The following is a 56,203-nucleotide window of genomic DNA, read 5'->3' on the forward strand; positions in this document are numbered from 1 at the left end:
GACAAGAGGAAAAACCATGGACGCCATACCGGCCGTGCAGCCCGCTGCCCGCTCACACAAGAAACCGAACCTGCTCCGGGTCGCCGTTGCGACCGTCATCGGCACCGCCGTGGAAGCCTTCGACTTCCTCGCCTACGGCACCGCCGCGGCGCTGGTTTTCAACAAGATCTTCTTTCCGCAGTTCGATCCGGTGACCGGCACGCTGGCGGCCTTTGGCGCATTCGCCAGCGGCATGCTGGCGCGGCCCATCGGCGGCATCCTGTTCGGCCACTTCGGCGACCGCGTCGGCCGCAAATCCATGTTGACGTTGAGCCTGTTGCTGATGGGCCTGTGCACCGTGCTCATCGGGCTGCTGCCCACGTATGAACAGATCGGCATCTCGGCCGCGGTGCTGCTGGTCGTGCTGCGCATCGGCCAGGGCCTGTCGTTCGGCGGCGAGATGGGTGGCGCCATGCTGATGGCCGTCGAACACGCGCCGCCGAAGTGGAAGGCGTTCTTCGGCAGCCTGCCGCTGGTGGGTGCGCCCCTGGGCATCCTGCTGTCGGTGGGCTCCTTCGCGCTGGTGACGCGGCTGCCGGAAGCAGACTTCCTGTCCTGGGGCTGGCGCCTGCCGTTCCTCGCCAGCGCCGTGCTCATCGTCGTGGGCCTGTTCATCCGCCACGGCATCGATGAATCACCCGAGTTCGAGCAGGTCAAGCGCGAGCGCGCGCAGGCCAGGCAACCGCTCGCCAACAAGGTGCCGCTGCGCGAACTGCTGCGCGCGCACGGCAAATCGCTCTTGCTGTGCATCGGCTGCAAGATCGCCGAGGTCACCTTGATCTATACCTTCCTGGTGTTCTCGGTATCCTACGCCGTGTCCAAGCTGGGTTTCAGCCGCGCCGACGCGCTGCACGCCTTGCTCTACGGCGCCGGCGTGCTGATGTTCACCATCCCGCTGTTCGGCGTCCTGGCCGACCGCATCGGCGCGCGCCGCGTCTGCGGCTGGGGCGGCATGTTGCTGGGGCTCATGGCCATTCCGATCTTCATGGCGGTGGGCAGCGGTTCGCTCATGGCATACAGCCTTGCCGTGTTCGTCGCCATGGCGTTGAACTACGCGATCATGATCGCGCCCCAGTCCAGCCTCTACAGCGCCCAGTTCCCCCCGGAGCTGCGCTATTCCGGGCTGTCCATCGGGGTCCAGTTCTCGGCGGCCATCGGCGGGGGCCTGGCACCGCTGATCTCGGCCACGCTCGTCCAGAAGTTCGACAGCATCCTTCCCGTCGGCGTCTATCTGGCCTTCCTGGGCATCGTCGCCGGCACCTCGGCGTTCCTCATGAAACCCACGGCCCAGGACTTGCGCCGCGGCTGACGCGCCCCAGCCGTCCCGCAGCGGCGGCGCGACCTACGCGCCGCCGCTGCCGCTTCTGGCCGTCTTCCGATACAAGGCGGGAGACATGCCGAAGCGCTCGTGGAAGCGCCGGATGAAATGGCTGGCGTGCTGGAAACCGCAAGAGACGGCGATCTCCTTGACCTCGACGTGCGAGCGCCGCGGGTCCTCCAGCGCCTCCCTGGCCAGTTGCAGGCGGCGCTCGCGCACATAACTCGTGTATTGCAGCGAACGCATCTTGAACAGCCGGTGCACCCAGCGTGTGGTCACGCGCAGCACATCCGCCACCGCCTGCACCGACAGGTCCGGATCGGTGATGTGGGCATCGATGTAGCTCGCCAGCACCTGCCAGTTGTCCGCCGGCGCCCGCGCGTCACCCGGTATCTTCTCCAACGCCTGGCTGGTGTAGATCGAGGCCAGCAGCGCCAGCAGGGCCTGCTCGGCAAAGAGCGACGAGGTGGGATTGGATTCCGCCTTGTCGAAAAATACGTGATGCAGGCAGCGATGGGCGGTCTGCACCATCGGTAAGCCGGCCACGCCGCGCTGCGCGGTGAACTGCGACATCGCCAGGCTGTGCGCGCCCAGCAGGCGCGAAAGCGGCCCCTTCACCACCACGATGCGCGAATCGGTGTACATCCGGATCTCGGAGGGCAGTGCGGTCGTGCGAAAGATGATGTCCCCCGGCTCCAGCGGCAGGGTCGCTTCGTTCTGAACGATGACGCCATGCCCCGCGATCACGAAACTTGCCAGGAACTCCGCGTGGTCCAGGTCGGCCGCGTGCTCCGCGCGATGGTGCACGCTGATCGGCGTGGATTCCAGGCTGACCACCAATCCGCCCGCACGCAGTCGACAGGCCTGCAACTGCAGCCTGGGCTGCTCCGTCAACGCCCGGAACTCGCCCGGCAGGACGAGCTTGTCCAGCTCGCGCTCATAGCCGGCGATCTCTTGCGCGTAAAAGGGGCGGAACTGGGGTGCAAAGTTGAGATCCGCCTCGGAACAGGCGGGCCGGGCGGGAGCGTTCACGGTCTGGCTGGCGCTGGGCATGCTCGGAATTCTCCGTCGGGCCGGCCGACAACGGCCGAAAAACGCCTGCCGTCCTGTCGCATTGAGTCAACCCGCGTTCGTGATCGGTCAATTGCAGGCCGCGCTGGCGGGCGTGTAATTGAGCCATTATCCCCAAGGAGACCCCATGCTGGAAAAACAAGCTCATGCCGACGCCTTCTTTGCGCGCTCCGCGAACAAGCTCGACTTCGGAAACTGGGGCGAGAAGGAAAAGGTGGCGCTGAGCTGCCGCATTCTCGCCAGCGAAGGCCATTCGGAAACCCTGGCAGGCCAGATCACCGTGCGCAAGGAAGACGGCACGTTCCTGACCACGCCCTTGGCCCAGGCGTTCGACGAAATCGATCCGGCTTCGGTCATCCGCATCAACGAGGACATGGAAGTGCTTGAGGGCCCGGGCACGCCCAACCCCGCCGTGCGCTTCCATTTCTGGGTCTATCGCCAGCGCCCCGACGTGCAATGCATCATCCACACGCACCCGCCGCATGTGTCGACCTTGTCGATGACGGGCCAGCCGCTGGTCGTCGCGCACATGGACGCGACTCCGTTTCACAACGACTGCGCGCACCTGAAGGAATGGCCGGGCCTGCCCATCGCCGACCAGGAAGGCGAGATCATTTCAGCGGCGCTGGGCGACAAGCGCTGCATCCTGCTGGCCAACCATGGATTTCTGGCCGCGGGATCCTGCGTGGAAGAGGCGCTGTACCTGTCGGTGCTGATCGAACGCGCGGCCCGCAATCAGTTGCAGGCAGCCGCCGCCTACGGCGAAGTAAAACCGGTGAATGATGCACTGGCCGCCGAATCGCATGACTTCCTGCTCAAGCCCAGCATCGTGCGGGCGAGCTTCGCCATGTTCGCGCGCCGCGTCGAACGGCAAATGGCCGCGCGATAGCGCACGCGGGCAACAAACCGCAGCCGGGATCCGCGCGTGGGCGGGTCCCGGGCCTGCGGCAAAGACAGATCAGGGCTTTTTGAGCAGGTCGCGGATTTCGCGCAGCAGCGCCACGTCTTCCGGCGTTGCGGCCGGTGCGGCCGGCGCTTCCTCGGCCTTGGTGCGGGCCTTGTAGATGGCCTTGACCATCCAGAAGATCACGAACGCCAGCAACACGAAGTTGATGATGATGGTGACGAAATTACCCCACGCGAACACGTTTGCGCCCGCTTTGGTGAGGTCGGCATACGTCATCGGGCCGTTGTAGCCGGCCGGCATGGACAGCACCAGGAACTTGTTCGAAAAATCGACCGAGCCGCCAAGGATGAAGTTGACCAAAGGCATGACGATGTCTTTGACGAGCGAATCGACGATCCTGCCGAACGCTGCACCGATAATGACACCTACCGCCAAGTCGACCGCATTGCCTTTTACGGCGAAATCTCGGAATTCTTTGACGAAACCAGTTGCTTTGCTCATAAAAGCACTCCCTTCGTGATACGCCCGTCAGTGGGCTGGCGCTATAATACGCGGTTGCTATGTTGTTACATATTCCCGCGAACCCGATGCCGCAGAAATGATGCTACTCGTAGAGCGGGCGCATCAACAAGGATAGGAAGATGAGTCAGGATACGCTGGTGCACGATGATGACGGTGCGGTTGATCCCAACCTGCCACCTGATCCTTCGCGACGTTTCTGGGTTACCACCGCCTGTGCTGTGGGTGGCGTAGCAGGTGTCGCAACGGCTTTGCCGCTTGTGAGCACATTTTCTCCCTCTGAAAAGGCCCGTGCGGCCGGGGCCCCTGTAGAAGTGGATATCGGCGATATACCCGTCGGCACCATGAAGACAGTGGAATGGCGTGGGAAGCCGGTGTGGATCATTCACCGTTCTCCCGAACAGCTCGCCGCCCTGAAAGCGCTGGACCCTCTACTGGCCGATCCCGATTCCAAGCGGCCTGGCTTCACTCCCAAATACGCCGAAAACGAAGCTCGCTCGCGCAAGCCCGAGATCTTCGTCTGTGTCGGCATCTGTACCCATCTGGGCTGCTCGCCCACCTCGCACTTCGAAACAGGCGGCGGTGGCGGCATGGGCGCCAATTGGCAAGGCGGATTCCTCTGTCCGTGCCACGGCTCCACGTTCGACCTGGCTGGCCGGGTCTACAAGAACAAGCCTGCTCCCGATAATCTCGAAGTACCGCCTTACCAATATCTCAGCGACACCCGCATCATTGTGGGCGTTGATGAAGACAACAAGGCCTGACGCTCGCGTCGCGCTTTTTTCCCGAATTACGTAAGTAAAACAAATACGCCACGTATTAGAGAAGGAGCCGTTACATGGCTGGCGAGAAAACCGTCGAGACGACAGGCCTGTTGGGCTGGCTGGACCGGCGCTTTCCGGTGACCTCCACCTGGAAAGCCCATCTGTCCGAGTACTACGCACCGAAGAATTTCAACTTCTGGTATTTCTTTGGCTCTCTGGCCTTATTGGTCCTGGTGCTGCAGATCGTGACCGGCATTTTCCTGGTCATGCATTACAAGCCGGACGCCGAACGCGCGTTCCAGTCCGTCGAATACATCATGCGCGAGGTCCCTTGGGGCTGGCTGGTGCGCTATATGCACTCCACCGGCGCGTCGATGTTCTTCGTCGTCGTGTACCTGCACATGCTGCGCGGGCTGCTTTACGGTTCCTACCGCAAGCCGCGCGAACTCGTGTGGATCTTCGGCGTGGCGATTTTCCTCTGTCTGATGGCCGAAGCTTTCTTCGGCTACCTGCTTCCCTGGGGCCAGATGTCGTATTGGGGCGCCCAGGTGATCGTGAACCTGTTCGCGGCCATTCCGTTCATCGGCCCTGAACTGTCGATCTGGATCCGCGGCGACTACGTCGTGTCGGACGCCACGTTGAACCGCTTCTTCGCCTTCCACGTCATCGCGATTCCGCTGGTGCTGGTCGGCCTGGTGGCAGCTCACCTGGTGGCGCTGCACGAAGTCGGCTCGAACAACCCGGACGGCATCGAGATCAAGCAGGGCCCGAAAGACAAGTACGGCCGGCCCAAGGATGGCATCCCGTTCCACCCGTTCTATTCCGTGCATGACCTGATGGGCGTGGCGGGCTTCCTGCTCGTGTTCGCGTTCATCGTGTTCTTCGCGCCGGAAATGGGCGGGTACTTCCTCGAGTTCAACAACTTCATCCCTGCTGACTCGCTGAAGACGCCTCCGCACATCGCTCCGGTCTGGTACTTCACGCCGTTCTACTCGATGCTGCGCGCCACCACCGACGAATTCACGTGGGTGCTGGCAGGCGCATCGGTGCTGGGCGCCATCGCGTTGCTCGTCAAGAGCAACCTGAAGGGCATCCTGCGCGTGGCCATCCCCGGCATCCTGATCGTCGTGGCCGTGCTGCTGCGCGTGATCGACGCCAAGTTCTGGGGCGTGGTCGCCATGGGCGGCACGGTCGTCATCCTGTTCTTCCTGCCGTGGCTGGACCATTCCCCGGTCAAGTCGATCCGCTACCGCCCCACGTGGCACAAGTGGATCTACGGCATCTTCATGGTCAACTTCCTGGTGCTCGGCTACATCGGTACGCAGCCGCCCAGTCCGCCGTTGAACATCACGTCGCAAATCGGCACGCTGCTGTACCTGGCATTCTTCTTCCTGATGCCGGTCTGGAGCCGCCTTGGCACCTTCAAGCAAGTGCCTGAGCGCGTTACGTTCCACGCCCACTGAGCCCCACCAGATAACGGATTAACCATGATCAAGAAGCTGATTGGTGCCGTGGCCTTGATGCTCACGTGTACCGCCGCATTCGCCGCCGAAGGCGGGTTCCCGCTGGACAAGGCGCCGTACCGCGTCAACGACATGGCGTCGCTGCAAAACGGCGCCAAGCTGTTCGTCAACTACTGCCTGAACTGTCATAGCGCATCGTCGATGCGCTACAACAAGTTGAAGGACATCGGGCTGACCGACCAGCAAATCAAGGAAAGCCTGCTGTTCACCGGCGAAAAGGTGGGCGACATGATGACTGTCGCCATGACGCCCAAGGACGCCAAGAAGTGGTTTGGCACGACGCCCCCGGACTTGTCCGTGATCGCCCGCGCCAAATCGGTCAACGCCGGCCCGTCCGGCGCGGACTACATCTATACCTACCTGCGCACCTTCTACCGCGATTCGTCGCGCGCCACCGGCTGGAACAACCTGGTTTTCCCGGCCGTGGGCATGCCCCACGCGCTCTGGGAACTCCAGGGTCCGCGCGAGCTGACGACCGTGGCCATGCATGAAGTGGAAGTCAAGGATGCCAAGGAAGGCGCACCCAAAACCTGGGAACGCGTCACGACGGTGTACGATGCTCAAGGTTTTTCCACGGTCAAGGCCGAACCGGTAGCTGATTACCGCGGCCATGCCACCTTTGATGCCAAATTTAAGGCCGCCAACCCGGCCCAAGTCGCAACATACGACAACGACGTCGCAGACCTGACCGCGTTCATGTCCTGGATGGCCGAGCCCGTCCAGACGTTACGCGTCCGTATCGGCGTCGGTGTCATGTTGTTCCTGCTGTTGTTCTTCCTGGTTACGTGGCGCTTGAACGCTTCGTACTGGAAGCACGTGCGCTAACCGCAACGCCCCGCCAGGCATACAACCGTCCCCGTTTAAAAACAGGGACGGTATTGGCGGATAGGGCTGTACGCCTATCCCGCCTGGCAATCGGGGCCAGCGCCTGCTAGATTTAGGCGCTGGCCTTTCGTTTTTCATAAAGGACTTTCACCATGATGGTGCTCTATTCCGGAACCACGTGTCCGTTTTCGCAACGCTGCCGCTTCGTGTTGTTCGAAAAGGGTATGGATTTCGAGATCCGCGACATCGACCTGTACAACAAGCCCGAAGACATCTCGGTGATGAACCCGTACGGTCAAGTGCCCATTCTGGTCGAGCGCGACCTGGTCCTGTACGAGTCGAACATCATCAACGAGTACATCGACGAGCGCTTCCCGCACCCGCAGCTCATGCCCGCTGATCCGGTCATGCGCGCCCGCACCCGCCTGTTCCTCTACAACTTCGAGAAGGAACTGTTCGTTCACGTCTCGACGCTGGAAGACCGCAGCGCCAAGCCGGACGAGAAGAAACTGGCCCATGCCCGCCAGAACATCCGCGACCGCCTGGCCCAGCTGGCCCCCATGCTGCTGAAGAACAAGTACATGCTGGGCGAAGAGTTCTCCATGCTGGACGTGGCCGTGGCTCCGCTGTTGTGGCGCCTGGACCACTACGGCATCGAACTGCCCAAGAACGCGGCTCCGCTGCAAAAGTACGCCGAACGCATCTTCTCGCGTCCGGCCTACATCGAAGCGCTGACGCCTTCGGAAAAAGTGATGCGTCGTTAAGGCTGTTGTGTGATGGGTGAAACTTCGACCAAACCGTATCTGATCCGCGCACTGCACGAATGGTGCACTGACAACGGCTACACGCCGTACATCACCGTGCAGGTCGACGAGCACACCATGGTGCCCGTCGCGCATGTACGTGACGGTCAGATCACACTGAACGTGGGCACGCTAGCCACCAACCGTCTGGTGCTGGGCAATGAATTCATCGAATTCCAGGCCCGCTTCAGCGGCGTGACCGAAAACGTCTACGTTCCCGTCGGCGCCGTCAGCGCCATCTACGCGCGCGAAACCGGCGCCGGCATGGGCTTCGAAGTGCAGCCCTACGAACCGCCGGCAGCCGGTGCACAAGGCGTGGCGGATACCGCCGCGCCCGAAAGCACCGATGCCGAGGCCACGCCGGGCGACGACGGCGGTGATGACGACGAACCCAAGCGTCCGCGCCTGACTATCGTCAAATAGCCGCCGCGATGCGGGGACGGCGCGCCTGGCGCAATGTCCCTGCAAGCCAGACTGATTCCCGCGCTCCGTGCCAGGCAGGATGCCCATCCTGCTCGCGCGGGGCGTTTTGCTGCGCGGCGTTTACGCACGTCGCCCCAGCACGGCGGCGCTGAACCGCCGCCATGCGGAAGGCTGTATTCCGGCACGCGTCGGCCCGCACACGGCGGCAGCGTTTTTTCATTACAATGCAGTCCCTGCGCGTGCCCTGGCACGCCAAGCCGGTGTAGCTCAGTTGGTAGAGCAGCTCACTTGTAATGAGAAGGTCGAGGGTTCGATTCCTTTCACCGGCACCAATGAGATCAACGATCTAGGCCGTTTCCTTCGGGGGCGGCCTTTTTCGTTTGCGTAGTTCTGGTGTAATCGTGCTGGCAAAGCGTCCTTCAAGCTTGACCATTGCCGCCTGGATGTGATCTCCATCCTGGTGGGCATAGCGGGCCACCATGGCGAGGGTCTTATGCCCGCTCACACGCTGCACCGTCGGCAGAGCCACGCCGGCCTGTACCAAGTGCGACACGGCGGTATGCCGGAGCGTATGCCGAACCACCTGCGCCGAGTTCAGGCCAGCCCGCGCCACCGCAACACGGAAGGGGGCTTCTCGATGGCCACCGTGTGGCCTGATTTGGAGCGCCTGGACGCCGGGGAGAGCCACGGGGTATCCGCTGGTACCGACTCCCGGAGATAAACGTCCAGGAAAGCCGCTAGCGCCGCCGTGATCGGTTGCTCACGTGCGCCGGCCTTCGCCTTCGGCAGGTAGATCATGCGGCGCCCCAATTGGATATCTTCCTTGCGGATGCTCAACACCTCGCGCTTGCGCATAGACGTGCTCACCGCGATCAGCACGAAGGGGTAACCTTCCCCTCCCCGGCCGGACTCTCCCCTAATTTCTCGCATCTCCAATTCGAAAGACGACCATGGGACACTAAGCACTTCGGAGGCATCGCACTCCCAAGGAACCCCATGGACACCTTTCTTACTGAGGAAGAGCTACAGCGCCTGACCGGATACAAGCTAGCAGCGCACCAGCGCCGATGGCTGGAGGAAAGGCATTGGAAGCACGCGCAAGACCGCCTCGGCCGTCCTATCGTCGCTAGGGCGTACTGTCTGCAACAGCTCGGTATCAAAGAAGATCAGAAAAGCCGAGGCACAAAGCCCAAGTGGTCTGTGCTGTTTCCGGATGAGCAAGGGAAGCTATGAGCGCCTGGACCGAACTGTGCCGAGTTCAGGTAGATTCAGCTTCGGCTCATTCCTGAGGCGCATTTTCGGCTCTGGGCGAGGCTCCTGATGGGGAATACCCAGACTAGCCCTGAACACCAGCAGCGTCCCATCAGGTCGAATCTGGAAGCGGATGCCCAAGGCCTTCAGTACTTTGGCCTGAGCTTGGCGACGCTTCCTGCGCGTGACCTGCTCGATTTCGTCGTCTGTGAGTGTGAGGCTCAAGATCAATTCCTTCAAGCGTCCGGTTGACGATCCCGGATCTGCTCGAGCGTCTTAAGTATGCTTGCTTGCCACTCTCCTTGATGTGCACTCGCTTGGGCTAACTCATCGCTAGTAGAAACTTTGACTGACAGCGGCCGTCGACCGGCTATCAAGTCTGGCAAGACGGACTGAATTTCTTGGCGCTTTTGTTCCATCGCCTCGTGCGCGTTGGGCAAATAAAGCCCCTTCCTGATCTGCACCTTTGTAAATCGGTATCCGACGCGCTGCGCAATAGCGAACAAGAGGTCAGAAAATAGATCCTCTCGTTTTATTGCGAGGGCGCCTACTTGATCTTCGGCGACCTTGTTGTAATCAATACTCAAGTGATCCAAATAGGCGCGCCATGCCTCAATGACCGCTTCATCGCGCCTATTGCGCTTCCCGTCGCCTCTGCCATAGAACACGAGGTCGATCATGTTCAGGGCGGCGACATGCTCTTCAGACAGACGTGAACCACGCGTAGCCATGAGAGCCTTGAAGACGGCCTCGCGTTGAGATTGCCCTGCTTGGATACGTTCGACCATCTTTTGCGCTTGAACGGCTAGGATGGGGCCAAGCACCGTAGCTCCAACCATTACCCAATCCGACGTTTCCATTGCCATTTTCGACCCCTGCCTTGTGGTTTGAGGATCATATCCGCAGCCCGTCAAATAGTCCGGGTTTACCAATTAGAAGCATGAGGTAGCCATGGCGACGCCATCAGTTACGAGCCTTATGAGGGCCAAGGAGGCCGCCGAGATGCTGGGCGTGTCCCTGCGGACCGTCTACGAACTGGCCGCGCCTAGCGGGCCTATACCATGCTACCGAATCGGCCGCACGCTAAGCTTCGCCCGGGTCGATCTAGAGGCCTACCTGCAAAGCTGCAGGCATGAACCGGTACCGGAGCCAGCCTTCAAGTCAGGCCGACCCTATCAATAGTTGAAGCCTTCTGATCCGCTGGGGGAGAGTGATCTTGTGAAGCTATTTAAAAGCCACGGCATCACGCCAAAGATGAAGCCGTAGGCTGTGCAATTCCTGTGTAATTCGGCGTGCAAAACCCGCGATAGATTGGCAAAAACTAGAGCAACCAACAGAACCCGGCCAGCCCGCCACGCCGCGTCATTGCTAGGTTTGGAGCAATTTAAGCATCTTCGATAAAAGGTGCGTAGCGTTCTTGTAATGAGAAGGTCGAGGGTTCGATTCCTTTCACCGGCACCAAACGCATCCAACAAAAAGCCCAACCTTCCGGTTGGGCTTTTTGCTTTTCGACAGCCGTGTGCGGCCCGTGACTTCAGCCCAGCGGGGGCAGCATGTTGAACAAGAGGACCATGATCAAGCCCACGACCGACACGATCGATTGCACCACCGAGATCGTCTTGGTGGCTTCGCCCATCGTCATGCCGAAGGATTCCTTCACCATCCAGAAACCGGCGTGGTTGGCATAGTTGAAGAACAGCGAACCGCAACCGATCGACAGCGCCAGCAAGGGCAGGTTCAACGAGGGGTCGGCGCCGGCCAGCGGCGCCAGCAGGCCCGCGGCGCCCACGATGCCGACCGTGGCCGAACCCGTGGACACCGACAGCAGCATGGCGATCAGCCAGCCCAGGATCAGGGGCGGGAAGGCGAACTGGTGCGTCAGGTGCACGATGGCGTCGCCGACCTTGGCGCTGGTCAGCACCTGCTGGAAGGCGCCGCCGCCGGCGATGATCAGCATGATGCCGGCGATGGGCTTCAAGCTCTGGCCGAGCGCCTCGCGCAGCTTTTCCGCGTCGCCGCGACGCATGAACACCAGGGTGACGGCGGCAAACAGCACGCCCAACAGCATGGCGACGACCGGGTTACCCAGGAAGGCGGCCACGTGCAGCCCGCTTGAACCCTTGGGCAGCAGCATCTCGGCCACGGCGTGCACCAGCATCAGCAGCGCCGGCAGCAAGGCCGCAAGGATGCCCAGGCCCACGCTGGGCGCGCCGTTGCCGGCGGCCGCTTCGCGGGTGGCGGTGAACTGGTCCAGCAGCGCCTCGTCCGGACGGGTCGTCATGCGCGGGGCGATGAACGCGCCATACAGCGGACCGCCGAAGATCATGGCTGGCAGCGCGGCGATGAAACCGTAGATCATGGTCGGACCGACCGTGGTCTTCAAGGTGGCGATCGCCGTCAATGGGCCCGGGTGCGGGGGCACCATGCCGTGCATGGCCGCCAGGGCGGAAATCACCGGCACGCCGACATACACATACGCCGACCCCTTGAAACGCTGCTGGCCCTCCAGCTTGCGCGCCACGCTGAAGATCAGCGGCAGCATCACCACCAGGCCGACCTCAAAGAACATGGGGATGCCGATGACGAACGCCACCAGCGTCATGGCCCAGGGGATCATCCGGGGCGAGGTGTGACGCAGGATGGCGTTGGCCAGGCGCTCGGTGGTGCCGGAGTCGGCCAGGATCTTGCCCAGCATGGCACCCAGCGCGATCACCACGCCGACCGCGCCCAGGGTCTTGCCCGCGCCGTCGGTCAGGTTCTTGACGATGGCCACCGGCTCCATGCCCGTGGCGAAGCCGACGCCAATGGAAACGATCAGGAGCGCCAGCAGCGGATGCATGCGGATGCGCGAAACAATCAGTGCGACCAGCACCAAAACGCTCACCAGGGCGGTGAGCAGCAATTGAATGTCGAACGAAGACATGTGTGAACCCAGAAAAAACGAGAGAGGTCGCGAACCTTCTGGGTGCCATCATAAGGGATCGGCTTTACGCCCGCCGGTCACAGGGCGGCGGGCGGGCGGCGACGCGTCAGGGCGCCCCGCGCAGCCTATCCCCCAAGCGCTCAGTCGGGCTTGATCCCTGCGGCCTTGATGATCGCCGCGTTGCGCTCCAGTTCCGTCTCGACCTTGCGGCGGAACGCGACCGGATCCTGATAAGTCGCGTCAAAGCCCAGCTCCTGCAGTTTGGCCCGGGTGTCCGGCTCCGCCATCACCGCTTCGATTTCCTTGGACATGCGGGCGACGATGGGCGCAGGCGTGCCTTTGGGCATGACAACGCCGAACCAGGTTTCGAAGTCGTAGCCGGCCACGCCGCCTTCGGCAACGGTGGGCACCTCGGGCACCAGGGAAGAGCGCGCGCGGCCCGTCAACGCCACGGCGCGCACCTTGCCCGCCTTGATCTGGGGCAGGCCCGCCACCAGGGTGTCGATCGACAGCGGGATCTGGTTGCCGATCAGGTCCGTCATGGCCGGTGCGCTGCCGCGGTAGGGCACGTGCAGCAGCTTGGCCCCCGTGCGCTGGGCCAGCGACTCGCCCGCCATGTGCGGCGTGGAGCCGTTGCCGAACGAACCGAAGCTGAGCGCCTGCGCGGCCGACTTGCTGGTGATGTCCGCCACCGTGCCGATGCCGGTCTGCGGATTCGTCAGGATCACGAACGGCGTGCTGCCGGCGACGGCGACGTATTCGTAGCTCTTGATCGGGTCGTAGTTCAGGTTCGGATACAGCAGCGGGTTCGACGTGAACGTCGGCGCGCCGGTGATCATGAAGGTATAGCCATCGGGCGCAGCGCGGGCGACGGCGGCAGCGCCGATGCCGGTGTTGGCGCCAGGCTTGTTTTCAATCACGACGGTCTGGCCCAGGCGCGCGCCCAGCTTCACGGCGAAGAGGCGGCCGATGACATCGGTGGATCCGCCCGGCGGGAACGGCACCACCATGGTGATCGGCTTGTCGGGATAGGACTGTGCCGAGGCCATCAGCGGCGTTGCGGCCAGGACGCACAGCGCGAGGGCGCGGGCGACGGTTTGGTTCATTGGTTTCCCCTTGTGTTGTTGGTGTGGTGATCAGTGCGGCAACACGGGCGCCTGGCGCCAGTACTGCGTAGCCTGTTCGAACGCGTGCGCCAGCTGCAGCAGCGCGTGTTCCTGGCGATAGCGCCCGACGATCTGGATGCCCACGGGCAAGCCCGCGTCGGTGAAGCCGCAGGGCACCGAGATCGCCGGATGGCCGGTCAACGACAGGTAGTAGCCCGACCGCATCCAGTCGATGTAGTTGTGCATCGGCGTGTCTTCGATGCGGCTCACGGTTTCCTGCTCGACCGGGAACGGCAGCACCTGGCTGACCGGCCCGATCAGGAATTCATGGGTCTGCATGAAGGCCTGCATGCGCGCGAACAGGGCAGCGCGGTCGCGCTCGGCCTGGAGGACGGCAGACGGCGGCTGTTGCAGGCCCAGTTCGACGTTCCAGATGACCGTGTCTTTCAGCAGATGCCTGTGGTCGCGCAGCACCGCTTCGTAGCCCACCGCGAAGGCCTGGCCGCGCAGGGCCTGGAACGAGGCGTCTGCGCCAGTGAAGTCCGGGCAGGCGGGTTCCACCACCGCGCCAAGGTCCGCGAAGACAGGCAGCTGGCGTTCCAGCGCCTGCAGCACCGCGCGTTCGACGGGCAGGCCGCCCCAGGTCGGCGCATAGGCGATGCGCACGCCATTGAAATCACGCACCAGGCTGTCGAGAAAGCGAGCCGGGTCCTGTTCGATGGCCAGCGGGTCGCGCGGGTCTGCGCCGGCGGTCGCGGCCAGCAACAACGCCACGTCGGCGACCGTGCGCGCCATCGGGCCCGCCACCGTCAACGCGTTGAAAGGATTGGCCGTCGGCCATTGCGGGACCCGACCGGGCGACGGCCGCAGGCCCACCACGTTGCAGAACGAGGCCGGATTGCGTAGTGACCCGCCCATGTCGGTGCCGTCTGCCAACGGCGCCATGCGCGCGGCCAGCGCGGCGGCGGCGCCCCCGCTGCTGCCGCCCGCGGTCAGGCGCAGGTCGTAGGGATTGCGGGTGGCGCCGAATACCGGATTGAACGTCTGCGAGCCAGCACCGAACTCGGGCAGATTGGTCTTGCCCAAGGTAATCGCCCCCGCCGCGCGCTCGCGGCTGACGATCAGGCTGTCGCGCTCGGGCACGAAGTCGCGGTACAGCGGCGAACCGTAAGTCGTGCGCAGGCCGGCCGTCAGGAACGAATCCTTGTGCACGATGGGCAGCCCATGCAGCATGCCCAGCGGGTGGCCGGCCGCCTGGCGTTCATCGGCCTGGGCGGCGCGCGCCAGCGCGCCTTCGGCATCCACGGTCACCACCGCATTCACTTGGGCATTGCAGGCGTCGATGCGCGCCAGGTGCGCGGCCGTCACGTCACGGGCGCTGAGATGGCCGGCGGCGATCTCGGCGCGCAGTGCCACGGCGGTCATGTCGCATAAAGAGGAAGTCTGTGTCATTGCAGCTTAGGTTTATTGCTATGCGATACAAAGTATTGAATAATCAACTTTATAGTGGGTATTCCGCCCCCGGACAATTCGGGGAAACTAGCGCTGCCCCGCTTTCACTGCCCTCCTTTTCGCTGCCTCCGCTCCCTTTCGCCGCCCGTCCCGGACCCGCCATGACGACACGCCCGCCCTCTGTTGCCGATACCGCCGCCGTGGACAGCGACGACCCCTTGTTTGTCGCATCGCTGGAAAAGGGCATGCGGGTGCTGGACGCGTTCCGCGACGCCTCAGACTCGCTGGGCCTGACCGATATCGCCTCAATCACGGGCTTGGGAAAAAGCGCTGCGCAGCGCTTCATCCACACCTGGGAGCGCATGGGCTACCTGATCAAGGATCCGGCCTCGCGCCGTTACCGGCTGGGGCCCCGCGTCGTGGAACTGGGCTACTTCTTCCTGCGCAGCGACCGGCTGGTGTCCATGGCTGCGCCGCATCTGGTGGCGCTGCGCGACCGCTGCGGCCTGGCCGTGCACATGAGCGTGCTGGCCGGCACCGACATGATCTATCTGCTGCGCCTGCCCAGCCGGCAATTGACCCTGGCCGAAATGCTGCCGGGCCGCCGCATGCCCGCCTGGTGCAACAGCGGCGGGCGCATGCTGCTGACCCCGCAAGACGATGACGCCATCCGGCAGGCGCTGCTGCGGGCGCCGCCACGCGCTTTCACGCCGCGCACGGTCGTGGACCCGGACGCCTTGCTGGCGTTGATCCGCCAGGCCCGCGAAGACGGCTATGCACTGACTGAAGACCAGGTGCTGCAAAACCAGGTGGGCGCGGCGGTGCTGGTGCGCGACGCGCGAGACGTGCCGCTGGCCGCGATCAGCGTGAGAGCGCCGCGCCACGACTATCCCACCGACCGCTTGCTGAGCGATATCGTGCCGCAGCTGTTCCGCACGGCGCAGGCAATCCAGGACGCCTGATTCAAATTTTTCGGGCCGTTTTGCATTCTTTCGATTTTTTGTGCATAATTCGGCCCCTCTACCTGTTCCCCGATAGCTCAGTCGGTAGAGCGACGGACTGTTAATCCGCAGGTCGCTGGTTCGAGCCCAGCTCGGGGAGCCAAGAATTCAGCCGCGCAATCTTCATCCGCACGGCTCGCAAAACAAGCAGTACCCGCAGTACCCTTAAAAAAAGCCCGCAACCTGTTTGCGGGCTTTTTGCATTGCCGTCCACAACGCGTAGGATGACGCGCATCCCGCCCTGATGCTTTCCGCCTCTTGCCCATGCGTTCCACGCGATCCCTGCCTGCCCTGGTTTCTTTGCGCGCCTTCGAAGCGGCGGCGCGACGCCTGAGCTTTTCGCTGGCCGCCCAAGAGCTCTTCGTCACGCAAAGCGCGATCAGCCACCACATCCAGCGCCTGGAAAGCGAGCTGGGCGTAGCGCTGTTCGAGCGGCGCACGCGCGCGGTGGCGCTCACGCCTGCCGGCCAGGCCTACTACGAACACGTGCACGCCGCCTTTGAATTGCTGCGCCAGGGCACGGACGCCATCCGCGCGCCGACGGCCGCGCGCGCCACGCTCAAGGTCGGATTGCTGGCGTCGTTCGCCACGCGCTGGCTGGCCCCGCGCCTGCCGGCGTTCGCCGCTGCGCATCCGGACATCGACCTGCAACTACAGCCGGACATTGGCCTGGCCGATGTGGCGGGCGGCGAAGTGGACGTGGCGATCCGCTACGGCCGCGGCGGTTGGCCCGGCGTGGCCTCGCGGCTGCTGATGGGCGAACGGCTGTCGGTCGTATGCGCGCCCAGCCTGATCGTCGGCCGCAAGCGCCCGCGCACGCCGGACGATCTGCTGGGCCACCCGTTGCTTGCCTCGCATGCCAAGCAGCCCTTTGAATGGGACGCGTGGGCGCGGCAGTTCGGCATGGACCTGGGCCGCGCTCAGACCGTGCGCCTGCACGACTACAACATCGTCGTCGAAGCCGCGCTGGCCGGCCAAGGCCTGGCCATGGGCCGGCATCGGCTGATCGCCCCGCACCTGGCCAGCGGCGCGCTGGTCGAGGCGCTGCCGGAGACGGTGCTGGAGGATCCGCGCATCGGCTGGTGGTTCGTCGCCCCCCGTGGCGCCCTGACGCCCCCGGCAAAGGCCCTGCATGACTGGCTGGTCCAGGCCGCACAGGCGGCGGTGGACACGTATTAGTTCTACTCATGCGTAAAAGGCAAGAATTGATTGGTCACGCGCAGCAGTGGCCGATAGCATCGAAGCTCGCGCTTTTTCGCTAACCCCTTTTGCAGGTGAATCGACATGACCCGCACCATCTCCGGCCGCGTGGCCGAACTGGGCTACACCCTGGAAGCCGCCGCCGCGCCCGCCGCCAACTACGTGCCGTTCGTCCTGGAGGGCAACCTGCTCACCATCTCGGGCCAGATCTCGCGCCAGGGCGGCAAGCCGCGCTACTTGGGCCAGCTGGGCAACCAGATCTCGGACGCCGACGGCGTCGAAGCCGCAAAGCTGTCGGGCCTGAGCATCCTGTCGCAAATCGCCGCCGCGACGGGCGACCGCCTGGACCGCGTGGCGCGCGTCGTGCGCCTGGGCGTCTTCGTGGCCAGCACGCCTGACTTCAACCGCCAGAGCGCCATCGCCAACGGCGCGTCCGACCTGATGGTGGACGTGTTCGGGGACGCCGGCCGCCATGCGCGCAGCGCCGTCGGCGTGGCGTCCCTGCCCCAGGGCGTCGCCGTGGAAATCGAAGCCGTCATCGCCTTGACTCCCGCCTGATCGCCCGCCGCCATGCCAGCCCCTCTGACCCCTGACGCCATCGACGCGTTGCGCGCCTGCACGCCGGGCGCGCAAACCAGCATCCATTTCAATCACGCCGGCTCGTCGTTGCCGTCTGCCGGCACGCTGGAGGCGATCTACGCGCATCTGCAGCGCGAAGCGGCGCAGGGTCCGATGGAGGCCGGCGTGGCCTCGCGCGCACTGACCGAAAGCGCCCGCACGCTGGCGGCCCGGCTGCTCAATGCGCAGCCGGACGAGATCGCGCTGACCACCGGCAATTCCCCGGGCTGGGGCGCGGCCTTCGCCGCAATGGCGCCGTGGCGTCCCGGCGACCGCATCCTGGTCGGTCGTCACGAATGGGGCGGCAACCTGGCGGCGATGCGGCTACGGGCAGAACGCGCTGGCGCCGTCCTGGAAACCATCCCCTCGGATGACAGCGGCTGCGTGGACCCGGAGGCGCTCGCCGCCATGCTGGACGAACGCGTGCGCCTGATTGCGTTGACCTGGCTGCCCGCCAACGGCGGACTGATCAATCCGGCGGCCGCCATCGGCCGCGTGGCGCGCCAGCACGGCATTCCGTATTTCGTGGACGGCGCGCAATCGGTGGGCCAGTTGCCCATCGACGTGGCGGAGATCGGCTGCGACGTGCTGAGCGGCGCCGGCCGCAAGGCCTTGCGCGGCCCCCGCGGCACCGGCCTGTTGTACGTGCGGCGCGATTTCCTCGACCAGCTCACGCCTGCGTTCGTCGATACCCATTCGGCCCCGCTGGGCGCGGACGGCCAGCCGCAATTGCGCGCCGATGCCGCCCGCCTGGAATCCGCCGAAAACTCGCTGGCGTTGCGCTGCGGCCTGGCCCACGCCTTGCAGGAAGCGCTGGACATCGGATTGGAGACCATCCGCGCCACCATCGATGCCAAAGCTCAATCGCTCAGAACGGAGATCGCGGCCATCCCGGGCATCACCGTTCTGGATCAGGGCCGGAAGCTGTCCGGCCTGGTGTCCTTCAACCTGGCCGGCCAGGAAGCGGCGGCCGTGCAGCGCGCCCTGGCGGCGCAGGGCATCACCATCGGCAGCAACGGCGTGCCCTACACGCCGCTGGACATGCAGGCGCGCGGCCTGACGCAGATTGCGCGCGCCTCGGTCAGCTATCTGACGAGCGATACCGAGGTCGCCCGCTTGCTGGATGGGCTGCGGCAACTGGCGCGCTAGCCCGGCCATTGCCGCCTCAGGCCGCCGCGCGGCGCATGAAGGGCGACCACTTCGTGAAGACGAGCAGGTTGCCGACCATCACCAGCGCCAGGCCGGCAAAGGCCGACGGCGTCCATTGATAGCCCTCGGCCACGGTCGACACGGTAAGCGCGACGACGGGGAACAGCACCGTGCAATACGCGGCGCGGGCCGGCCCCATGCGACCCACCAAAGTCAGGTAAGCGGTAAAGCCGATCACCGATCCGGGAATCGCCAGATAGAGCAGGGCGCCCACATACGCCGGCGACGAATCGAACTGGAACGGCAGGCCCGCCACCAGGCAGCCCGCCAACAGGATCGACGCGCCGTAGACCATGCTGAAAGCATTGCCCGTCAGCGGCCGGATGCCGGCGCGCTGCTGCAACGACGACAGCATGTTGCCGGTGGAAAAGCAGAACGTGCCCAGCAGCGCGAAGCCCAGGCCCAGCAACGTTTCGTGGCTGGCCTCCTGGCTGGCCAACTCGGGCCAGAACAACAGCACCAGGCCTGAAAAGCCGAACACGCCGGCTAGCATCACACGCGGCGCGATGCGGGTGCCGAACCACAGCCGGGCGTTCAGCGCGTTCCACAGCGTCGCGGCGGAAAACACCACCGATACCAGTCCGCTGGGGATCCACTGCGTGGCGGTGTAGAAGCACAGGAAATTCAGGCAGAACAGGCAAAGTCCCTGGCCCACGCAGAGCCAATGGCCGCGCCGGTCCAGCTTCTGCAGTTTGCGGGTCAGCAACAGGGCGGCGAACAGCACCAGGCCCGCCAGCGCGAAGCGGTAGAAGATGGAAACGGGAATGGCCACCACGCCCAGTTGCAGCTTGATGGCGATCCAGGTGGTGCCCCAGATGACGACGGTCAGGAAATACAGGAAGAAATTCACGATGCGATGGGCAGAAAATAGGGGACACGAAGCGGGCGAACCAGAGCACAAGCCGCCTTGCCGCGAGTGTGCGCCGCCCGGCCGGCCCCGGATTGCCGGTTCTTGCGGTTTTTGCACGGTCGCGCGCGCGGCGCGCGCGAGATCGCAGTAGCATTTCAGTCCTATGGGCACCACCGCCTCGGCCCCGGCCGATTTCTCCGTCTTTCGCACCTTGTCGCGCTCCACCGCCACGCTGGAACGCGCCTCTGCGCTGGGCGAAGGCATGGCCATTTCGCAATGGGGCCGCAGCGCCAACGAAACACTGGGCTACGACACCCCGGGTCACCACACGCTGTCGCTGTACCTGCATGGCGGCGACAAGTCGTTCCGGGTCGGCCACGACACCCTGCACGGCGGCGCCGGCAAATTCTGCGTGTTGCCCGCCGAACACTATTCGCGCTGGTGCATGAACGACACCGTGCATTTCCTGCACCTGTACATCGCCCCCGAACGGCTGGCGCGCGAAGCCGTCATGCGGCTGGACTGCGAACCCCGCACCCTGGAACTGCGCGACCGCACCTACATCCAGGACGATTCGCTGATCGATGTGTGCCGGCAATTGCTGGGCACAGACTGGTCACAGCCGGCGGACCGGCTGGCGGCCAGCAGCGCAGCGGAAACCGTGCTGCACCACCTGCTGAACCAGGGCGTGGCTCGCAAGTCCGCCCCGCCTGCCCGGGGCGGCCTGGCGCCCGCCGTGCGCCGGCGCGTCATGGATTACGTGGACGCACATCTGCACGAAGCCCTGACGCTGGACCAGCTGGCGGGCGTCGCCGCGCTGTCGACCTACCACTTCGCTCGCATGTTCCACACCTCGTTCGGCGAACCGCCGCATGCGTGGGTGCGAGGACGGCGCCTGGCGCACGCCCGCAGCCTGCTGGCCACCGGCAAGGGCGACCTGGCCGGCATCGCGCAGGCCAGCGGCTTCGGCAACGCCAGCCACCTGTCGCGGGTGTTTCGCGACGCCATCGGCGTCACGCCCGGCCAGTACCGCAGCGCGCGCCGCCAGCACTGAAGGCGGCCGCCGTCCGGCCCCGTTTCCCGACCCACGCGGTCTACAATGGCCCATCGCCCTTAGCGGCCTGACACCGCGGTCCCACCGCGCTTGCCCACGACGCGATGCCGTCCACGACCTCTCGCGATTCCGATCTCATGGCCGGCCCCGCCGCCCCGCGCCCGCTGCGCGCGCATTGGCTGGCCGAACTCATCCGCCTGCGCGAAACCCATTGGGGCCCGCTGGACGACGCCGACGCCGTGCGGCGCGTGCGGCAGCTGGACACCGATCTGCCCTCGCGCATCCTGGCCCGCGCCGACCTGTTGGCGCAACGTGAAAACCTGACCCCGCTGGTCGATGCCTGGCGCCGCAGCGCGCGCGGCATCCTGGCCGTACTGTTCGTGCTGGCCCTGATATCGGGCATCGGCGTTGCGCTGGGCGCGCTGGGCGACGGATCGCGGCCGGTCAACGTGCTGTGGGCGCTGGGCGCCTTGCTCGGCCTGCACGCGCTGACCTTCCTGCTGTGGCTGGCCAGCTTCCTCGTCAGGGCGTCGGCCATGACCGGACTGGGCCGCCTCTGGCTCTGGGCCACCCGCAAGCTGGCGCGCGGACCCGACGGCGCCCTGGTGCCGCAGGCCTTCCTGAACCTGCTGGCGCGCGCAGGCGCGTTGCGCTGGCTCTTCGGCGCCATCAGCCACCTGCTGTGGCTGGCCGCCTTGTGCGCCGCGCTGGCGGCCTTGCTGGCGGTGCTGTCCACCGCCAGCTACCGCTTCATCTGGGCCACCACCTTGCTGGCCCCCGACACCTTCGTGGGGCTGACGCAGGCCATCGGCTGGCTGCCCGCGCACCTGGGTTTCCCGATGCCGGACGCCGCAGTCATCCGCGCCAGCGACGGCGCGCAGACCCTGACCGCCGACGCGCAGGTGCAGTGGTCGCTGTGGCTGATCGGGGTGCTGGTGGTCTACGGCATCCTGCCGCGCCTGCTGGCGGGCGCGCTGTGCGTGGCCGCCACGCTGCGCGCGCTGCGCCGGGTACGCATCGACCCCATGCTGGCCGGTTTTTCACCGCTGCGCGACCGCCTGGAACCGCCGGCGCAATCCCTCGGCATCGACCGCCCCGTGGACCCGCTGCACGAACCCCGCGTCCGCGCGCCGTCGCTGGCCGGGTTGGGCGGGCAAGCTGTGCTGCTGGGCCTGGAGCTGCCCGCCGACCTGCCCTGGCCGCCCGCGGACGTGCCCACGGGCATCCAGATGGCCGGCAACCTGGACACGCGGGAAGAACGCAACCGCGTGCTGGACGCGCTTGCGCAGGCCGCGGCCTCGCGCCTGCTGATCGCCTGCGACGCCCGCCAGACGCCCGACCGCGGCACCCTGTCCCTGATCGCCGAACTGTCCGCCCACGCGCAGGCTACCGGCGTGTGGCTCATCACGGGGCCCGAGGATGAGTCGGGCGCCGGCACGCGCGCCGCGCTGTGGCGCGAACGGCTGCTGGCCCTGGGCCTGCCTGCCGACGCCATCCTGCAAACCCCTACGGCCCCGCTGACGTGGCTGGAGTCCGGCCATGGCTGACGACGTCATCAAGATCGCGGTGGTGGGCCACACCAACACCGGCAAGACCTCGCTCTTGCGCACCCTCACGCGCGACACCGCGTTCGGCGAGGTGGCCGACAGCCCCGGCACCACACGCCACGTCGAAGGCGCGCGGCTGCGCCTGGAAGGCCGTGCCGTGCTCGAATGGTTCGACACGCCCGGGATGGAAGACAGCATCGCCCTGCTGGAATACCTGGAGCGGCTGGATGGCCCCGAAGAACGGCTGGACGGCCCGGCGCGCATCCGCCGCTTCCTCGACACGCCCGAAGCGCACGGCCGCTATGAACAAGAGGCCCGCGTCCTGACCAAGATGCTGGACTGCGACGCCGCACTCTACGTGATTGACGCGCGCGATCCTGTGCTGGGCAAGCACCGCGACGAACTCTCCATCCTGGCCGCCTGCGGCCGGCCCTTGCTGCCCGTGCTGAACTTCGTGAACGCGCCCGCCCACCGTGCCGACGAATGGCGCGGCGCGATGGCGCGGCTGGGCCTGCATGCGGTGGTGGAATTCGACACGGTCGCGCCGCCGCTCGATGGCGAACAGCAGCTGTACGCCAAACTGGGCGTGCTGCTTGACCGGCACGCCGGCGCGTTAGCGCGGCTGTCCGACAGCCTGTCCGCGCAACGCCGCGAACGCCACGCCGCCGCCTACGAACTGTTGGCCGACCTGCTGGTCGACGTGGCGGCGCTGCACGTGTCCAGCGCCAGCGACGAGGCCGCGCTGGCCACCGCATCGAACCAGTTGCGCGATCAGGTCCGGCAACGCGAACAGACCTGCGTGAACGCCTTGCTGGCGCTCTATAACTTCCGTCCGTCTGATTTTTCGGATGATGCGCTGCCGCTGCAAGGCGAACGCTGGGGCATGGACCTGTTTCATCCGCAGGCGCTCAAAGACATGGGCGTGCAGGTCGGCATGGGTGCGGCCGCCGGCGCAATGGCAGGCGCGGCGGTGGACCTCTTCAGCGCAGGCCTGAGCCTGGGCACCGGCATGCTGATCGGCGCGGCCGCCGGCGGCCTGTGGCAGGGGGTGGAGAAACTCGGCAAGCGCGTGGCGGGCAAACTGCGCGGCTGGCGCGAGATCAGCGTGGACGATGCCGTGCTGCGCCTCCTGGCGCTGCGCCAGCGGCAATTGATCGACGCGCTGGAACGCCGCGGCCATGCCGCGCGCGAGCCATTGAAACTAGCCCTTCCGGATGATGCCGCCTGGCAGAAGGGGCCCTTGCCCGACGGCCTGAAAGAAGCGCGCAGCCGCCCGGAATGGTCGGCGCTGGGCAAGCATTACGAAGACAGCGACCGCAGGAAGCGCATCGTCCACGAGTTGGCGAAAAACCTTGCCGCCACGCCTCGTCCGGACGCCTGATCACCGCGCCGTTCCCGGCGTGGAACGCACCATTCAAGGCCGACGGCAAGCGCGGACTAACCCCAATCCAAACCGATTGACGCTTAAACGAATCGATCTATAAGATTCGTTCTGCATCGGCGCGGTCCGTCCCCGCCATGACAATCACAAGGGGTTGGGTCTATCGTGAAGTCGAAGTCCTCGGCAGTGATTCCCGGCATCGCCCTCCACGGCCCGTGCGCAGTTCGCGCCGCGCGCCTTCCGACCCCACGCCGTCTTTCGTCGTAAGCAGCAACGCCATGCCCCGGATCCCGATGGGGCCGGGGCCCTGTCACTTCTGTCGCGCGATCCGCGCACCACACGGAGCATGAGGGCTATGCGTACTTTTCCCCACCTGAAGCAGGCTGCGCTGGCGGCGGCCGTTGCGGCATCGCTGGCATTCAGCGCCGGCGCGGCCGCCAAGACGTTCCACTGGTCCTATCAAGGCGACGCCACGTCGATGGACCCGATGGCCTTGAACGAAACCTTCACGCTCGGTTTCCAGGGCAATATCTACGAGACGCTGGCGGGTTACGACGGCAACCTGAAACTGACCCCCTTGCTGGCCGAAAGCTGGGAAAACCCCGAGCCGACCAAATGGGTGTTCAAGCTGCGCAAAGGCGTGAAGTTCCACGACGGTTCGCCCTTCACGGCGGACGACGTGATCTTCTCGTGGAAGCGCAGCCTGACGCCGGGCTCCGACATGAAGGGCTACGGCGCCAAGGCCTCCGACATCAAGAAGGTGGACGACTACACGATCGAAGTCACCACCCCCACGCCCAACCCCATCCTGCCGCGCGAATGGGTGTTCCTGTACATCATGAGCAAGACGTGGTCCGAGAAGAACAAGACCACCGAAGCCACCAACGTCAAGGGTGACAACCAGGGCAACTACGCCAACCTGAACGCCAACGGCACCGGCCCCTTCATGCTGGTCTCGCGCCAGCCTGACGTAAAGACCGTGCTCAAGCGCTATGGCGACTATTGGAACAAGGACATCAAGACCAACGTCGACGAAGTCATCTTCCAGCCGATCACGCAGGAAGCCACGCGCGTGGCCGCGCTGATCTCCGGCGAAATGGACCTGGTGCAACCCGTGCCCGTACAGGACTGGAAGCGCCTGGAAGACGCCAAGGGCGTCAAGCCGCTGACGGCGCCCGAAGCGCGCGCCATCTTCATCGGCATGGACCAGGACCGCGACGAACTGCTGTTCTCGGATGTGAAGGGCAAGAACCCCTTCAAGGACGCCAAGGTGCGTGAAGCCGTGGTGCTGGCGGTTGACACCAAGGCCATCAACGAGAAGATCATGCGCGGCGCAGCCAAGCCGCTGGGCTCGCTGGTGGCTACCGCCATCAACGGCTACGCCGACTCCTACGGTGCGCCCTACAAGCCTGATCCCGAACGCGCCAAGAAGCTGCTGGCCGAAGCGGGCTACCCCAAGGGCTTCACGGTGACGATGGACTGCCCGAACGACCGCTACGTCAATGACGAAAAGGTCTGCCAGGCGGTGGCCGGCATGCTGGCGCGCGTCGGCATCAAGATCAACCTGCTGGCGCAGACCAAGTCCAAGTACTTCGGCAAGATCCTGCTGCAGGCGGGCAACCAGACCAGCATGTACATGCTGGGATGGACGCCCAGCTCCACCGACGCGCACAACGCGCTGCTGAACCTGGCAGCCTGCCGCGACGCGAAGACGGCGGCCGGCCAGTTCAACCTGGGCGGCTACTGCAACAAGAAGGTGGACGACCTGACCAACAAGATCGGCGTCGAAACCGATCAGACCAAGCGCAACGCCATGATCAAGGAAGCGTTCGAGATCGTGCGCAGCGACTTCGGTTACCTGCCGCTGCACCAGCAACCGATGTCTTGGGGCGTGAAGGACAACATCAAGGTCATCCAGCGCGCCGATGACGTGCTCGACCTGCGCGACGTGGTGTTGCCGTAACCGCCTGCCGCAATCCCTGCGTTGATTTCCTGACGATGTGAGCCTCGGACGGCGTGAGCCGTCCGGGCGCGCCCGGCCCAGCCCCGCTTCCCGCTTTCAACGGAAACGCGGCCCGGCGTTATCTGCAAACGAGGGCATCCGATAATGCTTTCCTTTATTGCGCAACGGCTTATCCAGTCGGTGCTGGTGATGTTGACGGTGGCGCTGATCGCGTTCTCCATGTTCCGCTATGTGGGCGACCCGATCGCCAGCATGGTCGGCCAGGACACCACGCCTGAACAACGCGCGCAGCTGCGTGTCGAGCTCGGCCTGGACGATCCCTTCGTGGTGCAGTTCGCCCGCTTCGTCGGTAATGCGGTGCAAGGCGATTTCGGTATCTCGTACCGCCAGCGCCGGCCCGTCAGCGAACTGCTTGAAGAACGCATGCCCGCCACGCTGGAACTGTCTTTTGTGTCCGCCGTCATGGCATTGGCGCTGGGCATTCCGATGGGCATCTACACCGCGCTCAAGCGGCACGGCGTGCTGTCCAAGGCCTTCATGGCGATCTCGCTGGCCGGCATCTCGCTGCCGACATTCCTGATCGGCATCCTGCTCATCCTGGTCTTCGGCGTGCAGCTGCGATGGCTGCCCAGCTTCGGACGCGGCGACGTCGTCAGCCTGGGGTGGTGGACCACCGGCTTTCTGACCAAGTCGGGCTGGCTCGCGCTGATCATGCCGGCCATCACGCTGGCGCTGTTCCAGATGACGCTGATCATGCGCCTGGTGCGCGCCGAGATGCTGGAGGTGCTGCGCGCCGACTTCATCAAGTTCGCGCGCGCCCGCGGCCTGCCGGAACGGCTGATCAATTTCCGCCACGCCTTGAAGAACACGATGGTGCCCGTCATCACCATCACCGGCCTGCAGCTGGGGTCCATCATCGCGTTCGCCATCATCACGGAAACGGTGTTCCAGTGGCCCGGCATGGGGCTTTTGTTCATCCAGGCCATCAGCATGGTGGACATCCCCGTGATGGCCGCCTACCTGGTGCTGATCGCGTTCATGTTCGTCGTCATCAATCTGGTGGTCGACCTGCTGTACTTCGCCGTGGACCCGCGTCTGCGCGTGCAGAGCAAATGAAAAATAGCCCCCACGCCGCGCCTTCGGCTTGCTGCCCCCCAGGGGGGCGTTTTTTACCTTGGGACGGCCCAGCGGTAAAAAAGGAAATCACATGATTGCTCGCATCGCTCCCCTTTTTGCCCGCGCCGCCGACAGCGACCTGTGGCACAGCTTCAAGCGTTCGCCTGGCGCCATCATTGCCGCCGCCGTGACGCTGGCCATCCTGCTGGGCGCGCTGTTCGCGCCAATCATCGCGCCGCACAACCCTTTCGACCTGGCGTCGCTCAGCATCATGGACGCCAACACGCCGCCGGCCTGGGAAGAGGGCGGCAGCCCCGACTTCCTGTTGGGCACCGACGACCAGGGCCGCGACATCCTGTCGGCCGTGCTGTATGGCTCCCGCGTATCGCTGCTGGTGGGGTTTGCCTCGGTGCTGTTCTCGATGGTGCTGGGCGTGACGCTCGGCCTCATCAGCGGCTACGCCGGCGGCCGCATCGACAGCTTCATCATGCGCATCGCCGACGTCCAGCTGTCGTTTCCCGCCATCCTCGTCGCCCTGCTGATCGACGGCGTGGCGCGCGGCATCCTGCCACGCGACATGCATGACCAGCTGGCGCTGTACGTGCTGATCTTCGCCATCGGCATTTCAGGCTGGGTGCAGTACGCGCGCACCGTGCGCGGCTCCACGCTCGTCGAACGCAACAAGGAATACGTGCAAGCCGCGCGCCTCATCGGCATCGGCCCCATCACCATCCTGCGCCGCCACATCCTGCCCAACGTCATGGGCCCGGTGCTGGTCATCGCCACCATCCACCTGGCGATCGCGATCATCACCGAGGCCACGCTGTCGTTCCTGGGCGTCGGCGTGCCGGTCACGTCGCCGTCGCTGGGCACGCTGATCCGCATCGGCAACAGCTACTTGTTCTCGGGCATGTGGTGGATATCGATCTTCCCCGGCATCGCGCTGGTGGCGCTGGTGCTATCGGTCAACCTGCTGGGCGACTGGCTGCGCGACGCGCTTAACCCCAAGCTGCGCTGAGGACGTCATGGCCCTGTTGAACATCGAAGACATCCGCATCGAATTCCCCAGCCGCCGCGGCACGCTGGTGGCGGTGGACGGCGTATCGCTGTCCCTGGAAAAAGGCGAGATCCTGGGCGTGGTCGGCGAATCCGGCGCAGGCAAATCCACCATCGGCAACGCGGTGATCGGCTTGCTGGAAGCACCCGGACGACTGGCCGGCGGCTCGGTGCTGCTGAACGGCGAACGCATCGACACGCTGACGCCGGCACAGAAGCGCAAAGTGCGCGGGCGCCGCATCGGCATGATCTTCCAGGATCCGCTGACCTCGCTGGACCCCTTGCAGACGGTGGAAAGCCAGTTGGTCGAGACCATGCAGGTGCACCTGAACCTGTCGCACGCCGAAGCCAAGAAGCGCGCCGTGCAGCTGCTGGTGCAGGTCGGCATCGACCAGCCCGAGCTGCGCGTGCAGCAGTACCCGCACCAGTTCTCGGGCGGCATGCGGCAACGCGTGGTGATCGCGCTGGCGCTGTGCTGCGAACCCGAGGTGATCATCGCCGACGAGCCCACCACCGCGCTGGACGTCTCCATCCAGGCGCAGATCCTCGAACTCTTGAAAAAGCTGTGCCGTGAAGAGCAGGTCGGCATGATCATCATCACGCACGACATGGGCGTGATCGCGGACGTGACCGACCGCGTGGCGGTGCTGTATCACGGCAAGCTCGTGGAACAAGGCCCCACCGCCAAGATCCTGGGCGATCCCGACCACCCCTACACCCGCAGCCTGATCTCGGCCGTGCCGCGCCCGGACATCAAGCTCAAGCGCTTTCCGCTGGTCACCTACATCGAAGACGTGAAGACGCCGTCGCAGCCCCTGGATCTTGCCACGCACTGGCTGGGCCAACGGCGCGACTTCGGCGCGCATACCGACGGTCCGCTGGTGCAGGTGCGCGACCTATCCATGCGCTTCGTGTTGAAGAGCGCGCTGTTCAAACGCAACCAGCGCACGCTGGACGCAGTCAAGCGCGTGAACTTCTCGATCGGCGAAGGCGAGGTCTTCGGACTGGTGGGCGAATCGGGTTCCGGCAAATCCACCGTGGCGCGGCTGATCTCGGGGCTGTACACGCCCTCGGAAGGTTCCGTCACGTTCGGCGGCACGGACCTGACCGCGCTCAAGGGCGAAAAGCACCTCAACCCGTTCCGGCGCCAGATCCAGATGATCTTCCAGGATCCGTTCTCGTCGCTGAACCCCCGCATGCGCGTGCTGGACATCGTGGCCGAGCCCATCCGCTTTCACAAGTTGGCGGCAAGCGAAGCCGAGGCCCGCCGCATCGTGGCCGACCTGCTGGACGTGGTGGGCCTGGGCGACCGCGCGGCCGAGCGCTTCCCGCACGAGTTCTCGGGCGGCCAGCGCCAGCGCATCTGCATCGCCCGCGCGCTGGCCACGCGCCCGCGCTTCCTGATCTGCGACGAGCCCACCTCCGCATTGGACGTATCCATCCAGGCGCAGATCCTGAACCTGCTGAAAGACCTGCAGGAAGAGTTGGGCCTGACCATGCTGTTCATCAGCCATGACCTGCCGGTGATCCGCCAGATGTGCGACCGCGTCGGCGTGATGCGTTACGGCGAATTGCTGGAAGTGGCCGAAACGGAAAGCCTGTTCGACCATCCGCAACACCCTTATAGCCAACACCTGCTTGGATTGATGCCCCGCCTGCAATCCATGTCCCGCGAGGGGCTGGACGTGGTGGAAGGCTGACGCCTGAGCGCAACCGGAGCGAGACATGACGGCGACACGACAGACCCTCTTCATCGGCGGACAGGTATTCGATGGCGAGGGCAAGATGCTGCAGGGCCACGGCGTGCTGGTCGACGGCCAGCGGGTGGCGCGCGTGGCGCCGGCGGCCGAATTCGAAGGCTACGCCGGCATGCAGGTCAACACCACCGGCATGACGCTGATGCCCAGCCTGGCGGACTGCCATGTCCACCTGGTCTATACCGGCGGCGCCGATCCCAATGCGCAGTTAAGCAAGCAAGGCCCGGCCCAGATCACGCTGACCGCGCTGGAGAATGCGCAGGCCAGCCTGCGCGGCGGCGTCACGGCGCTGCGCGACTGCGGTGGCAAGGACTATCTGGAATTCGGCGTGCGCGACGCCATCGCGCGCGGCGTGTTCCCCGGCCCCACCATCAAGGCATCCGGTCGCATCATCTGCATGACGGGCGGCCACGGCAACCGCATCGGCCGCATCGCCGACGGCTGTGAAGACGTGATCAAGGCGGTGCGCGAACAGGTGCACGCCGGCTGCGACCTGGTGAAGATCATGGCGACCGGCGGCGTCATGACGCCCGGCGTCAGCCCGATGGACGCGCACTACAGCTTCGACGAAATGAAGGCGGGCGTGCACGAGGCCAAGCGCTTTCGCAAAAGCACGGCCAGCCACGCGCAAGGCACCCAGGGCATCTTGAACGCGGTGCGCGCCGGCATCGATTCCATCGAGCACGGCATCTTCATGGACGACGACTGCCTGCGCGAAATGCTGGAGGCCCAGACCTATCTGGTGCCCACCATCGCCGCGGTGCGCAACATCATCGCCAACGCCGACAACGGCATCCCGGCCTATGCCGTGGAGAAAGCCCGCGCCGTGGAACAGCGCCACCGCGAATCGTTCCAGATGTACTACAAGGCGGGCGGCCGGATCGCGATGGGCACGGACGCCGGCACGCCGTTCAACCTGCATGGCGAAAACGCCATGGAACTGGCCTACATGGTGGAGTTCGGCATGACGCCGGTGGACGCGCTGATCGCCGGCACCTCGCGCGGCCACGACCTGATGGGTCTGGACCAGCATGGCGTCCTGGCCGACGGCAAGGTGGCCGACCTGCTGCTGGTGCAGGGCGATCCCACGGAAGACATCCTGAAAGCGGCCGACAAACGCTTCCATGTGGCGGTGCTGCGCAACGGCGAAGTGGCCGCAGGCGCCTTGCCGTTCTGACAGCGACAACGCGCCCGGCGATAAAAAGAAAAGCCGCCGCGCTGTGAAGCGCGGCGGCTTTTTCCTTGATGCTGCGTGCGGGGAGTGCGCCTTAGCGCGCGCCGCCCATTGCGCCGCTCATCACCATCATCAGGAACTGCTCGACCGGCATCTTCTTGCCGTTGAAGTCGACTTGGCCGTCGGCATAGTTCAGGTACGAGACGATGTTGTTGTTCTCGACCTTGGCCATACCCATCGCGGCCGCCATGGTGCCGACCATTTCAGCCTGACCCTTGGCGGTCTGCGCAGCCTGCTCGGCCGGCACGCCGCGCATTTGCGGTTCGATCGCCATCAGGTCGGTCAGGTTGCCCTTGGACAGCACCAGCTTGGCGTCCAGCTTGCGCACCGCCTGCGTCAGCGTGTCCGCGAACTCGCCGTCCATGGAGGCCGGTTTGGCCAGATCCAGGTTCAGGTTGAACGTGGACGTGCCATTGGCCGTACGCACTTCCAGCGGCGACACGGCGAGCGTCGGATTGCCGGCCAGCAACAGCTCGACGTTGGTTTTCAGGATCTGCTGCTCTTCGGGCGTGAACTGCGGCGTCTGCTCTTCACCCTTGCTTTGCATCATGCGACGCGAAGCGGCTTCGTAGACGTCGTTCAGCGCCTTGAACGCCTTGGAGTCCAGCTTCTGCACGTCGATGGCCAGCTTCAAGCCCGCCATGTCCTTGGCCTGCACGTTGATCATGCCGAAATCCAGGGCCATCTTGGCGCCCAGCAGCGAATTGGCTTCCGCCACATCGACGGCGATCGTGGTGTCCTTGAACTGGACGGGCGGCTTTTCCTTGGAGGTGATCGTCCAGTCCTTGAACGTCAGCTTCTGGTTGCCCACGTACATGTCGTTGGAGGCCGGCGTCAGGTCGCTGGTCAGCGTGATGCCTTGCAGGGCCATGCTGACGATGTCGCTGTTCTCCGACTGGCCGGACAGCACCAGCTTGTCCGTCTTCAGGTCGACGACGCCGTGCTTCGTGCCCGTGGCGTATTCGACGTTGCCGGTCATGCCCGAGAAGCTCAGGTTCGTGTCGCCCTTGGCCACTTCCACCGGCGCCAGGTTGAACTTGCCCGTGATGTTCTTCCCGTAGCTGACGCTGTAATGGCCGGTCAGGGGCGTGACGCCCTTGGCGGCGGCAAACCATTCCTTGACCGCCGGGGTCTCTTCCAGGGCGAAGTCGCTGGCCACCATGGCCGGCATGAACGAGCCGGTCTTCAGGTTGGACAGGGGCAGGGGACCGTGGCTCAGTTGCTCAACGAACAACACGTCGCGCTCTTCGGCCGGCTTGCCTTCGGTGGCCGGCGCGGTGAACTTCACGCGATAGCGCGCGGTGGACGAAAACACGCCGCGCTCGAACGACACCAACTCAACCTTGGACGCGATGCCCCACTTGTCGCTAAACGTCTTCAGGCTGTCGTTGGCGTTCGCGATCGACTGATTGACGAAGTCCTCGGCCTTCTGGCCCGTGTACCAGGCCGTGCCGGTCCACACTGCACCCAGTACGACAACGACACCCACTAACGCCGATTTCTTCATAGCGATCCTTTATTCTTCAAATGGATATAAGCGCACGGATTATAGGGAGTGCCGCCTAGGGAAAACACTTATTTCGTGCATAGGCGATGCAATATGTTACGTGGTGATACCGCCTTACGAAAAATCCACCGGTGCTGCAATGCCACATCAGCTACAATCGCACCGTGTGCTTTGCCAATCTGCACACGTCCGCTAGGCCCTTCGCTGCCAAGCTTCGCCCATCAGGGCGCTTCCCTTTTCTCCTTATTCGTCCGCCTGGATTGGAGTCTCTCAACTTGAGCGACGGGCTGCCGCTGGAGTTGTTTTGACTACCTCTTCCCCTTTTGCCGACCTCGGGCTGGCTGATTCCCTGTTGCGCGCCATTGCCGATACCGGCTACACCGCACCCACCCCCATTCAAGCCCAAGCCATTCCGCAAGTGCTCAAAGGCGGCGATCTGCTGGCCGCCGCACAGACCGGAACCGGCAAGACCGCCGGCTTTACGCTGCCGATCCTGCACCTGCTGATGCAGCAGAAGCCGGAACTGCGCAAGCCCGGCCGCCCCCGTTGCCTGATCCTGACCCCGACGCGTGAGTTGACCGCGCAGGTCGCGGAATCGGTGCAGACCTACGGCAAGTACACCTCGCTGACGTCCATGGTGATGTTCGGCGGCGTCAACATCAACCCCCAGATCTCCGCGCTGCGCAAGCCGCTGGACATCCTGGTGGCCACGCCCGGCCGCCTGCTGGACCATTGCGGCCAGAAGACGGTGGACCTGTCCGGCGTTGAAATCCTGGTGCTGGACGAAGCCGACCGCATGCTGGACATGGGCTTCATCCGCGACATCCGCAAGATCCTCGCGCTGCTGCCCAAGCAACGCCAAAACCTGCTGTTCTCGGCCACGTTCTCCGACGAGATCCGCACGCTCGCACGCGGTGTGCTGAACAACCCGGGCGAAGTCTCGGTGACCCCGCGCAACACCGCCACCGAACTGGTCACCCAGACGGTGCACATGGTGGAACAGCACCACAAGCGCGACCTGATCAGCCACATCATCCGCGAAAGCGGCTGGCATCAGGTGCTGGTGTTCACGCGCACCAAGCACGGCGCCAACCGCCTGGCTGAAAAGCTGGTCAAGGACGGCCTGACCGCCGCCGCGATCCACGGCAACAAGAGCCAATCGGCCCGCACCCGCGCGCTGGCCGGCTTCAAGGACAGCACCGTGACGGTCCTGGTGGCCACCGACATCGCCGCCCGCGGCCTGGACATCGACCAACTGCCCCAGGTCGTGAACTTCGAACTGCCCAACGTGCCGGAAGACTACGTGCACCGTATCGGCCGCACGGGCCGCGCCGGCGCCACCGGCGCCGCGGTCTCGCTGGTCGACAACAGCGAAATCAAGCTGTTGAAGGACATCGAGCGCCTGATCAAAAAGACGATCGAGCGTAAGCCGGTCGAAGGCTGGACCCCGTCCCCGACCAGCGCTGCCGCTTTCGAGCGCCAGGAACGCGACGAAGATGCCCGTAGCCCGCGCGGTGGCAACCGCAACGGCGGTGGCGGCCGTGGCGGGAACGCCGGTCGCGGCAACGGTGGCGGCAATGCCGGCGCCGGCCGTTCGCGTCCGGCCCAGGGCCAGCCCCGCGCCGCCGCTGGCGGCCGTGCCCCCGCGCCGGCCCGTGCCGGCGGCGAAGGCCGCGGCAACGGCGGTGCTCGCGATGGCAAGCCTGCTGACCGTCCGGCGCACGCCGGCCGCGCCGAAGGCCGCCCGCAGCAAAGCCAGCGCCGTCCCGAAGGGACTGCCCGTCCGGCCGGCAACGGTGGCTCGGGTCGCCCGGCTCAGGGCCGCTCGTCCGGCGCCCCCCGCGCGGCGTTGCTGGGCAAGTAATCCCCAGCAGGTAATATCACCGGCCCCCCCACTTCCTGCGATCCAAGGACCCGCGCCATCATGCCCTTATCCACCTGGTTGACGTTCTTCCTGGCCTCCTGGGCCATTTCGTTCTCACCCGGAGCGGGCGCGATCTCGGCGATGTCCTCGGGATTGAAGTACGGTTTTGCACGCGGCTACTGGAACACGGCCGGCCTCATCATGGGCATCCTGTTCCAGTTCGTCGTCGTGGCCGTGGGATTGGGTGCGGTGCTGGCCACGTCCGAAATGGCCTTCAATGTGGTCAAGTACCTGGGCGTGGCCTACCTGATCTACCTGGGCATTCGCCAGATCCGCACCGATGCCGCGCCCGTCGCGGTCGACGCGGGCGACCCCAAGCAGGCGTCGATCCGCGAACTCGTCATGCGCGGGTTCCTGATCAACACCATGAATCCCAAGGGCACGGTGTTCCTGCTGGCCGTGGTGCCGCAGTTCGTCGACCCGGCGCTCGCGCTGACGCCGCAGTATGCGGCGCTGGCCGGCACGCTGGCCTTCACCGACCTGGTCGCCATGGGCGTGTACACGCTGCTGGCGGCGCGCGTGCTGCGCATGCTGCGCGACGCCAAGCACATCCGCTGGATGAACCGCACCTTCGGGTCGCTGTTCATCCTGGCTGGCGTATTCCTGGCGTCGTTCCGCCGCCATTCCTGAATATTCATGCGCGGGGCACGCGTCGGCGACGGCGCGTGCCCCGCGCTTTTCATGCAAGCAGCCGGACCGCGCCGGCCTAACAAGCGGCGTTAAGTACAATCCTCCGACCATGAATATCCCTCAAGAAGTTGCGCGGCGCCGAACGTTCGCGATCATTTCCCACCCTGACGCGGGCAAGACCACGCTGACCGAAAAGCTGTTGCTGTTCGCAGGCGCGATCCAGATCGCCGGCAGCGTCAAGGCGCGCAAAGCGTCCCGCCACGCCTCGTCCGACTGGATGGAAATCGAAAAGCAACGCGGCATTTCCGTGGCGTCCTCGGTGATGCAGATGGAATACCGCGACTGCGTCATCAACCTGCTCGACACCCCGGGCCACCAGGACTTCTCCGAAGACACCTACCGGGTGCTGACGGCGGTGGATGCCGCGCTGATGGTGATCGACGCCGCCAACGGCGTTGAACCGCAGACGATCCGCCTGCTGCAGGTCTGCCGCGCGCGCAACACGCCCATCATCACGTTCATCAACAAGATGGACCGCGAGGTGCGCGAGCCGCTGGAACTGCTGTCTGAAATCGAAGGCCACCTGGGCATGGACGCCGTGCCGTTCTCGTGGCCGGTCGGCATGGGCAAGGCGTTCGGCGGCGTGTTCGACATCCGCCGCGACCGCATGCGCGTCTTCCGCCCGGGCCAGGAACGCCGTTCCGACAATGATGACGTCATCGAAGGCCTGACCAACCCCGAAATCGCCCGCCGTTACGGCTCGGCATTCGAGCAGGCCAGTGGCGAGATCGAACTGATCAACGAAGCCGCCCCCGCGTTCGACCGCGAGCAGTTCCTGGCCGGCAAGCAGACCCCGGTGTTCTTCGGGTCGGCCATCAACAACTTCGGCGTGCAGGAAGTGCTGGACGCGCTGGTCGACCATGCGCCGCCCCCGGGCCCGCGCATGGCGCTGCAACGCGAAGTGCTGCCCGAAGAGCCCAAGTTCACCGGCGTGGTGTTCAAGGTGCAGGCCAACATGGATCCGGCGCACCGCGACCGCGTGGCCTTCGTGCGCGTCAGCTCGGGCCGCTTCGAACGCGGCATGCGCCTGAAGGTCGCCCGCACCAACAAGGAAATGCGCCCCAACAACGTGGTGTCTTTCCTGTCGCAGCGGCGCGAGCTGCTGGACGAGGCCTATGCCGGCGACGTGATCGGTATCCCCAACCACGGCGTGCTGCAACTGGGCGACGTGCTGACCGAAGGCGAAACCCTCCAGTTCACGGGCCTGCCGTTCTTCGCCCCCGAGCTCTTCCAGGCGGTCGAAGTCAAGGATCCGCTGCGCACCAAGCAACTGCGCACCGGCCTGACCCAACTGGGTGAAGAGGGCGCCATTCAGGTGTTCCGTCCCGAGGCGGCCGGCGGCTCGCTGCTGCTGGGCGCGATCGGCCAACTGCAGTTCGAAGTGGTCGCCCACCGCCTCAAGACGGAGTACGGCGCAGACGCCCGGATGCTGCCTTCCCGCTACACAATGGCACGTTGGATTACGTCTGAAAACCCGAAAGCGCTGCGCAAGTTCATGGATGCCAATGCGGCCCATATCGCCTATGATGTGGTCGATGCGGCGGCGTTTTTGATCAGTTCCCCTGCGCAGTTGCGCGTGGCCGAGGACCTGTATCCCGAAGTGAAATTCCATGCAATGCGCGAGCACGGCGGCAAGGTTTTCGGGGACAAGGCGTAAACCCGTTCGGGTTCCGCACGGCAGATGAGGGTAGCAATGTCTTGGCGTTTATTATTCGCAACGCTCCTGATCGCGCTTGGCGCGTCGGCCTGGGGCGGGATTCAATTGGGTGACTGGCTGGTGGCGCACGCGCCCCCCGCTGCACCGGCTCCTGGGCAGGACGCGGCGGCTTCGCAGCAACCTGTCCTGGACGCCAACGGGCGGCCTTATGTGGCTCAGCCCCCGCAGCCCCGCATCGACGGCACCCTGGGCGTGCCGGACAAGCCCGCAGACCGTGAATGGCAGGTCAATACGGTGTCGCTGTTCGACACCGTCAGCGATCCCGCCGTGAAGCTCTCGCGCGAACGCATCACGCCGGAGCAGGCCCGCGAAATCGCGGCCGCCTCCGAAGTGCCGCTGCCCTCGGGCACGTCCGACGTCAGCACGCTGGACTTGCAGGTGCCCGGCACCTCCACCGCCATCAACGGCGGCCAGGCGCAGGCCCAGGCCGGCGGCTACGGCACCCCGCAAATGGTGCAGGCGCCTCCGCCCCCGCCCAATACGGCGCTCAGCCCCGGCGCGCCCGGCTGGCAAGACGCCCTCAAGCGCGAACTGGCGCAATGCGCCTCACAAGGCTTCTTCGACCGCCCCTCGTGTTCCTGGGCCGCGCGCAACAAGTACTGTGCGCCGAACCGCGCCTGGGGCACGATGGCCGAATGCCCGGCCCGTCCACAGTAAAAGAAAGAGCCCCCACGCTGCGCGCGCTATGCGCGCTTGCTGCCCCCCGAGGGGGCGCTTTTGCCTTGGGACGGCCCGGCGGCAAAAGAAGGCCCCCACGCTGCGCACGCGATGCGCGCTTGCTGCCCCCCGAGGGGGCGCTTTTGCCTTGAGACGGCCCGGCGGCAAAAGGATGCCCCCACGCTGCGCAAGCGATGCGGCCGAAAAAAATGGCGCCCCGAGGGGCGCCATTGCTTTGGCCGGAAGGTTTATTCGGGCACGGACATCTGGCTTTGCAGGTAGTTCTGGATGCCGACCTTGTCGATCAGGTCGATCTGGGTTTCCAGATAGTCGATGTGCTCTTCGGTGTCGTCCAGGATGTCCTGGAACAGATCGCGCGAGACGTAGTCGCGCACCGATTCGCAATAGGCAATCGCTTCCACGACGGTGGCATGCGCTGCTTGCTCAAGCTTCAGGTCACAGGCCAGCAGCTCGGGCACGTCTTCACCGATCAGCAGCTTGTGCAGGTCTTGCAGGTTGGGCAGGCCATCCAGCATGAAGATGCGCGCGATCAGGCGATCCGCGTGCTTCATTTCACCGATGGATTCTTCGTACTCGTGCTTGCCCAGCTTGTCGAAGCCCCAATGATTCAGCATGCGGGCATGCAGGAAATATTGGTTGATGGCCGTCAGTTCGTTGGTCAGTTGCTTGTTCAAGAACTGGATGACGGTTTTGTCGCCTTTCATAATGGACTCCTTGCAGTCAGGCGCGACGCAAATGCATCGCGACAAAGGAGCGCACGATGCCGCGCGTACGCAACCCCGGCAGACTACCATCAGCCGCAGGGCCGCGCCTAGCCTTGCGCTGCATTTGGTAAACCGCTTTAGAACCGCTACAAGAAAGCGACAAGCCAATGAGAATGAGTATGCGTACTTGATGCCTTGCAGGCACAAGACAGGCGTTATGCGGCCTGCACGCAAGCGATGGCGAGGAATCCATCGCGGTATCGCGGCGCTACCTGCGCAAGCAGGCCTAACCCGTAAGGGAAAAGCGGCCTGGAATTGCGCAAGGCCGCGTCGTTGCATATCGGCAACCCGAAACGCGATTGTGGCCGCGCACGGATCAAGCGGCTTTGCGCGTGGTCAACCAGATGCCGAAGGCGATCGGCACGATGCCCAGCAGGTCCAGCCAGGACACGGGTTCGCGCAGCACCAGCCAGCCGAACAGCAGGCCCAACGGCGGCATCAGGAAATGCAGTGCGCTGGCCGAGGTGGCGCTGGCGCGGCCCAGGATCATGAACCACAGGTAGTAGCCGCCCATCGACACCGCCACGATCATGTAGGCCATGCTCCACACCAGACTGGCGGTCAGACGCGCATCCCCTAGACTCTCGTGCATCAACGCGAACGGCAGCAGGGCGACGGCGCCGGCCAGCGATTGGATGCCCGTCGACGTCCACAGCCCGGCAGAGGGCTTCAGACGCTTGTAGAGCAGGGTGCCCGCTACCAGCGCCACCAGGCCACCCGTCACCAGCAAGGTGCCGTGCATGTCTTCCTGCATGCCGCTTAACCGCGACCTCAGCACCAGGGCCACCCCCGCCAGCCCGAGGCATAGTCCGGCAAGCTTGCGCCAGGACAGGCTCTCACCCAGCACCGGTCCGGCCAGCACGCCGATCAGCAAGGGATTGGTGCTGATCAGCACGGCGGTGAACGCGGACGACACGGTGGTCATGCCGGTCCAGCTCAGCCCCAGGTACAGCGCGTTGTTCAAGACGCCCAGCAGGATCAGCGACACCACATCGCGGCCGCTGGGCAGTTTTCCCTGCCGGCCCGCGGCGGCGATCCCCAGCATCAGCGCCCCGGCAATCAGAAAGCGGATCGTCAGCAGAGTCAGCGGCGGGCAGTCCCGCACCGCGATCTTGGCGGCCGCGAAGGCGGAACTCCACAGAAAGCAGAACGCGGCGATCGGCACCCAACTGATCCCCGGCGCGCCATGGGCGGTCGGGGTGGCGGAAACGGCAGGCGGGGAAGCCTTCATCGGGGTTCCATGAGAGCAGGGCGCCACGCATGCCGCGTGGAGCAGGCATTCTGCGCGTCCCGCCCGTCAGGCGCAACCCGTCAACCGGCGCGAAGCCGGCCAGCAGAATCAGGAAAACGGGGGATATTGCGAAAGAAAACGACGCGGCCCGCTGCGTGACGGCAGCGAGCCGGGAAAGACGGCCGATGCTTAGCCTGCGGCGACCAGCGGAATGGGGAAGCTGCTGTGGTTCGCAGCCGCGCCCGATTCAACCAGCGTAGCGGGCGCATTGACCGGAACGGCGATGGAACGGACGTCGCATACGCTGGAGCAGCGGCCGCCTGGCAGGTACTCGGCGGCGGTTGCCGCGCAGCAGCCGCAGCACGTGGCCACGCCCAGCTCGAATTGCAGGTCGGACAGCGTCGTCGCGCCCCCGTCCACGCTGGCGCGGACTTGGCGTTCGGTGATGGCATTACATACGCAAATGTACATGCGAATGATTATCGAAAATTATTCAACCGATGACAAGCCCCTTGCCACAATAAATTTGCAACGGACCGTTGACGCGCAACCCGTTGAAACAAAGGACGAATTCTTAAAGATTCGTCCCTTATTTCAGCGCGCCGACGCCTGCGCCTTGCGCAGGGTGGCCGGGGCGATTCGCAGCGCTTCGCGGTACTTTGCCACCGTCCGGCGGGCGATCACTATCCCCTGATCGGCCAGTTTTTGCATGATCTGGCTGTCGGACAAGGGTTTGGCGCGGTTCTCGTCCGCGACCATCTGGCGGATGAAGGTCTGCACTGCCGTGGCGGAGGTGGCGTCGCCGCCGTCGGTGGACACCCCCGCGCCGAAGAAGCGCTTGAGCTCCAGCGTGCCAAACGGAGTGAGCATGTACTTCTGCGTTGTGGCCCGTGAAATGGTCGATTCGTGCAGGCCGAGTTCGCCGGCGATGTCCTTAAGGATGAGGGGCCGCATGGCTGATGGGCCCTGACTGAAGAAGGCGGTCTGGCGTTCCACGATGGCCTGGGCCACCCGCAGGATGGTGTCGAAGCGCTGCTCGACGTTGCGGATCATCCATTTGGCCTGCTGCAACTGGGATTGCAGGCCCGCGTGGGCGGATTCCTTCTGGTTGCCCAGCATCTGGGCGTACAGCCCGTTGATCTGCAGCCGCGGCACCGCGGCGCTGTTGAGCGTGACCTGCCACCCGCGGCGGGTCTTGCGCACGATGACGTCCGGCACCGCGTAGTCGGCCGCTGGCACCGTCCAGGCGCGCCCAGGACGGGGTTCCAGACGCAGGATAAGGGAGTGGGCCGCCCGGAACGTGGCTTCGTCGCAGCCCACGGCCGCACAGAGGCGGGCGGCATTGCCGGTAGCCAGCAAGGGCAGGTGCTGGGCGCAGATCTGCCGGGCGCAGGCCAGGACAGCGGGGTCGGCCGCTTCAGGCAGGCGAGTCAGGTCGGGGTTGCGCAGCTGCAACAGCAGGCATTCGGCCATGTCGCGTCCGCCGATGCCGACCGGGTCGAACGATTGCAACAAGGACAGCGCGGCGCGCAATTCGTCGATGTCCGGTTCCGTGTCGGCGGGCAGCCAGCCCAGGATCTCTTCCAGCGGCGATCCCAGGTAGCCGTTCTCGTCCAGCTCGTCGATCAGCAGTGCCGCCAGCACAACATCGCGCGGCGCGGCGCGCGTCAGCATCAACTGCCCCAGCAGGTGTTCGCGCAGGGTGTCCGGACGCGCCGTTTCAGGGGGGCCGAAATCCTCGTCCGAATAGACCCCGCCCGAACCCGGCATTTCATCCACCGGCGTCTCGCGTTCCGCGGCGGGCTCGTCGTCCTGCACGGAAGATTCACGTTCGGATTCGGCTTGCGCCTCGGCCGCGGGCGTGTCGTCTTCGCGTTCCAGCAGGGGATTGTCCGCAAGCACTTGCGAGATCTCGGCCTCAAGGTCGAGCGTAGACAACTGCAACAATCGTATCGATTGTTGTAGCTGAGGGGTCAGCGTCAGATGCTGGCCAGGTCGCAGTTCTAAAATTGGGCGGGTCATAGGTACAATATTTTGCATGATGAATCTGACTTCGCCCGCAAGCGTTCGCCAGGACAGCCGACTTATCGGCCAGACCCTGCTCAAATTGGCGCTTCCCCGACTCGTTGTGCGCGCGATAGTCATCGCCGTTGCCGTGATCCTCTGGTATCTGGTCGCCTCCTGGATACTCGATTTCGGCAGACGCATGAACTACGACTTCCTGCATTCCCTGGGTCAGCCCACCATGGACATGGTTCAGAAGGTGAACCCGTACATCTGGTGGGTCGTGGCCGGCATCTGGACGCTGATCGTCTTCTTCTCGGTTAAAGCCTGGTTCTCCGCCAGCCTGGCCTCGGGCGCGGCCACGCCGGTCGGTACCGACGTGCTGGCCGATCTGGCGCCGAACCTGTCCGAAGAGTCGCTGGGCGTGCTGCGCTGGACCTGGGGCGACCGCCAAGAGCCCTTCACAGTCGGCGATTTGCGCCGCTCACTGTCTGAAATCCGCCACAACCGCATCGGCAAGATCGCCATGGTGGCCGAACAGGCGCAAATTCTGGAAGGCAGCGCCGCCCGCCCGGGCCGCGATCCCCGTGACGACGGCCGCCGTGACGACGGCCGCCGGGAACCCGCCCGCGTTGAAGTGCGCGGCGAAACCCGCGGCGACCGCTACGTCGAACCGCGCATCGGCCCGGCGCGCTAAGCGCCAGGCCCTTCTCCTGATTCCAGGCCGCCGACAGGCGGCCTGTTTGTTTCAGTCCCCTGCCAGCAGGCCCGTCCTATACTGGCCGCTCCAGGCTCGCGCAACCGCGGGCCGCGCACACAAGTCAAACTCGATCGGCAGCCGAGACCTGCCGGATGCGCAGCCAGCCTCCTGGAGTTGTACCCATGTTCCGCACCCCCGTCCGGTATGCCGCCGGCCTGTTGGTGGCCTGTTCGGCCGCGTTTGCCGCCTCCCCGGCACTGGCCGATTGGCCCGACAAACCCATCACCTTCGTCGCCCCGTTCAGCGCGGGCGGCGCCAATGACCTGGTCGCCCGGATCATCGCGAAAGCAGTCGGCACTACCCTGAACCAGACCGTCATCGTCGAAAACCGCCCCGGCGCGGGCGGCGTCGTGGGCGCGGCCCACGTGGCGCGCAGCCCGACGGACGGCTACACCTATCTGGTCGGCAGCAACGGCACCGTCACCAACAGCCTGATCCGCTCGGACCAACCCTACAAGGACGACGCGCTGACCCCGGTGGCGCTGCTTTCCATCACGCCGTCCGTCATCGTGGCCAACCCGTCCAATCCCGCCAAGGACTTGAAGGACTTCGTCGAGCGCGCCAAGAAGGCCAAAACCGACCGCATCACGTTCTCGACCGCCGGCAACGGCAGCACGCCGCATTTCGTGGCGGAAATGGTGAAGGAAGCAACGGGCCTGCCGGTCGAGCCGATCGCCTACAAAAGCGGTTCGGAAGGCGTGACCGCCGTAATCGGCAACCAGGTCGACGCCACCTCCGAAGCCAGCATCGTGACGCTGCCGCTGATCCAGAGCGGCAAGCTGAAGGCGCTGGCCACGACGTGGGACAAGCGCATGGCCAGCGCGCCGGACATCCCCACCACGGCCGAAGCGGGCTTTCCCGCCATTCGCATCGGCCACTGGGCAGGCCTGTTCGCCCCCACGGGCACCCCCGCCGATGTGCTGGACAAGATGAATGCGGCAGTCGAGAAATCCCTGCAATCGAAGGAGGTGCAGGACGCGTTGCGCCAGAGCAGCATCGAGCCCGGCGGCGGCTCGCGCGCCAGCTTCGTGGATTTCGCCGCAAGCGAGCGCGAACGCCTCGGTAAAGTCGTGAAAAACGGCCACATGCAAACGCAATAAGCGCCGCGTGCAAACCACGGCGGGGCGTTCCGCCCCCCGTTTTTTTCGGACTATTCTGTTTGCACTCCAGCGGAAAGTATGTTTGACTAGCAACCTATGGCCGCACACCGCACCTCCCTCGCGATTGCCACCGGACGCTCCGCCGCTCCGGTTGCCGGCCTGCGCGCTCGCTCCTCCTCGTTTGCCGCGCTATCGCTATACCTACCGATCGGTTGCCGGGCCTAGTGTCCCCGTGGTAGCTCGGCAGCCACGCTTGCCACACGCGATTTCCCCCTTTTATTTGTGAATCCTGCCGGTCAATCACGGCAACCCCTGGCACAAGACCGTCATCCGGTCATAAATGCCGCCGAGAGTAGTGCTCCCGGGATTCAAAAGAAACCGATCGAGGTGTAGTCATGATGCTTGCCAACCCCGCTACCAAATACGTCCCCTTCGCCCCCTTTACCCGCGACTTCTCCGAACGCACCTGGCCGAGCCGCCGCATCACCAAGGCGCCGATCTGGATGAGCACGGACTTGCGCGATGGCAACCAGGCCCTGATCGAGCCGATGAGCGTCGAGCGCAAGCTCCGCTTCTTCGAACAGCTCGTGAAGATCGGCTTCAAGGAAATTGAAGTGGGCTTCCCATCCGCCTCGCAGACCGACTTCGACTTCGTCCGCAAGCTCATCGACGAAAAGCGCATTCCGGACGACGTGACCATCATCGTGCTGACCCAGTCGCGCGAAGACCTGATCAGCCGCACCGTGGAAGCCGCGGCAGGCGCCAAGCAAGCCATCGTCCACATGTACAACGCGTGTGCGCCGGCCTTCCGCAAGGTCGTGTTCAACATGTCCAAGGAAGAGATCAAGGGCATCGCCACGACTGGCACGCGCCTGATCAAGCAATACACCTCGCAGCGCCCCGAAACCAAGTGGAGCTACGAGTACTCGCCCGAAGTGTTCAGCACGACCGAACCCGAATTCGCGCTTGAAGTCTCGGATGCCGTGGCCGATGTATGGCAGCCCACGCCCGACCACAAGATGGTGCTGAACCTGCCCGCCACGATCGAGGCCACCAGCCCCAACCTGTACGCCGACCAGATCGAGTGGATGCACAAGAACCTGGCGCGCCGCGACAGCATCGTGCTTAGCGTGCACCCGCACAACGACCGCGGCACCGCCGTGGCCGCCGCCGAATTCGCCGTGATGGCCGGTGCCGACCGCATTGAAGGCTGCCTGTTCGGCAGCGGCGAGCGCACCGGCAACGTCGACCTGGTCACGCTTGCCTTGAACCTCTACACGCAGGGCGTGCATCCGGGCCTGGACTTCTCCGACATCGACGAAGTGCGCCGCTGCGCCGAATACTGCAACCAGTTGCCGGTGCACCCGCGCCACCCGTATGCCGGCGACTTGGTCTTCACCGCGTTCTCGGGTTCGCACCAGGACGCCATCAAGAAGGGCTTCGCGCTGCAAGAGGCCGACGCCGTCTGGGAAGTGCCGTATCTCCCGATCGACCCCGCCGACCTTGGCCGCAGCTACGACGCGGTGATCCGCGTGAACAGCCAGTCGGGCAAGGGCGGCGTGTCGTACCTGCTTGAACAGGAGCACGGCCTCGTCTTGCCGCGCCGCTTGCAGATCGAATTCAGCCGCGCCATCCAGCGCGTGACGGACGAGACCGGCCGCGAAGTCACCGCCGACGACGTCCACACGATCTTCAACCGCGAATACCTTGAGCAGAAGGCCCCGTGGAAGCTGATCCGCCACCGCATCGACGGCAATCCGTCGGCCGGCGAAGGCCAGCACTTCAGCATCGAAGCCGAACTCGAATACAACGGCGAACGCCGCATCGTGACGGGCAAGGGCGACGGCGCCATCTCGGCCTTCGTGGCCGCGCTGGACGTACCGGTTCGCATCATGGACTACCACGAGCACGCCATCGGCACCGGCACCGACACGCGCGCCGCATCCTACGTGGAACTGCGCGTGGGCGAATCCAGCACGGGCTTCGGCGTGGGCATCGATCGCGACATCGTGACCGCGTCGTTCCAGGCCGTGCTGAGCGCCGTTAACCGCCACATCAACTCGGGCGCCGTGACGGCGACCGAACAGGAAGCCGCCGAGGCCGCGTGATCCGCATTCCGGCATAACCATAAGCGCCCGCCGCAAGCCCGAAACATGGGCTTGCGCGCCCCGGAAGATACACCTCTCTTCTGAGCGGCCCGGCCAAAAACAAAGCCCGCCTTACCTGGCGGGCTTTCTGCTTTCTGTGACGGGCGGTCAGCTGCGGGAGGCTAGCTGCGGACGTTCAGCCGCGCGGCCACATGTCGGAGGCGCCGATATCCGGCGTATTGGCAGCCAGCAGGCGCTCGTGGATCCACGCAGCGACCGCCAGGGTACGGTGGTCATCGTAGCGTTGCCCGACCACCTGCAGCCCCACGGGCAGGCCCTGGGGCCCCGTCGCGAACGGCAGGTTCAAGCAAGGCAGGCCGAACAAGGTCCAGGCGCGCGAGAACTGCGGGTCGCCTGTGCCCAGGTCGGCGAACGGCGCTTCGCCGGCCGCGCTGGGGGCCAGCACCACATCGAAATCCTGGAACCAGCTATTCACGCGTGCGCGCGATTCCTCGGCGCGGGCCAGGTTCTTGATGTGTTCCTCGGCCGTGATCTGCGAACCGGCTTCCAGCACCGCCTGGATCTTCGGGCTGAGCTGGCTGGCGTGCTCCAGGCGCTCGTAGGCGAGCGACTGCGAGGCCTCGAACGCCATGATGTCCGCGTGCAACTGCACCAGCATGCAGTCCTGCGAAGGCAGGGGCACCTCTTGCACCACGGCGCCGGCGCGCGACAGCGTGGCTGCGGCCTGCGCGAAGGCTTCCTTGGTTTCCGGCTGCGCATGGCGCCATTGCAGCGTGCGGCACATGCCGACGCGCGGCTTGCCTTCGTAGGCCAGGTCCAACATGCGGGGATCGCGCATCATGACCGAGGCGAAAAGCGCCACATCCGGCACCGAGCGCGCAAAACCGCCGACGGTGTCCAGGGATTCGGCCAGGCTTTTCACGCCTGCGCGCGGCACGGCGCCGAACGTGGGCTTGAAGCCCACGATGCCGCAGTACGAGGCGGGACGGATGATGGAACCCGCCGTCTGAGAACCCAGCGCGAAGGGCACCATGTCGTCGGCCACGGCCGCCGCCGATCCGCTGGACGAGCCGCCCGGCGTGTAGGCTTCATTGCGCGGGTTGCGGGTAGGGCCAGCCTGATAGGTGGCGAATTCGGTGGTGACGGTCTTGCCGACCACGACGGCGCCCGCGCCGCGGCACAGCGCGACGGAAGCGGCGTCCAGGCCGGGGCGATGCCGTTCGTAGATGGGCGAGCCGTAGCGCGTGGGCAGGTCGACGGTGTCGAACAGGTCTTTGACGCCGATGGGCAGGCCGTGCAACAGGCCGCGCAGCGCGCCGCCGTCCAGGACGGCCGCATGATCCAGGGCCGCCTGCTTCTGCAGCGCCGTCCAGGCATGGATGGTGTTTTCGCGTTGCTCGATGCGGGCGAAGCAGGCCCGCACCAGTTGCACCGCGGTTAATTCGCGCCGTTGCAGCTTGCGCGCGGCTTCAAGCGCGCCAAGTCTGTTTAAGGCAGTAGACATGATCCTTTCCTCTTTACCGGTGTCGCGCATTACGCGCGGCAGCTGAACTCCGCACCCGGTCCCCTTGACCGAGGGTCTGTCCTTGCCGGACGCGTGGCGCTTTCGCCACCGCGTTCCAACGGACCGATCCCAACCATTGTGCGCGTCGCGTCAATTGGGAAAAACACCGAAAACACCGTGTTTTCCCGGGTAAACCGACCACGCCGCGCCATGGCTTTCTGTTGTTGCGTCACCACCAGCATAGCGCAAACCCGTGCAATACAAAGGTCATATTTGTCTTGTAAGATGAAATCGTTTTCAGTAAACCGACAGCAATAAACATATGGCTACGCGCCCGTCGCCCCGCTTTTCAATCATTGAAGTGGCCCGCAAGGCCGGGGTGTCTCCGGCGACGGTTTCGCGCGCGTTCAACCAGCCGGACATCGTGCATCCGGACACGCTGGCGCACATCCGCAACGTGGCCAAGCGCGCCGGCTTCCGGCCCAACCGCGTGGGCCGCAGCCTGCGTTCGGGCAGCACCCGCACCATCGGGCTGATCCTGCCGACGCTGTCGAACCCCGTGTTCGCCGAATGCTTTGAAGGCGCGGAACGCCGCGCGCGCGAGTCCGGCTACAGCGTCATGCTGACCGCCACCGGCTACGACCCCGCCGTCGAATCCGCGGCAGTGCAGGGGCTGATGGACCATCAGGTCGACGGGCTGATCCTGACCGTGGCGGACGTGAACAAGAGCGCCACGCTGGACGACCTGGACAGCGCCGGCATGCCGTACGTGCTGGTCTACAACGAATCGAATACGCATCCCTTCGCCTCGGTCGACAATCGTGCCGCCGCCAGCGACATGGTCGCGCACCTGGCTGCACTGGGCCATCGCCGCATCGCGCTGGTGACAGGCCCGCTGACCGCGTCGGACCGCGCGCGCCGACGCCTGGCCGGTGCGCGCGCGTGCGCCAAGCGGCTGGGTCTGGATGCGGTGCAGCATATCGCCATGAGTTCCCACACCGGCAGCGACGCGGACGCGCTGAAGGCTGCGCTGCGCGGCAAGCAGGCGCCCACTGCGCTGTTCTGCTCGAACGACCTGCTGGCCACGGCCGTCATCGCCGACCTGGTGGCGCTAGGCCTGTCCGTTCCCACCGACATCTCGGTATGCGGCTTTGACGGCATGCGCTTTGGCGCCTTGCTGACCCCGCCGCTGACGACCGTGGCCCAGCCCAGCGACGGTATCGGCCAGACGGCCTGCTCGAACCTGCTGGCGCAGATCCACGGCCAGCCGCCCCAATCGAACCGGCTGCCGCATTGCATCGTGGTCGGCGGCACCGCGGCGTCCGTGCGCCGCTGATCCTCTCTTATTTCGATACCTGATCCGCATCATGCTCATCGCACAAATCACCGACCTGCACATGCGCACCCCGGGCGACAAGGCCTACGGCATCATCGATCCCGCCGCCTTCCTGGGCCCGGCCGTGCGCGCGCTGAACGCCCTGGATCCGCGGCCCGATTGCGTGCTGATCACGGGCGACCTGACCGACCTGGGCCGCCCGCACGAATACCAGGTGCTGCGCGACCACCTGCAAGCGCTGGAGATCCCGTATTTCCTCTTGCCCGGCAACCATGACGACCGCGCACAACTGCGTGCCGCCTTTCCCGATCACGCGTATCTGCAAGGCAAAAGCCCGTTCATCCAGTACGCCGTCGAGACCTATCCGCTGCGCTTGCTGGCGTTGGACACGGTCGTCCCGATGAAGAGCCACGGCGAACTGTGCCAGGACCGACTGGACTGGCTGGCCGCGCGCCTGGCCGAACAACCCGACCGCCCGACGTTGGTGTTGATGCACCATCCGCCGTTCCTGACCGGCATCGAACACATGGATGCCATCGGCCTGTTGGCCGGCGCCCCGGAACTGGAACGCATCGTGTCGCGCTTTCCGCATGTGGAACGCGTGCTGTGCGGCCATCTTCATCGCACCATCTTCCAGCGCTTTGGCGGCACGATCGCGTCCACCTGTCCTGGTACCGCGCACCAGCTGGCGCTGGAACTGGGGCCGCGCCCGACCCTGCAATACATCATGGAACCGCCGGGCTACCAGCTGCATTGGTGGCAAGGCAAGAATCTGGTCACGCACCACGCCGTCATCGGGGACTACCCCGGCCCGTATCCGTTTGCCTGAATCGTTTTCCTGACCCGTAGGCCGGGGCCTGACCGCCCCGGGCATTGCCACGAATCCGTCATGTTTGCGCTGCACAATGAAAAGGTTTTCATAACAGGCAACAATGCGGATCTAACTATTAGATCGTCGAGACAGCATGTCATCCATCGTTCTGGATAACCTCACCAAACAGTATGGCGGCGCCGCCGCGATCCACGGCGTGAGCTTCACCGTGCCGGCAGGCAGCTTCACGGTATTGCTGGGCCCGTCGGGTTGCGGCAAGTCGACCACGCTGCGCATGATCGCCGGGCTGGACACGCCGACCTCGGGCACGATCCGCATCGGCGACCGCGACGTGACCGACCTGCCGCCCGCCAAGCGCCGCATCTCGATGGTGTTCCAGTCGTATGCGCTGTTTCCGCATCTGTCGGTGCGCGAGAACATCCTGTTCGGGCTGCGGGTGCGCAAGGAGCCGGCGCGCGACTTCGACCGCCGCCTGCAACGCGTGGCCGGCCTGCTGGGCCTGGGCCATCTGCTGGACCGCAAGCCCTCGCAATTGTCGGGCGGGCAGCAACAGCGCGTGGCGCTGGGACGCGCGGTGATTTCTGAAGCGCCGGTGTGCCTGATGGACGAGCCGCTGTCCAACCTGGATGCGCAGCTGCGCCACGAAATGCGCCGCGAGATCCGCGCACTGCAGCAAGACCTGGGCATCACGATGGTGTATGTCACGCACGACCAGACCGAAGCCATGAGCATGGCCGACCAGGTGGTGCTGTTGCGCGGCGGCCAGATCGAACAGCACGACACGCCTGACGGCCTGTACGCACGGCCTGCCAGCGAATTCGCGGCCCGCTTCATCGGCACGCCCCCCATGAATCTCATCGGCGTGACGACGCTGCAAGGCGCCACCGTCATCGCCGGCACGCAGGGCCCCGCCATCGCGGGCGCGCCGGCAGGCGCCGTGAAGCTGGGCGTGCGCCCCGAACATATCCGCATCGATGACAGCGGCATTGCCGCCACCGTGGAAAGCGTCGAGTACTTCGGCGCGGACTCCATCGTGGTCTGCCGCGTCGGCGACACGAGCGGCGTGGCCGTGCGGGTCGGCGGCCATCTGCGCGCCCGCGCGGGCGAGGCCTTGCGCTTGTCCTGGCAGGACGGGCAACAGCATTTCTTTGCCGCCGACTCGGCGGTCATCAACACCGTCGGGCGCTAAGGAGAATGGCCCCCACGCCGCGCCTTCGGCTTGCTGCCCCCCAAGGGGGCTGGCCCGCCTTGGGACGGCCCGGCGTGCGGGCCGGCCCCCACGCCGCGCTCGGTTCTCTCACTTGCTACCCCCCAAGGAACGCTTTTTACCTTGGGACGGCCCGGCGGTAAAAAATGCCCATTCCACAGAAAAGGAAACCACCATGCGACGCATCGTACTGAAGACCCTGGCCGCCAGCCTTGCCGCCGCCTGCCTGTCCCTGCCTGCGCAGGCGCAGAACAAGCCCGTCGAGGTCGAGTTCTATTATCCGGTCGCCGTGGGCGGCCCGATCACCAAGATCGTCGACGACATGGTGGCGGATTTTCAGAAGGAAAATCCCGACATCAAGATCAAGCCGATCTATGCGGGTTCGTACCAGGACTCCATCGCCAAGGCGCTGACGGCGCTCAAGGGCGGCACGCCGCCGCAGCTGGCCGTGCTGCTGTCCACCGACATGTTCACGCTGATTGACGAAGACGCCATCGTCCCGATCGATTCCCTGGCGAAAACCGACGCCGACAAGAAGTGGCTGGGCGGCTTCTATGACGCCTTCATGCAGAACAGCCGCACGGGCGGCCACACCTGGGGCGTACCGTTCCAGCGTTCGACCATCGTCATGTACTACAACAAGGATCTGTTCAAGGCCGCCGGCCTGGATCCCGAACGTGCGCCGGCCACCTGGGCCGAACTGGTCGACTACGGCAAGAAGCTGACCAAGCAGGACGCCTCCGGCAACACCACGCAGTGGGGCATCGAGATCCCGTCGGGCGGCGCATTCGCGTACTGGCTGTTCCAGGCCCTGACCACGCCCAACGGCGCGATCCTGATGAACGAAGCCGGCAACGAGGTCTACCTGGACAAGCCGGCGGTGGTCGAAGCCGCCCAGTTCTGGCGCGACCTGTCGGCCAAGCACAAGATCATGCCGACCGGCACGATCGACTGGGGCACCACGCCGAAGGACTTCCTGGAAAAGAAGGCGGCGATGGTGTGGACCACCACCGGCAACCTGACCAACATCCGCAAGAACGCCGACTTCCCGTTCGGCGTGGCCATGATGCCGCAGCAAAAGCGCGGCGGCAGCCCGACGGGCGGCGGCAACTTCTACATCTTCAAGAGCGGCACGCCGGCGCAGCAGCAAGCCGCGCTGAAGTTCGCGCAATGGGTCACGACGCCGGAACGCGCGGCCGACTGGAGCATCGCCACGGGCTATGTCGCAGTCACGCCGGCCGCCTGGCAAACCGAGAAGATGAAGAAGTACGCGCAGGAGGTGCCGGCCGCAGCGGTGGCGCGCGACCAGCTGGAAGTCAGCGTGGCGGAATTCTCCACGCATGAGAACCAGCGCGTCACCAAGACCCTGAACGACGCGCTGCAAGCGGCGTTGACGGGTTCGAAGACGCCGCAGCAGGCCCTGACCGATGCGCAACGCGAGGCCGACCGCATCCTGCGTTCTTACAAGTAGCCCCCAGGCCAAGCACGATGAGCCGTTCTTTAAACGCCCTGTATGGCTGGCTGCTATTGCTGCCAGCCATCGTGCTGCTCGCCGCGTTCACGCATTACCCGGCGCTGGCGACGCTTTGGCACAGCTTCTTCTCCACGCCCAAGGGCGCGCGTCCTGCGCGTTTCGTGGGCCTGGAGAACTATGCCGTCATGCGTGACGATCCGGTGTTCTGGCAATCGCTGTGGAACAACCTGTGGTTTGCGCTGGGCACGATCCCCACGTCGATCGGCATCGCGCTGATCATGGCGCTGTGGGTGAACCGCAACCTGCGCGGCCGGGGCTTTTTGCGCATGGCGTACTTCACGCCGACCGTGCTGCCGATGGTGGCCGTGGCCAACATCTGGCTGTTCTTCTACACGCCGCAATACGGCCTGATCGCGCAGGTGATGGGGTGGTTCGGCTCTCCCGGCCCCAACTGGCTGGGCAACCGTGACACGGCGCTGCCCGCGCTGATGCTGGTGACGGTGTGGAAGGAGGCGGGGTTCTTCATGATCTTCTACCTGGCCGCCTTGCAGACCGTGTCGCCGTCGCTGCGCGAAGCCGCCATGCTGGAAGGGGCGTCGCGCTGGCAGTATTTCCGCCGCATCCTGTGGCCGCTGCTGATGCCCACCACGCTGTTCGTGCTGATCAACGCCTTGATCAACGCGTTCCGGCTGGTGGACCACGTGGTCGTCATGACGCGCGGCGGGCCGGACAACGCCAGCACCTTGCTGCTGTATTACATCTACCAGGTGGGTTTCAGTTTCTGGGACACGGCTTACGCCGCCACGCTGACCGTCGTGTTGCTGGTGGTGCTGGCGCTGACGGCGCTGGTCAAGTTCCGCTGGCTGGACCGCAGGACGCACTATCAATGAAAGACAAGCTCGATACCCTGGGCGCGTGGGCGCTGGGCCTCTTGTGGATCCTGCCGCTGGCTTACGCCATGTGGGCGGCGTTCCACCCGCCGGCCTACGCCACCCGCTTCGAACTGTTCGCGCCGCTGACGCTGGATAACTTCGCGCGGGCCTGGCAGGCTGCGCCGTTTCCGCGCTACTTCCTGAACACCTTCCTGCTGGTGACGATGGTGCTGGCCGCGCAGCTGGTGCTGTCGACACTGGCCGGCTACGCGTTCGCGCGCTTCGAGTTCCGCGGCCGCGACTTCGTCTTCATGCTGGTGCTGCTGCAGCTGATGATCATGCCGGACGTGCTGCTGGTGGAGAACTACCGGTCGATGAGCCAGCTGGGCATTCGCGACACGGTGTTCGCGATCGGCCTGCCGTACTTCGCGTCGGCCTTCGGCATCTTCCTGCTGCGCCAGACCTTCAAGACGGTGCCACGAGAGCTGGAGGAAGCCGCGCGCATGGAAGGCGCCAACGCCATGCAGATTCTGTGGAAGGTCTACGTGCCGCTGGCCAAGCCGATCTATGTGGCGTATGGCCTGGTGTCCGTCAGCCACCACTGGAATAACTTCCTGTGGCCGCTGATCATCACCAATTCGGTGGAGTCCCGGCCCTTGACGGTGGGCCTGCAGGTGTTCTCGTCGACCGACCAGGGCATCGACTGGTCCGTCATCACGGCCGCCACACTGATGTCGGCCGCGCCGCTCCTGATCGCCTTCCTGCTGTTCCAGCGCCAGTTCGTGCAATCGTTCATGCGGGCCGGGATCCGGTAGGGCGCTGATGGTGCACTGCCATGAAAAAGGCCCCGCTACGGCGGGGCCTTTGCATGCTGCGCCGCGCGGGCGGCCGGGTCAGTAGCCGACCGTCAGCCCGGGCAGATCTACCGTGATGCGTGGGCGTTCCAGCGCCAGCGCCAGGTTCTCGGCGAATTCGCGGGCTTCTTTCTCGTCGGTGGACAGGGTGTCGTAGCCCAAGGCATCCGCCACGCCCAGCACCTTGTCCAGCAGCAGCACTTTGCCGCTGGGACGCAGGGGTTCGCAGCCCAGGGTTTCCCAGGCGCCGTCGAACCAGTCGCGTGCCTGGGCCTGGCGTTGGGGGGACGTTTCCACGGTGGCGGTCAGGTCCAGCGAACGCCGGGTGTCGAAAACTATCGTGATGTCGCTGCGCATGGGAAATTCCTTGAATGGGCGTCAGGCCAGAAGGGTAGGCAAAAAACGCCGGCCAGATTGTCTGCCCGGCGACATTGCCTACCAGCCGCGCGAGGCTTCCCAGGTGACCTCGACGCCAGCCTCCTTCGATTGCCGCATCATGTCCAGCAACGGGTACGCGCGTTCCTTCAGGCCAACCACACGCGCCATCGGCGAACGGGGGGCTTTGTCCTCGTCTTCTTCCTCTTCGGGGTGCTGGGCGTTGGCGATCGCGTTTTCGATGCCGCTGATGGCCGGCCCCAGCTGGTCCACGGTGAACACGCCACGTTCCGGAATCTTGTCGCCGATGGACTTTCCTGCCGCCTGCAAAATGCCTGCCGCGTGGTCGGACAGCATCAGGACCTCGGCCACGACCTTGGAGTGAAAGGTAATCAGCATATTGCGGTCTCCTTCATTGAATACGTTACATACACTACCGCAACGCCCACGGGATGCCAACTGGGACCATGGCGGCCTCCCGCCGGCCCGCGCCCCCGGCCGACGGCGGCCGCAGCTAGGAGTTTGATTTTATTGACAGTTCCGCCGCGGCGATGAACGCTTGCCGGACGCTTTCGGGCCCCCTGGCCGCCGGTTCGGCCGCCAAATCAACTATCATTCAGGGGATTCCCGTGACCTTGCCGGGCCGGACGCCGTCCGCCAGATCCCCGCCTTGGCCACTCACCCAGAACTTCTCCAGACGCCCATGCTCCCCGAGCAACAAAAAAAGCTTATCTCCCTGATCCAGGCCGCCGTTGCGCAGAGCCTTCCCGACGCCCAGCCCAACGTGCTGCTGGAGCGCCCCAAGGTCGCCGCCCACGGTGACGTCGCCACCAACGTGGCCATGCAGCTGGCCAAGCCCGCCGGCCGCAACCCGCGCGAACTGGCCCAGGCCATCGTGCAGGCCCTGCTGGCCGACCCGGCCGCCCGCGATCTGGTCGAAAGCGCTGAAATCGCCGGCCCCGGATTCATTAACCTGCGCATTACCGCTGCTGCCCGCCAAGCCGTCATCGGCACCGTGGCCGAACAGGGCGCCAGCTTCGGCCGCGCCCCCCGCAGCGGCGAGAAGATCCTGGTTGAATTCGTGTCGGCCAACCCCACCGGCCCGCTGCACGTGGGCCACGCCCGCCAGGCCGCCCTGGGCGACGCCCTGTGCCGCCTGTACGACGCCAGCGGCTGGGACGTGACCCGCGAGTTCTATTACAACGACGCCGGCAACCAGATCGAAAACCTGGCCATCAGCGTGCAGGCCCGCGCCCGCGGCCTGACGACCGATTCCCCCGAATGGCCGGCTGACGGCTACAAGGGCGACTACATCGTTGATATCGCGCGCGACTTCCAGGCCGGCAAGACCCTCCAGGCCTCCGACGGCCAGCCCGTCACCGCCACCGGCAACATCGACAGCCTGGACGACATCCGCGCCTTCGCCGTGGCCTACCTGCGCCGCGAACAAGACCTGGACTTGCAGGCGTTCGGCCTGAAGTTCGACAACTACTACCTGGAAAGCTCGCTGTACACGTCGGGCCGCGTCGAGGCCACCGTCAAGGCGCTGGTCGCCGGCGGCCACACCTACGAAGAAGGCGGCGCGCTGTGGCTGCGCACCACCGAACTGGGCACGGGCGACGACAAAGACCGCGTCATGCGCAAAAGCGAAGGCGGTTACACCTACTTCGTGCCGGACGTGGCCTATCACAAGGCCAAGTGGGAACGCGGCTTCCACCGCGCCGTGAACATCCAGGGCAGCGACCACCACGGCACCGTGGCCCGCGTGCGCGCCGGCCTGCAGGCGCTGAACGAAGGCATCCCGAAGGACTACCCGTCCTACGTGCTGCACAAGATGGTCAAGGTGATGCGCGGCGGCGAAGAGGTCAAGATCTCCAAGCGCGCGGGCAGCTACGTGACCATGCGCGACCTGATCGACTGGGTGGGCCGCGACGCCGTGCGCTACTTCCTGATCCAGCGCCGCGCCGACACCGAATTCGTGTTCGACGTGGACCTGGCGCTGTCCAAGAGCGACGAGAACCCCGTCTATTACATCCAGTACGCCCACGCGCGCATCTGCACGATGATCAACAACGCCGGCATGCCGGCCGCTGACGTGGCCGCCGCCGATGCGTCGCTGCTGACCGCCCCGACCGAATTCGCGCTGATGCAGCGCCTGGCTGAATTCCCGCACGTGGTGGCCCTGGCCGCCCAGGACCTGTCGCCGCATCACATCGCTTTCTGGTTGCGCGACTGCGCCTCGGATTTCCATGCCTGGTACGCCGCCGAACGCGTGCTGATCGACGACGTGGCCGTCAAGCTGGCCCGCCTGCGCCTGGCCGCCACGACGCGCCAGGTCCTGGCCAACGGCCTTGAG

53 protein-coding genes and 2 tRNA genes (1 of these 55 running past the window's edge) are annotated in these 56,203 nt (G+C 65.2%); 37 read left to right on the forward strand and 18 right to left on the reverse strand.

What is annotated here, in order from left to right:
• Positions 1-16 precede the first annotated feature (16 nt).
• Positions 17-1,348 carry an MFS transporter gene (locus AC3WMU_RS26445; protein WP_492283180.1) on the forward strand — a complete coding sequence of 444 codons (1,332 nt, stop codon included), beginning with the start codon at positions 17-19 and terminating at the stop codon, positions 1,346-1,348.
• Between the two features lie 33 nt (positions 1,349-1,381).
• Here AC3WMU_RS26445 and AC3WMU_RS26450 read toward each other — a convergent pair whose 3' ends face one another.
• On the reverse strand, positions 1,382-2,410 hold the full coding sequence (locus tag AC3WMU_RS26450; RefSeq protein ID WP_315134442.1) for an AraC family transcriptional regulator: 1,029 nt from the start codon (positions 2,408-2,410) through the stop codon (positions 1,382-1,384).
• Positions 2,411-2,555: 145 nt separating this feature from the next.
• On the opposite strand from AC3WMU_RS26450, the gene AC3WMU_RS26455 reads away from it, so the two are divergent.
• Positions 2,556-3,317, forward strand: coding sequence for an aldolase (locus AC3WMU_RS26455; RefSeq protein ID WP_088589763.1), 762 nt, complete (start codon positions 2,556-2,558; stop codon positions 3,315-3,317).
• A 69-nt stretch (positions 3,318-3,386) separates the two neighbouring features.
• On the opposite strand, the gene mscL is transcribed toward AC3WMU_RS26455, so the two are convergent.
• The gene (mscL, locus tag AC3WMU_RS26460; protein ID WP_006224521.1) at positions 3,387-3,836 is read right to left on the reverse strand and encodes a large conductance mechanosensitive channel protein MscL; all 450 of its coding nucleotides are present in this window, start codon (positions 3,834-3,836) and stop codon (positions 3,387-3,389) included.
• A gap of 140 nt (positions 3,837-3,976) precedes the next feature.
• Here mscL and petA point away from each other — a divergent pair, with 140 nt between their 5' ends.
• The 6 genes from petA (at position 3,977) to AC3WMU_RS26490 (ending at position 8,524) form a co-directional block, all read left to right on the forward strand.
• Positions 3,977-4,618 (forward strand): ubiquinol-cytochrome c reductase iron-sulfur subunit, encoded by a 642-nt coding sequence (petA, locus tag AC3WMU_RS26465; RefSeq protein WP_006224520.1) that lies wholly within the window; start codon positions 3,977-3,979, stop codon positions 4,616-4,618.
• 74 nt (positions 4,619-4,692) lie between these two features.
• Positions 4,693-6,081 (forward strand): cytochrome b, encoded by a 1,389-nt coding sequence (locus AC3WMU_RS26470; protein ID WP_006224519.1) that lies wholly within the window; start codon positions 4,693-4,695, stop codon positions 6,079-6,081.
• Positions 6,082-6,105: 24 nt separating this feature from the next.
• Entirely contained in the window at positions 6,106-6,966 is an 861-nt protein-coding gene (locus AC3WMU_RS26475; RefSeq protein WP_006224518.1) for a cytochrome c1, read from the forward strand.
• 152 nt (positions 6,967-7,118) lie between these two features.
• Positions 7,119-7,730 carry a glutathione S-transferase N-terminal domain-containing protein gene (locus tag AC3WMU_RS26480; protein WP_006224517.1) on the forward strand — a complete coding sequence of 204 codons (612 nt, stop codon included), beginning with the start codon at positions 7,119-7,121 and terminating at the stop codon, positions 7,728-7,730.
• A 12-nt stretch (positions 7,731-7,742) separates the two neighbouring features.
• Positions 7,743-8,192 (forward strand): ClpXP protease specificity-enhancing factor, encoded by a 450-nt coding sequence (locus AC3WMU_RS26485; RefSeq protein ID WP_006224516.1) that lies wholly within the window; start codon positions 7,743-7,745, stop codon positions 8,190-8,192.
• Positions 8,193-8,448: 256 nt separating this feature from the next.
• Positions 8,449-8,524, forward strand: a tRNA-Thr gene (locus AC3WMU_RS26490).
• Between the two features lie 14 nt (positions 8,525-8,538).
• Here AC3WMU_RS26490 and AC3WMU_RS26495 read toward each other — a convergent pair.
• Together AC3WMU_RS26495 and AC3WMU_RS26500 are read right to left on the reverse strand one after the other, a co-directional pair.
• Positions 8,539-8,880 carry a tyrosine-type recombinase/integrase gene (locus AC3WMU_RS26495; protein ID WP_492283181.1) on the reverse strand — a complete coding sequence of 114 codons (342 nt, stop codon included), beginning with the start codon at positions 8,878-8,880 and terminating at the stop codon, positions 8,539-8,541.
• The gene (locus AC3WMU_RS26500; protein ID WP_492283261.1) at positions 8,787-9,071 is read right to left on the reverse strand and encodes a hypothetical protein; all 285 of its coding nucleotides are present in this window, start codon (positions 9,069-9,071) and stop codon (positions 8,787-8,789) included. Before AC3WMU_RS26500 ends, AC3WMU_RS26495 begins: the two co-directional genes overlap by 94 nt.
• 117 nt (positions 9,072-9,188) lie before the next feature.
• Here AC3WMU_RS26500 and AC3WMU_RS26505 point away from each other — a divergent pair, with 117 nt between their 5' ends.
• On the forward strand, positions 9,189-9,425 hold the full coding sequence (locus AC3WMU_RS26505) for a DUF4224 domain-containing protein (protein WP_492283182.1): 237 nt from the start codon (positions 9,189-9,191) through the stop codon (positions 9,423-9,425).
• Here the strand turns inward: AC3WMU_RS26505 and AC3WMU_RS26510 are convergent.
• Entirely contained in the window at positions 9,420-9,683 is a 264-nt protein-coding gene (locus AC3WMU_RS26510) for a DUF4224 domain-containing protein (RefSeq protein ID WP_492283183.1), read from the reverse strand. The two genes, AC3WMU_RS26505 and AC3WMU_RS26510, sit on opposite strands and share 6 nt — an antisense overlap.
• Positions 9,680-10,309: a DUF6680 family protein gene (locus AC3WMU_RS26515; protein ID WP_492283184.1), complete on the reverse strand. Its 630-nt coding sequence runs from the start codon at positions 10,307-10,309 to the stop codon at positions 9,680-9,682. The genes AC3WMU_RS26510 and AC3WMU_RS26515 overlap by 4 nt, the downstream gene beginning before the upstream one ends.
• Positions 10,310-10,421: 112 nt before the next feature.
• On the opposite strand from AC3WMU_RS26515, the gene AC3WMU_RS26520 reads away from it, so the two are divergent.
• Positions 10,422-10,625 (forward strand): helix-turn-helix domain-containing protein, encoded by a 204-nt coding sequence (locus AC3WMU_RS26520; RefSeq protein ID WP_492283185.1) that lies wholly within the window; start codon positions 10,422-10,424, stop codon positions 10,623-10,625.
• A gap of 352 nt (positions 10,626-10,977) precedes the next feature.
• Here the strand turns inward: AC3WMU_RS26520 and AC3WMU_RS26525 are convergent, their stop codons facing one another.
• From AC3WMU_RS26525 to AC3WMU_RS26535, 3 genes are all read right to left on the reverse strand, one after another.
• Positions 10,978-12,366 carry a GntP family permease gene (locus tag AC3WMU_RS26525; protein WP_006224515.1) on the reverse strand — a complete coding sequence of 463 codons (1,389 nt, stop codon included), beginning with the start codon at positions 12,364-12,366 and terminating at the stop codon, positions 10,978-10,980.
• Between the two features lie 140 nt (positions 12,367-12,506).
• Complete coding sequence (locus AC3WMU_RS26530) at positions 12,507-13,472, reverse strand: Bug family tripartite tricarboxylate transporter substrate binding protein (RefSeq protein WP_492283186.1); 966 nt, start codon at positions 13,470-13,472, stop codon at positions 12,507-12,509.
• Positions 13,473-13,502: 30 nt separating this feature from the next.
• Positions 13,503-14,924 (reverse strand): amidase, encoded by a 1,422-nt coding sequence (locus AC3WMU_RS26535; protein ID WP_035213040.1) that lies wholly within the window; start codon positions 14,922-14,924, stop codon positions 13,503-13,505.
• Between the two features lie 161 nt (positions 14,925-15,085).
• Between AC3WMU_RS26535 and AC3WMU_RS26540 the strand changes: the two genes are divergently transcribed.
• From AC3WMU_RS26540 to AC3WMU_RS26560, 5 genes are all read left to right on the forward strand, one after another.
• Positions 15,086-15,886, forward strand: coding sequence for an IclR family transcriptional regulator (locus AC3WMU_RS26540; protein WP_488705584.1), 801 nt, complete (start codon positions 15,086-15,088; stop codon positions 15,884-15,886).
• Between the two features lie 66 nt (positions 15,887-15,952).
• Positions 15,953-16,028, forward strand: a tRNA-Asn gene (locus tag AC3WMU_RS26545).
• 161 nt (positions 16,029-16,189) lie between these two features.
• On the forward strand, positions 16,190-17,104 hold the full coding sequence (gcvA, locus tag AC3WMU_RS26550; protein WP_492283187.1) for a transcriptional regulator GcvA: 915 nt from the start codon (positions 16,190-16,192) through the stop codon (positions 17,102-17,104).
• A gap of 105 nt (positions 17,105-17,209) precedes the next feature.
• Positions 17,210-17,683 (forward strand): RidA family protein, encoded by a 474-nt coding sequence (locus tag AC3WMU_RS26555; protein ID WP_006224510.1) that lies wholly within the window; start codon positions 17,210-17,212, stop codon positions 17,681-17,683.
• Positions 17,684-17,695: 12 nt separating this feature from the next.
• Positions 17,696-18,892: an aminotransferase class V-fold PLP-dependent enzyme gene (locus AC3WMU_RS26560; RefSeq protein WP_492283188.1), complete on the forward strand. Its 1,197-nt coding sequence runs from the start codon at positions 17,696-17,698 to the stop codon at positions 18,890-18,892.
• 16 nt (positions 18,893-18,908) lie between these two features.
• Here AC3WMU_RS26560 and AC3WMU_RS26565 read toward each other — a convergent pair whose 3' ends face one another.
• Positions 18,909-19,802, reverse strand: a complete 894-nt coding sequence (locus AC3WMU_RS26565) for a DMT family transporter (RefSeq protein ID WP_492283189.1) — start codon at positions 19,800-19,802, stop codon at positions 18,909-18,911.
• Between the two features lie 163 nt (positions 19,803-19,965).
• On the opposite strand from AC3WMU_RS26565, the gene AC3WMU_RS26570 reads away from it, so the two are divergent.
• The 8 genes from AC3WMU_RS26570 to AC3WMU_RS26605 all read left to right on the forward strand — a co-directional run bounded on the left by AC3WMU_RS26570 (position 19,966) and on the right by AC3WMU_RS26605 (position 30,853).
• Positions 19,966-20,856 carry a helix-turn-helix domain-containing protein gene (locus AC3WMU_RS26570; protein WP_454675977.1) on the forward strand — a complete coding sequence of 297 codons (891 nt, stop codon included), beginning with the start codon at positions 19,966-19,968 and terminating at the stop codon, positions 20,854-20,856.
• A gap of 137 nt (positions 20,857-20,993) precedes the next feature.
• Positions 20,994-22,403 carry a DUF2868 domain-containing protein gene (locus AC3WMU_RS26575; RefSeq protein ID WP_424625683.1) on the forward strand — a complete coding sequence of 470 codons (1,410 nt, stop codon included), beginning with the start codon at positions 20,994-20,996 and terminating at the stop codon, positions 22,401-22,403.
• Complete coding sequence (locus AC3WMU_RS26580) at positions 22,396-23,784, forward strand: GTPase/DUF3482 domain-containing protein (protein WP_492283190.1); 1,389 nt, start codon at positions 22,396-22,398, stop codon at positions 23,782-23,784. Before AC3WMU_RS26575 ends, AC3WMU_RS26580 begins: the two co-directional genes overlap by 8 nt.
• Before the next feature lie 355 nt (positions 23,785-24,139).
• A complete protein-coding gene (locus tag AC3WMU_RS26585; protein ID WP_006224504.1) occupies positions 24,140-25,747 on the forward strand; it encodes an ABC transporter substrate-binding protein in 1,608 nt (535 codons plus the stop codon).
• A gap of 144 nt (positions 25,748-25,891) precedes the next feature.
• Positions 25,892-26,863: an ABC transporter permease gene (locus tag AC3WMU_RS26590; RefSeq protein ID WP_006224503.1), complete on the forward strand. Its 972-nt coding sequence runs from the start codon at positions 25,892-25,894 to the stop codon at positions 26,861-26,863.
• 91 nt (positions 26,864-26,954) lie between these two features.
• Positions 26,955-27,881, forward strand: a complete 927-nt coding sequence (locus AC3WMU_RS26595; protein WP_006224502.1) for an ABC transporter permease — start codon at positions 26,955-26,957, stop codon at positions 27,879-27,881.
• Between the two features lie 7 nt (positions 27,882-27,888).
• The gene (locus tag AC3WMU_RS26600; RefSeq protein ID WP_006224501.1) at positions 27,889-29,619 is read left to right on the forward strand and encodes an ABC transporter ATP-binding protein; all 1,731 of its coding nucleotides are present in this window, start codon (positions 27,889-27,891) and stop codon (positions 29,617-29,619) included.
• A gap of 25 nt (positions 29,620-29,644) precedes the next feature.
• Positions 29,645-30,853: a metal-dependent hydrolase family protein gene (locus AC3WMU_RS26605; RefSeq protein WP_006224500.1), complete on the forward strand. Its 1,209-nt coding sequence runs from the start codon at positions 29,645-29,647 to the stop codon at positions 30,851-30,853.
• Between the two features lie 91 nt (positions 30,854-30,944).
• Here AC3WMU_RS26605 and AC3WMU_RS26610 read toward each other — a convergent pair whose 3' ends face one another.
• Complete coding sequence (locus AC3WMU_RS26610) at positions 30,945-32,417, reverse strand: YdgA family protein (RefSeq protein ID WP_492283191.1); 1,473 nt, start codon at positions 32,415-32,417, stop codon at positions 30,945-30,947.
• Positions 32,418-32,721: 304 nt separating this feature from the next.
• Between AC3WMU_RS26610 and AC3WMU_RS26615 the strand changes: the two genes are divergently transcribed.
• From AC3WMU_RS26615 to AC3WMU_RS26630, 4 genes are all read left to right on the forward strand, one after another.
• Entirely contained in the window at positions 32,722-34,281 is a 1,560-nt protein-coding gene (locus AC3WMU_RS26615; protein WP_280027218.1) for a DEAD/DEAH box helicase, read from the forward strand.
• Between the two features lie 60 nt (positions 34,282-34,341).
• On the forward strand, positions 34,342-34,971 hold the full coding sequence (locus AC3WMU_RS26620; protein ID WP_006224496.1) for a LysE family translocator: 630 nt from the start codon (positions 34,342-34,344) through the stop codon (positions 34,969-34,971).
• 109 nt (positions 34,972-35,080) lie between these two features.
• Positions 35,081-36,688, forward strand: a complete 1,608-nt coding sequence (locus tag AC3WMU_RS26625) for a peptide chain release factor 3 (RefSeq protein ID WP_088589779.1) — start codon at positions 35,081-35,083, stop codon at positions 36,686-36,688.
• Positions 36,689-36,712: 24 nt separating this feature from the next.
• A complete protein-coding gene (locus tag AC3WMU_RS26630) occupies positions 36,713-37,405 on the forward strand; it encodes a hypothetical protein (RefSeq protein ID WP_280027215.1) in 693 nt (230 codons plus the stop codon).
• Between the two features lie 248 nt (positions 37,406-37,653).
• Here the strand turns inward: AC3WMU_RS26630 and bfr are convergent, their stop codons facing one another.
• The 4 genes from bfr to rpoN all read right to left on the reverse strand — a co-directional run bounded on the left by bfr (position 37,654) and on the right by rpoN (position 41,443).
• Complete coding sequence (gene bfr, locus AC3WMU_RS26635; protein WP_006216785.1) at positions 37,654-38,130, reverse strand: bacterioferritin; 477 nt, start codon at positions 38,128-38,130, stop codon at positions 37,654-37,656.
• A gap of 376 nt (positions 38,131-38,506) precedes the next feature.
• Positions 38,507-39,421 (reverse strand): DMT family transporter, encoded by a 915-nt coding sequence (locus AC3WMU_RS26640; RefSeq protein ID WP_006224493.1) that lies wholly within the window; start codon positions 39,419-39,421, stop codon positions 38,507-38,509.
• Between the two features lie 189 nt (positions 39,422-39,610).
• Positions 39,611-39,892 carry a (2Fe-2S)-binding protein gene (locus tag AC3WMU_RS26645; RefSeq protein ID WP_006224492.1) on the reverse strand — a complete coding sequence of 94 codons (282 nt, stop codon included), beginning with the start codon at positions 39,890-39,892 and terminating at the stop codon, positions 39,611-39,613.
• Between the two features lie 123 nt (positions 39,893-40,015).
• Complete coding sequence (rpoN, locus tag AC3WMU_RS26650) at positions 40,016-41,443, reverse strand: RNA polymerase factor sigma-54 (protein ID WP_492283192.1); 1,428 nt, start codon at positions 41,441-41,443, stop codon at positions 40,016-40,018.
• A 16-nt stretch (positions 41,444-41,459) separates the two neighbouring features.
• Between rpoN and AC3WMU_RS26655 the strand changes: the two genes are divergently transcribed.
• The 3 genes from AC3WMU_RS26655 (at position 41,460) to leuA (ending at position 45,393) form a co-directional block, all read left to right on the forward strand.
• Positions 41,460-42,122, forward strand: coding sequence for a hypothetical protein (locus AC3WMU_RS26655; RefSeq protein ID WP_488705749.1), 663 nt, complete (start codon positions 41,460-41,462; stop codon positions 42,120-42,122).
• 185 nt (positions 42,123-42,307) lie between these two features.
• Positions 42,308-43,285, forward strand: a complete 978-nt coding sequence (locus tag AC3WMU_RS26660) for a tripartite tricarboxylate transporter substrate binding protein (protein ID WP_492283193.1) — start codon at positions 42,308-42,310, stop codon at positions 43,283-43,285.
• 395 nt (positions 43,286-43,680) lie between these two features.
• Positions 43,681-45,393 carry a 2-isopropylmalate synthase gene (gene leuA / locus AC3WMU_RS26665; RefSeq protein ID WP_492283194.1) on the forward strand — a complete coding sequence of 571 codons (1,713 nt, stop codon included), beginning with the start codon at positions 43,681-43,683 and terminating at the stop codon, positions 45,391-45,393.
• A gap of 175 nt (positions 45,394-45,568) precedes the next feature.
• On the opposite strand, the gene AC3WMU_RS26670 is transcribed toward leuA, so the two are convergent.
• On the reverse strand, positions 45,569-46,897 hold the full coding sequence (locus AC3WMU_RS26670) for an amidase (protein ID WP_006224486.1): 1,329 nt from the start codon (positions 46,895-46,897) through the stop codon (positions 45,569-45,571).
• A 322-nt stretch (positions 46,898-47,219) separates the two neighbouring features.
• Between AC3WMU_RS26670 and AC3WMU_RS26675 the strand changes: the two genes are divergently transcribed.
• The 6 genes from AC3WMU_RS26675 to AC3WMU_RS26700 all read left to right on the forward strand — a co-directional run bounded on the left by AC3WMU_RS26675 (position 47,220) and on the right by AC3WMU_RS26700 (position 53,433).
• The gene (locus AC3WMU_RS26675) at positions 47,220-48,233 is read left to right on the forward strand and encodes a substrate-binding domain-containing protein (RefSeq protein WP_088589786.1); all 1,014 of its coding nucleotides are present in this window, start codon (positions 47,220-47,222) and stop codon (positions 48,231-48,233) included.
• 31 nt (positions 48,234-48,264) lie between these two features.
• Positions 48,265-49,062, forward strand: coding sequence for a phosphodiesterase (locus AC3WMU_RS26680; RefSeq protein ID WP_280027209.1), 798 nt, complete (start codon positions 48,265-48,267; stop codon positions 49,060-49,062).
• Positions 49,063-49,198: 136 nt separating this feature from the next.
• On the forward strand, positions 49,199-50,254 hold the full coding sequence (locus tag AC3WMU_RS26685; RefSeq protein ID WP_006224483.1) for an ABC transporter ATP-binding protein: 1,056 nt from the start codon (positions 49,199-49,201) through the stop codon (positions 50,252-50,254).
• A 193-nt stretch (positions 50,255-50,447) separates the two neighbouring features.
• Positions 50,448-51,743 carry an ABC transporter substrate-binding protein gene (locus AC3WMU_RS26690; RefSeq protein WP_006224482.1) on the forward strand — a complete coding sequence of 432 codons (1,296 nt, stop codon included), beginning with the start codon at positions 50,448-50,450 and terminating at the stop codon, positions 51,741-51,743.
• A 17-nt stretch (positions 51,744-51,760) separates the two neighbouring features.
• Positions 51,761-52,636, forward strand: a complete 876-nt coding sequence (locus AC3WMU_RS26695; RefSeq protein WP_006224481.1) for a carbohydrate ABC transporter permease — start codon at positions 51,761-51,763, stop codon at positions 52,634-52,636.
• Entirely contained in the window at positions 52,633-53,433 is an 801-nt protein-coding gene (locus tag AC3WMU_RS26700; RefSeq protein ID WP_006224480.1) for a carbohydrate ABC transporter permease, read from the forward strand. The genes AC3WMU_RS26695 and AC3WMU_RS26700 overlap by 4 nt, the downstream gene beginning before the upstream one ends.
• Positions 53,434-53,511: 78 nt before the next feature.
• On the opposite strand, the gene AC3WMU_RS26705 is transcribed toward AC3WMU_RS26700, so the two are convergent.
• Both AC3WMU_RS26705 and AC3WMU_RS26710 read right to left on the reverse strand, forming a co-directional pair.
• The gene (locus tag AC3WMU_RS26705; RefSeq protein ID WP_006224479.1) at positions 53,512-53,829 is read right to left on the reverse strand and encodes a hypothetical protein; all 318 of its coding nucleotides are present in this window, start codon (positions 53,827-53,829) and stop codon (positions 53,512-53,514) included.
• Between the two features lie 78 nt (positions 53,830-53,907).
• Positions 53,908-54,246: a DUF1840 domain-containing protein gene (locus AC3WMU_RS26710; RefSeq protein WP_006224478.1), complete on the reverse strand. Its 339-nt coding sequence runs from the start codon at positions 54,244-54,246 to the stop codon at positions 53,908-53,910.
• A gap of 304 nt (positions 54,247-54,550) precedes the next feature.
• On the opposite strand from AC3WMU_RS26710, the gene argS reads away from it, so the two are divergent.
• On the forward strand, positions 54,551-56,203 hold the 5' portion of the coding sequence (argS, locus tag AC3WMU_RS26715; protein WP_006224476.1) for an arginine--tRNA ligase. It continues 33 nt past the right edge of the window; only the first 1,653 of its 1,686 coding nucleotides appear in the window; its start codon is at positions 54,551-54,553; its stop codon lies off the right edge, out of view.

This window comes from Achromobacter sp. FW305-C-13, assembly GCF_058783475.1.

Bases quoted from the DNA above. Each gene is read 5' to 3' on its own strand.
- AC3WMU_RS26445 (WP_492283180.1), top strand. From the start codon at position 17: ATGGACGCCATACCGGCCGTGCAGCCCGCTGCCCGCTCACACAAGAAA.
- AC3WMU_RS26450 (WP_315134442.1), bottom strand. From the start codon at position 2,410: ATGCCCAGCGCCAGCCAGACCGTGAACGCTCCCGCCCGGCCCGCCTGT.
- AC3WMU_RS26455 (WP_088589763.1), top strand. From the start codon at position 2,556: ATGCTGGAAAAACAAGCTCATGCCGACGCCTTCTTTGCGCGCTCCGCG.
- mscL (WP_006224521.1), bottom strand. From the start codon at position 3,836: ATGAGCAAAGCAACTGGTTTCGTCAAAGAATTCCGAGATTTCGCCGTA.
- petA (WP_006224520.1), top strand. From the start codon at position 3,977: ATGAGTCAGGATACGCTGGTGCACGATGATGACGGTGCGGTTGATCCC.
- AC3WMU_RS26470 (WP_006224519.1), top strand. From the start codon at position 4,693: ATGGCTGGCGAGAAAACCGTCGAGACGACAGGCCTGTTGGGCTGGCTG.
- AC3WMU_RS26475 (WP_006224518.1), top strand. From the start codon at position 6,106: ATGATCAAGAAGCTGATTGGTGCCGTGGCCTTGATGCTCACGTGTACC.
- AC3WMU_RS26480 (WP_006224517.1), top strand. From the start codon at position 7,119: ATGATGGTGCTCTATTCCGGAACCACGTGTCCGTTTTCGCAACGCTGC.
- AC3WMU_RS26485 (WP_006224516.1), top strand. From the start codon at position 7,743: ATGGGTGAAACTTCGACCAAACCGTATCTGATCCGCGCACTGCACGAA.
- AC3WMU_RS26505 (WP_492283182.1), top strand. From the start codon at position 9,189: ATGGACACCTTTCTTACTGAGGAAGAGCTACAGCGCCTGACCGGATAC.
- AC3WMU_RS26515 (WP_492283184.1), bottom strand. From the start codon at position 10,309: ATGGCAATGGAAACGTCGGATTGGGTAATGGTTGGAGCTACGGTGCTT.
- AC3WMU_RS26520 (WP_492283185.1), top strand. From the start codon at position 10,422: ATGAGGGCCAAGGAGGCCGCCGAGATGCTGGGCGTGTCCCTGCGGACC.
- AC3WMU_RS26525 (WP_006224515.1), bottom strand. From the start codon at position 12,366: ATGTCTTCGTTCGACATTCAATTGCTGCTCACCGCCCTGGTGAGCGTT.
- AC3WMU_RS26530 (WP_492283186.1), bottom strand. From the start codon at position 13,472: ATGAACCAAACCGTCGCCCGCGCCCTCGCGCTGTGCGTCCTGGCCGCA.
- AC3WMU_RS26535 (WP_035213040.1), bottom strand. From the start codon at position 14,924: ATGACACAGACTTCCTCTTTATGCGACATGACCGCCGTGGCACTGCGC.
- AC3WMU_RS26540 (WP_488705584.1), top strand. From the start codon at position 15,086: ATGACGACACGCCCGCCCTCTGTTGCCGATACCGCCGCCGTGGACAGC.
- gcvA (WP_492283187.1), top strand. From the start codon at position 16,190: ATGCGTTCCACGCGATCCCTGCCTGCCCTGGTTTCTTTGCGCGCCTTC.
- AC3WMU_RS26555 (WP_006224510.1), top strand. From the start codon at position 17,210: ATGACCCGCACCATCTCCGGCCGCGTGGCCGAACTGGGCTACACCCTG.
- AC3WMU_RS26560 (WP_492283188.1), top strand. From the start codon at position 17,696: ATGCCAGCCCCTCTGACCCCTGACGCCATCGACGCGTTGCGCGCCTGC.
- AC3WMU_RS26570 (WP_454675977.1), top strand. From the start codon at position 19,966: ATGGGCACCACCGCCTCGGCCCCGGCCGATTTCTCCGTCTTTCGCACC.
- AC3WMU_RS26575 (WP_424625683.1), top strand. From the start codon at position 20,994: ATGGCCGGCCCCGCCGCCCCGCGCCCGCTGCGCGCGCATTGGCTGGCC.
- AC3WMU_RS26580 (WP_492283190.1), top strand. From the start codon at position 22,396: ATGGCTGACGACGTCATCAAGATCGCGGTGGTGGGCCACACCAACACC.
- AC3WMU_RS26585 (WP_006224504.1), top strand. From the start codon at position 24,140: ATGCGTACTTTTCCCCACCTGAAGCAGGCTGCGCTGGCGGCGGCCGTT.
- AC3WMU_RS26590 (WP_006224503.1), top strand. From the start codon at position 25,892: ATGCTTTCCTTTATTGCGCAACGGCTTATCCAGTCGGTGCTGGTGATG.
- AC3WMU_RS26595 (WP_006224502.1), top strand. From the start codon at position 26,955: ATGATTGCTCGCATCGCTCCCCTTTTTGCCCGCGCCGCCGACAGCGAC.
- AC3WMU_RS26600 (WP_006224501.1), top strand. From the start codon at position 27,889: ATGGCCCTGTTGAACATCGAAGACATCCGCATCGAATTCCCCAGCCGC.
- AC3WMU_RS26605 (WP_006224500.1), top strand. From the start codon at position 29,645: ATGACGGCGACACGACAGACCCTCTTCATCGGCGGACAGGTATTCGAT.
- AC3WMU_RS26610 (WP_492283191.1), bottom strand. From the start codon at position 32,417: ATGAAGAAATCGGCGTTAGTGGGTGTCGTTGTCGTACTGGGTGCAGTG.
- AC3WMU_RS26620 (WP_006224496.1), top strand. From the start codon at position 34,342: ATGCCCTTATCCACCTGGTTGACGTTCTTCCTGGCCTCCTGGGCCATT.
- AC3WMU_RS26625 (WP_088589779.1), top strand. From the start codon at position 35,081: ATGAATATCCCTCAAGAAGTTGCGCGGCGCCGAACGTTCGCGATCATT.
- AC3WMU_RS26630 (WP_280027215.1), top strand. From the start codon at position 36,713: ATGAGGGTAGCAATGTCTTGGCGTTTATTATTCGCAACGCTCCTGATC.
- bfr (WP_006216785.1), bottom strand. From the start codon at position 38,130: ATGAAAGGCGACAAAACCGTCATCCAGTTCTTGAACAAGCAACTGACC.
- AC3WMU_RS26640 (WP_006224493.1), bottom strand. From the start codon at position 39,421: ATGAAGGCTTCCCCGCCTGCCGTTTCCGCCACCCCGACCGCCCATGGC.
- AC3WMU_RS26645 (WP_006224492.1), bottom strand. From the start codon at position 39,892: ATGTACATTTGCGTATGTAATGCCATCACCGAACGCCAAGTCCGCGCC.
- rpoN (WP_492283192.1), bottom strand. From the start codon at position 41,443: ATGACCCGCCCAATTTTAGAACTGCGACCTGGCCAGCATCTGACGCTG.
- AC3WMU_RS26655 (WP_488705749.1), top strand. From the start codon at position 41,460: ATGATGAATCTGACTTCGCCCGCAAGCGTTCGCCAGGACAGCCGACTT.
- AC3WMU_RS26660 (WP_492283193.1), top strand. From the start codon at position 42,308: ATGTTCCGCACCCCCGTCCGGTATGCCGCCGGCCTGTTGGTGGCCTGT.
- leuA (WP_492283194.1), top strand. From the start codon at position 43,681: ATGATGCTTGCCAACCCCGCTACCAAATACGTCCCCTTCGCCCCCTTT.
- AC3WMU_RS26670 (WP_006224486.1), bottom strand. From the start codon at position 46,897: ATGTCTACTGCCTTAAACAGACTTGGCGCGCTTGAAGCCGCGCGCAAG.
- AC3WMU_RS26675 (WP_088589786.1), top strand. From the start codon at position 47,220: ATGGCTACGCGCCCGTCGCCCCGCTTTTCAATCATTGAAGTGGCCCGC.
- AC3WMU_RS26680 (WP_280027209.1), top strand. From the start codon at position 48,265: ATGCTCATCGCACAAATCACCGACCTGCACATGCGCACCCCGGGCGAC.
- AC3WMU_RS26685 (WP_006224483.1), top strand. From the start codon at position 49,199: ATGTCATCCATCGTTCTGGATAACCTCACCAAACAGTATGGCGGCGCC.
- AC3WMU_RS26690 (WP_006224482.1), top strand. From the start codon at position 50,448: ATGCGACGCATCGTACTGAAGACCCTGGCCGCCAGCCTTGCCGCCGCC.
- AC3WMU_RS26695 (WP_006224481.1), top strand. From the start codon at position 51,761: ATGAGCCGTTCTTTAAACGCCCTGTATGGCTGGCTGCTATTGCTGCCA.
- AC3WMU_RS26700 (WP_006224480.1), top strand. From the start codon at position 52,633: ATGAAAGACAAGCTCGATACCCTGGGCGCGTGGGCGCTGGGCCTCTTG.
- AC3WMU_RS26705 (WP_006224479.1), bottom strand. From the start codon at position 53,829: ATGCGCAGCGACATCACGATAGTTTTCGACACCCGGCGTTCGCTGGAC.
- AC3WMU_RS26710 (WP_006224478.1), bottom strand. From the start codon at position 54,246: ATGCTGATTACCTTTCACTCCAAGGTCGTGGCCGAGGTCCTGATGCTG.